Origin of the sequence: Gilvirhabdus luticola (assembly GCF_040117515.1) — a bacterium.
GTDB classification, from domain to species: domain Bacteria; phylum Bacteroidota; class Bacteroidia; order Flavobacteriales; family Flavobacteriaceae; genus Gilvirhabdus; species Gilvirhabdus luticola.
The window spans coordinates 403,699-461,369 of sequence record NZ_JBEEEN010000001.1; the positions used below are offsets into that span (position 1 = coordinate 403,699).

The following is a 57,671-nucleotide window of genomic DNA, read 5'->3' on the forward strand; positions in this document are numbered from 1 at the left end:
GGTATGAGTTGTAGATGGTGTAGGACCAAATGACGTTGCAGGTTGACCATAAATTGAATACGTAAAGGGTCCAACTCCAGAAATAACTTGTAGGTCTACTGTTGCTCCTGTCGCACAAGATCCTGTTGATGCATTACCAGTTACATTAATACTCGGTGGAGTTTCAATTCTCTGTGCAGTACTAATATATTCACAACCATTTGAATCAACTATTGTTACATAATAATCTCCAAAATTTAATCCTACAAACGTATTTGTTGTAGAAGCAGTAGTAATATTACCTATTTGAGTATAAGTGTTATCATATAAGGTGTATGTAAAAGGTGCAATTCCACCAGAATTAATGGTAATATCTAAACTACCCAAAACAATTGGGCTACATTGAATAGCATTTCTAACAATTGTTACATTTAGAGGTAATGGATCTGTTAAGTTGATTGAACCTGATACATCACAACCTTTACTATCCATTACAACATAATTATAAGTTCCAGCAATAAGGCCTCCAAATACATTTGATGAGGCAAAAGTTGCTCCTCCATCTATACTATAAGTAAAAGGAGCTTCACCCGTAAGAGCGGTTAAACTGATTGAACCGTCTGCATAACCGTTACACGTAGGATCTGTTGCAATAACAGATGCTGTTACTGGAACTATATCTGTAACTGAAATAACACCTGATTGAACTGTACAGCCTATAGAATCGGTTACTTCAAATTGATAGTCTCCTGATGCAGGAGTAGTCAAAGTAAATGTATTTCCACTTACAACTGCACTACCAGTTCCCTGAATTAAATTAACAGCATAAGGTGGAAAACTACCTGAAATTATTCCCGTTATGATTGCATTTGGTGAAGCTGAACAATCTAAATCTTTAGTTAAAACAACATTAACCGTTAATGGTGGTAATGGTGCAATTGTATACGATTCAGCATAAGTACAATCATTTGCATCTCTAACTTGGAACGTGTACGTGCCAGGTGCTAATCCAGTAAATACATTTGATGTTTGATAAGCTGTTACAGCTGATGCTGGAGCAATAATTTGATATTCAAATGGTGCTGTACCTCCAACTGTATTAGAAACAGTCACATCTGAAGTCATTGCTGGACAACTTAAAGGTGTATTACTAAAATCTAAATCTTCTGGCGGGTTTAAAGCATCTATTGTAATTGGTGCAGCAATAAATAAACAATTGTTAGAATCTCTTATGGTAATTGTATAAGTTCCTTCAGTTAATCCAGTAAACGTATTACCTGCTTGAAAGTTTATGCCATCAATGCTATAGGTGTAAGGAGCTGTTCCTCCAGATACTCCTGAAACTGTTATTATACCATTAGTTGTACAAGTATAAGGCGTAGTTAATGCAACTGTTCCTGTTACTGGCAATGGTTCAGTAATGGTTATTGGTTGTGCAGTTGAAGCACATACATCTGTACCATAAGTGTATTGAACTATTACGTCATAAGTTCCAGCAGTTAATCCAGTGAAAACTGATGAACTGACAAAAGTAACTCCATTATCAATACTATAAAGCAGACTGTTCCCATTGGCATTAGTAACATTAATATTAATGGTTCCATCACTATCACCAGCACATAAAACATCTGTATTTGTGATTGTAAATTCTGGAGGAAGAATGCCATCAACTGTAATTGATGTTGAAGCGCTACAACCATTAAAATCGTAAACTGTTATATCATAAACACCAGCCGTAGTAACAACATAAACAGGTGTATTTTGTGAAACTGTTGTACTATTTATGTAATAATTATATGGTGGAACTCCTCCAACTGGATAGATAGTTATCTCTCCATCTGTACACGTAAGTGGTTGTGTCAATGCAGCAGTAACTGTTATTACAGGAGGCTCCAAAATGTCAATGATTTCAGAATAAATACAGCCATCATCTGTACTTGCATTTACAGTATAGGTTCCAGGATTTAAATTATTAAATGTATAATCACTTGCTGAAATTGGACCAACACTATTCACTAAAGTTGCACCTTCATATATACTATAATAATATTGTGGTAATGCATCATTAACTGCGATGCTTATACTTCCAAAATCATCATTACAATCTGGCTGTGTGGCCGAGGTTGTAAACGTAACGTCTCTTTGTCTCACATAAATACTAGGTGTTTCAAAAATACAAGGATTAGTATTTACTCCTATTTGTCTTATATAGACAATATAATAACCAGGAGTATTTATGCTAAATATATTTGAAGATTGGTAAGGTCCGCTTGGGTCTAAACTATATTCATATCCAGACGGCACTCCACCTACTGTAACTTCACCAGGAGTAGTACAAATAATATCTTCAGCAGTAATTGTAGGTACTAACAAATTCTGATAAACATTGAAATAGAATATATTAAAACATCCACCAGGATAATTAATAACTATTCTAAACTCTCCAGAAGTATCCGCAATAAAATCAGGTCCTGTAGCCACTTGGTTCCAAGTACAAGTATCATTTTCGTTGGCACAATCATCAACAATCATCGGTGGGCAACTGGTTTCATCCAACTGTTCCCATATAATTGATACTGCATCACTAATGCCTGTATTAATTGTTCTTGAATCATTACCACCACATAAGAATATGTAAGGCAATACTTTACCATCGTTCGGACAAACCGGTAATAAGTCCGCATAAGGGATTACGGGATTTGTTAGATCACTACCATAAGTAATTACTGTAATCTGTTCATCAATAGAGATACAAGTTGCCGATGTTGTATTTGTTACATAATAATCTCCAGGTGCTGTCGCAGTATATGTTTGTCCTGTTCCAATTACTGGAGTTCCTGTAGGACTTGTAGACCATGAATAACTGTCATACCCATCTGCAGCTGTTAAAACTGTACTTGAACCACATAAGACTTCAGTTCTTTGAAAATCACAACTCGATATATCCACCAAAAAGTTTGTAGATCCAGGAGCTCCTAAACATTCTATAGTAGCATAACTTTCTTCGTCTACAACAGTAATTCCACTTAAAACACCACTATAAGTACCAAAAGCTTGATTTATTATTTCGTTAGAACAAGCCTGGCTTAAATCGTAACAATTTGGAACAACCTGAATTGCTAAACGAATTGTAAAAACCGGATCTCCATATTCAACAGACTCATCTGGAATATTAAAAATAATTGTTCGAGTATTAGGGTCGTAAGATTGTAATGTTGCGCCACCTGCATTACTTAAATCAATATCGGTTGAAGGATCGAAAATAATATTTTCAGGTAGTATATCTGTTATGGTAAAATTAGTAATATCTTCATTGCCAACATTCTGGTAAGTTATTTCATAAAACAAATTTTGTCCTAAATACACATCATCACCATCAATGTTGTTTCCATCTGTATCCAACACAATCTTTGTAAGATCTATATCTGGAGCTATAATATCAACTCCAAATGCGCATACGAAAGCAAAAATTGGGTCCGCTTGACCTCTTGCAACCTGAAGCCTAAAATCTGCCGAAGTATCATTATTCCTTATAAATTCTGGTTCTGAATTAATAATTTCCAAGAAACCTGTGTCATAACCCAATGTATTTGCACTAAAAGGATTCCTTGGATAAACGATACTTGGAGGATTAGGGTTGCCATCATAACCAAGATTTTCTATTACTGAACCAAAGAATTTATTTGCTGGCCTCAATTCTGTTGTTACTTCTTTACCATTTATTTCAAGTTTGGTAGCTCTTTTTGTTCTATCTCCATCAAGAGCACCATAAGCAAATTGTAAGTCGATATGTCCAGCAGGTGGTGTTGTAAAACCTGAAACCGGAACAGTTTCTTGATGACCATCATAAATGTGACTAAATCCATCAAATACTGTAAACGATTTTGTGTGAAGTTCTGGGTCTTCATAAATTAAAAGAAGCGTCCATCCTGCAGATAATCCTGTTGAAAAGTTAAACCCTTCACTAGAATTCACATTTGCCAAAGTATAATTACCTTCAATATCTGATAAACCACTAACTAAATTAGTGACATCTGCATAACAAGCATAAGGTGTATTTCCTGGTTCTCCAGTTTCGGCAACAATTGGGTTTACTATGGCATCATAAATGATTTCGCCCGTAATATCAATGTATGTTGAACTTCCGGGTAACTTAAATTTTACTTCATCAATATCACTTCTATCTCCATCTTGTAGTGTAGCAGCCCAATATAAACCTGCGTATGCAACTCTATAACAATCTGTAGGACTTCCATCTTGATGAGGTGGTAATTGTAACTCTGCACTACTAGAACTAAATGTAGATGCATCGCTATCAATATCAATATATTGCATATCAATATCCTGATTATCTCTAGTTATGTCGTTAAATGGTAAATTATCTTGACCAAGAATGGCGTTACCTATAACTAACATACTTCCTCTTACATCTACTTTTTCTCTAATAGCAAAAGGATCGTATGTTTGTGAATTACCGCTAAAACATAACGATAATAAAAACACAACGATTAGTACTTTATAAAAAGTAGGCTTTTTCATGGCATTATATTTATATTTTCTTTCAATTTGGGGCATTGATAAAAATGATATTATTACTTTTTTTACTCTTCTATTTTAACCATAGACATATTACTGTTGTATGGTTCGCTTCCTTTTTTCTCTGATGCTTGGGTTGCAGCATTTAGATTATTAAACTTCTCATAATAGATATAATATTTGCTTGTATTTACATCAAAGAAGAAATCGATATTTTCTTGTCCTGCTGCAACTGCCTTTCTTAAGAACTCATCTCTTTTTTCCATATCTGTATGAACTGCAATTACTATATAATATCCTTCCTCAACATTATTGACACCTTTTAAAATCTGAATATTCTCCAGCACTTCGCCTGAATCAAAATTTTCTGGTTTAAGTGAGGTATTACTCAATGGCGTATTCTGTTTTATATAGTTTAAGGTTACTCTATCTTTTTGATATCTCGCTTCTTCATTACTATAAGCAGCTCGGCTAATTCTTCGTTTTCTCTCTATTTCCGTAGCAACTTCAATCGTTTCAAGATTAGTTGTTAAATCTTCTCTAGACTGAATAGCTTTAGATCGAATAGATTTAAGTTCCTGAATCTTTCTTAAATAAAATTGATTGGCAGAATCATTTTCAGGAGTATCCTTTATTCTTGCATCATATAATCTTTCCAATTCAGAAATCTGTGACTCTTGGGAATTTATTAGATTGTCTAAATCTGATTGAATAGCAGCAATAATTCTGTTTTCAGCCGAGATACTCTTGAATGGTTTAGGCTCCAAGAAAATTCCTTGTTCGCTTAAATCATTTTCTTCTTTTAAATCGTCTAGATCTTGTTGTTTGACGTCTACTTTTTCTTTCAATCTTATTAATAGTTCTTGTTGCTCGATTTTTGAATTTTCTGTCAATTCTATTAAATCATTCATGGATTCAGCATTCTTATCTCCAGGTGCAGATAATACTATTTCATCCATTTCTTCTGTTTTTATTCTTGCCTCTTCTTCTGCCTTTAATCTAGCTTCTTCGGCTAATTTTTCTTGAGCTTCTTGCTCTGCCTTAACACGTGCTTCTTCAGCAAGTCTATCCTGTTCTTCTTGTTCTGCCTTGATGCGTGTTTCTTCAGCTAATCTTTCTTGTTCTTCCTGTTGAGCTATTAATCTTGCCTCTTCTTGTCTTTGCAATTCTTCAGCTTCTTCTTTAAGCTTGGTTTCTTCTGCCAATTTTTCTTGAGATTCTTCTACAAGGTTAGTATTAGCTTGGTTTTCTTCAGAAGGTTCTGAAGTATTGTTTTCTTCAATTATATCAGGCACTATTGCTGTAGTATTGAGTTCAACTTCTTTGGCTTCAACTGGACTAGTATTAGTTTCTGGCCAAGGTTTTCTTTGCGGAGCCTGACTAGCAAGAACACGTCTAGATTTTCTTGAAGGCATAAATAATGCTTGTTCATCATTGTTATCTAAATAACTACGTCTTTCCGTCTTTTTAAATCTATAGGCAATTGTAAACTCATGCGAATTCCCAAGATCTGATAAATCTCCAACAGCATTCTCGTAATTATATTCTATTGCTATTTCCTTGGTTATATTTAATCCAATACCAGCAGACATTCCATATAGGGTATTATAACCAGCTTGTGCCCAAATTCCTTTGGGAACTGATAACATTGCAACTCCAGAAATCGCGGTTTCATCCTTCTTGAATTCTGAACGTAACAATGTGGAAAATTTACTTTGATCAAAGAAACCTCTTGAATTCATAAACCCAGTGTACATGATATGAGCTTGAATACCTTGCTCTGGATTGTCTTCAATGATTTCTGATGTCTTTATATTGTATGCAACTGCATTATTTATAGATAAACCAAAATCGAAAAACGTAGTTCCGTAATTGATTCCTGGATTTACAGTAAATATAAAATTAGAAGGAATATTGTCTAGAGATGGGTCTGGAAAATTGGTTACAACTTTACCTTCGTTTAAACCGCTTTTGTAGAAACCTAGATTCATACCAAAGGTCAAGTTGCTTTCATTGTTTAATGTAACATTGTAAGCAAAGTTTAAAACACCTCCAAAGGTTGTAAGCACACCATAATCTTGTTGAAACAAACTGATTCCGGCTCCAATATTATCTCTAACCTTTCCTGAATAACTAAATAAGTAAGTTTGTGGTGCATCATTAAATTGTACCCATTGTCTTTTGTTGGTAAAACTCACATATCTATATTCCTCTTTGACAAAACTAAAGGTAGGATTAACCACAAACCTATTAAATTTTAAAGAATTTCTAACAGGCAATTCTAAAGCAACAACACCATCTTCTTGAGAGTAAAGTTGGTGTGCGCTAAAAAATAATAATAATGTCATGTATAGTAGAGTTTTATTCATACTATTTTATTACTGTTATAGATCCTTTTTTTGTTCTATTGTTTTCTGTTTTAATTATGTAATAATAAACAGGGTTTATGCTTTTAAAATCTAATTGATTTTGTGGCCAATTATTCAAATAATTATTGGTTTGTAATACTGTTTCACCATGTGCACTTATAATAAAAACTTCAGTATTTGTTCCACTTACGTACTCTTGAGGAATAATCCATGTGTCGTTTATCCCATCTCCATTAGGGCTTATAATATTTGGAATATTAGCCACATTCGGAAAAGGTTCAGTTATATTAAAAATGAGCTCATCCGAAGATGAACAACCGGAGTTTTGAGTAATTACTACCTTATAATTTCCAGTTTCTGTAGCTTCATAACTATTGTTTAAAGCTCCAGAAATAATAGAATCATTCCTATACCAAGCAAATGTAGGGTTGATAGCATCTGTTGTTACAGTTGCTGTAAGTGTTTCCCCTTCCTCCAAAGTATTGTTTTCGGGGACATCAATACTACTCGTAAAACCAACGCTATTGAGTTCAATTGATGCGCTTTCCATACAACTTCCTAAATCAATTTCAACCTCGTAAAAACCAGATTCACTTGTAACATACATCTGTTCTGTTGCTCCAGAGATTTCTTCGCCGTCTTTATACCATTTATAGGTATTGCCAGAAATAGCATTTAATGTTGTTGGGCCATTACCTGAACAAAATGGATTTCCAAGGCTTGAACTAATACTTGTTGAGGTGCCAGAACCAGATTGACTTACATCTACACGATTGGAATATGAGTTTGATGTACAGGACCCATAATTAGTTTCAACAAAATAAGTCCCTGATTCACTTACTTCTAAACTTTCTCCGGAAGCTACAAAAACGGAAGTGGTTTCACTTGTTTCCTTATACCAGTTGAAGGTCAATGATGGGTACTGTAATGGTGAATTATTTGATGGCGCTCCTGGATTATCAATAGTCAATATATAACTCTCTCCTGGACAATACACAGCAGTAGAGATTAAATTATTAATTGTAAAAGGTTCGTCTTGATATTTAAAATATGCAGCAAAAGCATTAGAACCAGTACTCGTTGCAACTGGACTTGTACTCCTAATCCTTAATTTATAAGCTTCTCCAGCTATTGTGTTTGGAAAAGAAAAGTTTAAGGTTGCTGGTGATGTGGTTACACTTCCTGCAGCAGATGTATATATGGCCGTAGTGCTCGTAAAACTTCCTGTTTCATCTGAAAGCTCTATGATAAATTGGTTACTAGATGTTAAATCAGTTTCTGGTGAAAAGGTAAACGTTACATTGTAGGTGTTAAATGAATCACTTGCACAGGCCTGACTAAAACCTAAATTAGGTTTGCTAATCACTATTTGTGCATTTGAGTTTTTTATAAATGCAAAAACAAATAAGAGGGTTATATATGCAGTTAAGTTCTTCATTAGGTATTATTTCTTTGGGGTGAAATATCTCCAGATGCTTTTTTGCTCTTTCTTCCTTATAAATCTAGTTTCTTGTTGCTATAATTCCGTTAATTCGCAATCTAAAGTCTGGCCTTCTTAAATCATCTAATTTAATAAACGTTTCAGTATTAGAGCTTTTAGAATATACATTGCTAAAGGCATTATTCCCATACCAATCTTCAAGATCCTCATTATTAGAATTGTTTTCTAAAAAAATATTTCCATTACAATTGTTGAAATACATTGAAGTAAACTTAATCCTTTCCAAATTTTCTTGATTCAAAGTAATCTTATCTTCAAATATTACGGCAGGGTTGAAACCAGAAATAACACTTTTGTTCATATCGAGCGAGGCATTATGACCCACGTAAACAGCTTCGTTGATTAAACCAGAACTTATATGAGATTTCAAATCTTCACTATCATTTAATAGGGTTAAGTTTTTTGCAACAACAGATGTTGGGTTTCTAGTAAAATCAACTTCGTTTTGCTCATTGTACGTCTTGATTTGTAAAGATCTTGAACCATTACTATTTGACGCATAAGGAGATCGCACAGCTAAAGAATTGTCAATAATACATTGAGTTCCATAATTAAAGCTAAAGTCATTTCCGTTTGATCTATAAGAAACCGCTTTAAATAAATCGACTTGGCCTCCCCAAATTTCAAAGGAATTTCCAGCAGAATAACTTACCATAATGTTTTCTAAAACTGTTTCTTTTCCAACACTAGCTAATAACAAACCATTGAAATTACCAACCTCTACTGTTCTTTTACCAGCATATTCTATTCTTACAAAACGTAATATCCCAGAACTACTATTGGGGTTTTCTCCTCCAAAATTGGTATTCCCATACGTGGCTGATTTAAGTTGACCATAAAATGAAGCTACAGAGCCATTACCAAATTTATTGGTCGGAGCATCTCCAAGAATAATTAATCCGCCCCAATCACCTGATCTTCTCAAACTTCTGTTAGACGTAAATATAATTGGATCTGTTTCACTTCCATCCGCAATGATGGTAGCTCCTCTTGAAATTGTAAGACTAGCTTTAGTTTTGTAATCACCTAGAATTATTGTTCCGGGCTCTATGCTAAGAGTAGCATTGTTGGATACAAAAACATCTCCTTCAAGTAAGTACACATGCCTTTTATAAAGCTTTGTGTCTTCTGTAATATCTCCTGTCAAAATTTGTGTCGGCTCACCATAGTATTCTTGGTTAGGCTTAAATTGTGTCCAATTATTCAACCAATTGGTAACGCCTACGATACCTTTTTCCTGCTGTGCTGAAATGACACCATATATTGATAGAAATAGCGTAATAGTTAAGGTAATTTTTCTCATGGGTTATTTTTTAAAATCAATTTATTAATCTTATTGACCAAATATAATAAAAAAAATCCATGAAATGCATATTTATTCGATAAAATGCAATTTTTTACAACATTTATAAAAAAATATCGATGAAATATGTATTTCATCGATATTAAAGTTTGTATACTTAATAGTTTGAATATTATTTAAGAAATATTCAAATTCCTAATTTTTAGAGACTAAATATATTTTGTCCAGTTAAAAACCTTTAAAAGAATTTAAAATAATAAAAATCATATAACTCAATAGATACAATTAATGATAATCACTATATTCATGCAACAATTTTAGAATTTCTTCATAAAATAGAATAGATGAAATAATATTATCTGTATCTGTAAAAGGTAAAAATCCTTTTTGAAATTCATCAGATACTTCTAGGAAGTCTTTTGTAGCCTCAAATTGATCATCTAATGCTTTTCTATTATCTTTTTCATCAGGAATACCAAATGAAGACATAGTTACTCCAGGTTTTGTAGCAAAACCTACATAAGGTAAAATTTTAACAAGGCTTCCAACTCTTTCAACATAAAGCTCTATAAGTTCACCCTTTTGCATACGATCGAGTTCTTCTTTATTATGGTATTTTTTTATTGTAGCTGTTTCACTTATAATGCTTTTTGGGGCACCTTTCTTTTGGGCAAATCCATAACCAATTACAAATAAAAAGCTAAAGCAGAAAAGAATAATTTTATTTTTCATGTTTAAGTAGATTAAGAATGATATGAGCAAATTTATGTAATTTATCGAAAAAAACAAGCGTTTTATCGATTTTTTTAAAATTTATGCGCTTTATTGAATTCAAAAAAACGCAAAACTCTTGCTTAAAATATTATGCAATTACATTTCAATGACAAAAATGACATTTAATTGAGCAGTATTATCCAATAAAATATACTAAAGTCTTATATCGTTTTTTTATCCATTTTTATTAATGGCCCATATAGTCCATTTTTTGAACTTTTCAATCAATCCACTATAACTCATCCACAATACATTTGTCCTATCAAATAATTTATTAACTAATTAAATATTTTTATTATGAATACAAAAAATAAAATTGTAGTATTAATAAGCTACGGATTAGATGATGAAAGAGCCTCTGTGGCTTGGAGTATTGCCAATGGAGGTATTAAATCTGGATTGGATGTGAACATTTTTTTAGTAAGTTCTGGTGTTGATTGGGTTAGAAAAGGTGCAGCAGACCATGTGCATCTTAACCCAAAAGATCCTACCATGAAAGAAATGATTGACGCTGTAGTCAACAACAAATGTAGAATTATGGTTTGTCCTCCTTGTGCAGCCGTGCGAGGTTACTCTGCCGAAAACTTAATTGATGAAGTAGAGTTAGTTGGTTCTGGAGCATTGCACCAATTGATTTTAGAAGGCGCAGAGACTATATCACTTTAACAATAACATTTTAAATTAATATTATGAAGATCCTAAAACCGAAAATATCTAAAGAGATTATCCGTCAAGTTCCAGTTAGTAAACTAGATAGTATCATAGCAGAAAATAACTACAACATAATTGATGTAAGAGATCAAAAGGGAATTGAAAAACAAGGAAGTATTCCTGGTGCAATTAATATTCCTTTTGATACAATAGAAAGGGCAATTGATAAAAATCATGACGACTTTAATCCAATTTTCAAAAATGATGGACCATATTTATTTTGCTGTACTGGAGGAGTTATGTCTTATATGGCCGCTATAAAAGCTCAAGAAAGAGGAATTAAAAATGTCTGCAATTTGGATGGTGGCCATTCAGCCTGGCTAAAATTAACGACAACTGCTACTATTTAAAAGTTCGCTATGCATATTAAGAAGGCCAATGCAAGTTCTTCGAATTTTAACACCAAATTTATAAAAAAAGGACTTGCATTTTATCTTCTTCAATCAATAAAACAATCTTTAAAAAATTAAAATCATGGATTTATTAATCAGTGTATTAACTGTTTACGGGCTATCCGCTATCATAACTATTAGCAAAATATTCGAACCTTTAAGAGATTTTGCAGAAAAAAACAGTCCTAATTTTTGGAAGTATTTAACAAGCTGCATGCAATGTCTACCATTCTGGGTTGGTATCTTTGTGTCGTTAATTATTGGTGTGCCCTTTGAAGCAATGAATGAAAAATTGCCCTACTCCTTAAATGTTTTCCTAACTTATCTACTCTCCGGTGCTTTATTTAGTGGCACCACTTTGATTATCCACACTATATTTATTAGAATAAAAGGCAAAAAATGGGATGAGATGCAGGAAAAAGAAAGAATTAGAAAAATTAAAAAAGGAATTATATCAGAAAATTAATCTGTACAAGCTATTAAATTGGAGTACTAATCCTTGAATCTCTCCATTGTTTTGGAGTAGTTCCAAATTGCTTTTTAAAACTTCTAATAAAATGGGAGTCACTCTCAAAACCACAATCATAACAAATTTGTTGAACTGTAAAATCTGTGTTTAACATTAGATTACTAGCTAAATGAAGTCGTTTTTTCATTAACCATTTGCCAGGTGTGGTATCATATAATTTTTTGAAGTCCCTTTTAAATGTTGAAACACTCCTACCACATAATCTTGCAAATTCTTCAACCTTTAGATTATAGATATATTGTTCTTCCATAATTTGCTCAACTGTGTTATCAATATTTTTGGATATTGTATACAGAACATCTGTAATAGCCGAATTACTAGCTACAGAACAAATATTCAAAATCATTTCCCTGAATTTGAGTTCTATAATTTTTTGTGATGGTTTGTTGTTTTGTTTTAAATAAGAGAAAAAGGAATGATACAAGGTTTTTAAGCTTTCTGAAACATCTATCCTGTAAATAAAATTTGGGTTATCTATTTTCTTTAAAGCTGAAGTTTCTCTAAAAATATCTTCTTCAACACTTCTTTTTATAAAATCATCTCTCATGAAAAACATAAGAACACAAAAACCTTCTTCAAAATATTGCTGGTTCTTAAAAGCTCCTTTTCTAACAAATATGGACTGACCTTCTTTGACCAAATACTCATTTGCCGGCATGATCCATTTTTTCTGACCGCTCAAAACGTATACAATACTGTGGCATTCAGACCAAGCTGTGAAGAGCTCTTCCTTAATAGGACATTTAAACTCAACAATCAGGTAATCTTCACCTATTATCTTATTGTATCCAGGCGTTTCTAGAAAGTGCCTAAACGAATCGAACATAGTCTAACTAGCTATAAATTTGAATGATTAAATTTAATAAATTTTCTTTAGTTGAGAATAATCGAATACTCAATAGAATTTCTATAAAGAAATCTTCGTCTTGGTTTGAATCTATGTTTTTAGCAAGCACACAAAATAAACCAAACGCAAAATTTATTTATTAATTAAGAGCTGATATTAGTGAATTTGCCATAGATTCGGATATTACTTATCAACTTCAGATTTATGCGGATAACCACTTCTAAATTATTCTAATTAAAAAGTGAGTATTATCTTATAATAATTGGTCCCGTAATTATATTAGGATTTCATCTTTAAATAAAAAGGGAAACAAGAAGTTTCCCTTTTTTTAAGCTTTTAACAAATTAGGCTTTCCCAAGTATTCTAAACATTCCTGTTCCACAGGTTGGGCAAGTTCCTTTCATTGCTTTTCTGCCATTCTTCATGGTGACTTCAGCAGCACCTTTGATTTGCTTTTTATCTTTACACTTTACACAATATCCTTCCATGGTTTTTGATTTTTATGTTAGTAATTACTTGAGATAAAGATAGGGATAAATGATATACTTTGAAATTAATATTTCGTATTGTTTACTCATTTATCAACTTTTTACTAACATTTTAATGTATCTATGAGTTGAAAACAAAAAAAGCCCTTATAAATAGGGAAAAGCTTCTCACTAGTCTATTTCCAAACTACTTTATCACATTTCTGTGACTAATGCAATATTTTTGAGGTTATTGCAAAAAATAATCCGATTTGTTCTAACTTTATGTTTTCTTCCTGCATTTAACCTACCTCAATTTAATTATTATGAAAACAGATTTAGTGTATCCAAAAGCTCATTTATGGCTAATCATTCCTTTTGTTTTAACAATTGCTGGGTTTTACATGTCATACTGGAGTGTTTTTAGTGATGCTCCTTGGCGTCAGCATATGCATGGACTAACTGCTACAGCATGGTATTTACTTCTTATTATACAACCATGGTTGATTCATAATAAGCCTGCTATTTATCATAAAAAGCTAGGTATAGTAATGCTTTTCCTTGCAGGAGGTGTTGTATTTTCAGCCTTTCAAGTAATCCCATATCAAGTAGTGAACGATTTTCTGCCAGATATGTTAAAATATGGTTTCTCATTCGGGGACATTTGTGCATTAACAGGATTTAGCATAGCTGTGGTATTAGGTGTATTGAATGCACGAGATTATAATAAACATGCGAGATGGATGATATCCACTGTTTTTTGGGTTTTACTTCCGGCTACTGCTAGGTTACTTTATTTCCCATTATTAGCAGCATATGATGGTAATCCGCCTATTTCATATATTCAAGCAGCATATATCTGTTTTGCTGCAGCTCATATTGTTTTACTCTATTTAATGATAATGGATTATAAAAAATATAAAAAGATTTATGCTTCCTATTCTTTTGCTTTTATAGGTGTTGCCTTCTACACCTTTGCTATTGCGCCTATGGGAAAGTGGCAGTGGTGGATAAATATTTGTCATTCTGTTATTGGTAAAGGAATGTAAATTACTTAAACCTCTCACAATTATAGAATTTAATTAGCGGGATACTTTTTTTGAAGAAAACTTCTATTAGTGTCTTATTTAAATTATTTTTAATGAAGGTCATAAAACCTTTAATAAAATGCAAGAGCCTATACTCAAATTTCTTAATATTTTCTTTTTTGGATTTCATACAGTTGTTATCTTGTTTAATATATTTGGGTGGATCATACCGAAATGGCGTCTAGCTAATCTTATTGTATTGTCACTCACTGCATTTTCATGGTTTATCCTTGGTATCAGGTACGGATGGGGATATTGCTTTTGTACTGACTGGCACTGGCAAGTACGTGAAATGCTAGGTTATCATGATATGAGCACATCATATATACATTTCCTCATATTAAAAATAACTGGTGTGCATTTATCGGTTTCATTAGTTGATACAGGAACTACAATAGTTTTTTTCTCCGCTTTTGTTGTCAGTATCTATCTGAATGTGAGAAAATGGACGCAGAAATAAAAATGCACTTAAAACAAAAAAAGCCCTCCCAAATAAGGAAAAGCTTCTCACTAGTCTCCAACCAAATAGGTATTTTCTACAATCCCTCAATCAAAATATACAATTTTAAAAAATTTTTTATATTTATTGCACATAGCACGTAAGTAAGAATTATAATGTTCTCCTTTATAAAAATTATGGGTGGCAAAAAGTTTTACTCCCTTTTAATATTTATATTCCTTTCGGCACTTTTTACTGTTTTGTTTTCTTGTAAGGAGCCCCAATTGGACACCAAATTAATTGTATCAAAATACAGCAAAGGTGTTGTAAAAATATTATTACAAGATTCAGTACAGGAAAAAAAGAAAAAGGGGTCTGGATATATAGGCAGGGGCTCTGGATTCTTTGTGAGTGAAGATGGTTATATTTTCACCAATCGACATGTAGTTGAAATGTGTGTTAAGGGATATATTGATTACGACCTTAAAGACAAATCAGGAACCACTAGAAGTAATCTTGATTCTTATTCCGACGAGATTGTAAATGACAAAAATTTTGTAAAGGCTTTTCGCACAGGTTACGCCACCCCCATTATACAGGTTTATCACGGTGCTAACGAGACCGACTACAAACTCTATGTTGCCGAGGTAGTAGCTATTGGTATGGGGGCTTTCGATGGAGCTATATTAAAGGTATTAAGTGATATTGATGGCAATCCAGTTGACGAAAAATTTAAGGCACTCCCCATAGGAAATTCTGATGAAACCCAACAAGGTGAAGAACTTTGCGTTTACGGATTCCCTCAACAATTCGGAGGTAACCATGACCTAATGTTATTAGATATGAGCACATTGAGTATGGGCATTATGAGTGGATTGGATTTTGTATTTAACAAGGATTATGGATATATTAAAACCGATGCAGAGATACATGGCGGAAACAGCGGTGGTCCTGTTTTTGATGAAAACAATGAAGTAATTGGAATAGCAACCGCTAAAGGAACGAAAACCAATATTGGTCTAGTGGGCGGTATTAATGGTATGTATTATATAGCTGCCAGCAATCCTGAACTTCAAGAAAAATTAATACGTAAGGGTTTAGTAGCTCCAAAAAGATCCTTTTCTATTAATACAACTACAGGAAAAAAACAACCAATAAAAACAGCATACCAGATTAATTCCTCAATGAATATTGGCAATAAAACCCCTGTTAAAAAGCCAAATTATACTTCATTTTCATCTTCCTATTATAGTAAAGCGAAAATTTGGTTTTCAAATATTTCACCAGAAGAAAACAATAATTATATTCCATCTAAATCTAAACGATATACTAGTTTTACTATTGACAGGCAAAAAGGTGGAAAAATTTGGGTATATGTAGATAATTACCCTAATAAATTAAATACTTCTCAAATTAAAGTTAATGTATATAAAAAATCGAATAACAAATATATTGAACATAAAAAATTGGTTTATAATTCTAATTCGACTTTGGACAACTTTTATTTCGATTTTTCGTCTTATGAAGCCACATGGTATAAGTTTAATGCATTTTCTAAAGAAGGTAAGTATATCGCTACAGGGTATTGTTCAACCAGCTATAAATTGAATTGAATTGTATCATTTTCAAATTCAACTCTCCTAATTAATGTTTTACAAAACAAAAAAAGCCCTCCCAAATAAGGAAAAGCTTCTCAATATTCTAGTCCTAAACTGATATTCATCATTGTAAGCAATTTGTGGTATGCATATCTTATAGAATTAATTTTTTAAAAGAGACCATTATGAAAAAATATTACTTTAAATCTTTGATTTTGGGTATAATGTACTTGACTATTAGTGCAAGCCAATCCCAAAATATTTTGTACGATGGTGATTTTAGTTTAACCACCGAAATTATTCCTTTTGACACCCCTACACCACCTATTAATACATGGGCATATTGGGTGAATTACTATGGAAATGGTTCAGATGCAAACCCAATGGTTGTTGATGAAGTATGCAACTTTCAAATTATAAATGCAGGTTCAAACACTTGGGATCTGCAATTAGCACAATGGGGTTTTCCATTAATCCAAGAACATTCCTATCAACTATCATTTGATGTCAAAGCGGATGCATACCGTTCTTTTGGGGTTTATTTAGGTGAAGATGGAGGCAATTATACTAATCTCATTGGTTATGACCGATATATGTATGATGCCACTACTGAATGGCAAACTATAACTATAGAGTTTGAAGCTTTTTCAGTATTTCCACTCCACAAGTTAAGTTTTGAGTTAGGTACTAACAGTACAACTATGTATTTTGACAATATTGTATTAACAGATCTTGGGCTTGATTATAATTATAATATTGTTGCTGACATAACTGCTTTAAGAGACCACGTTGCAGCCAATGGTGAGGGTTTGTATTATGAAATTACCGGAGCTTCTCTGGTAAACCATACAGATAGCTTCCATAATAGATTATGGCTTCAAGACAGCCATATATCAGGAATTGCAATAGTAGATGCAGATGCAACCATAACAACAGATTTTAATGTGGGGGATAAAGTTACAGGTCTTAAAGGCCAAGCTAGATATTTAAATGATACAAAGATAACTTTACTTCCATCTACAGACAGCGGTGTTTTAGAATCTTCTGGTAATCCAGTAATCCCAGAAGTAGTTGCAATACCTGATTTTAACTCTAATTACATAAATTATGAATCAGAAATAATCGAACTACAAAACGTTACTATTGAGGAGGGTGATGGTGTTGCAGTTTTTAACCCAGGAAGCATCTACCATGTTACCGATGTCAACATGAATACAGTTTTAATGTATATAGATTATTGGGATGCGAACCATATAGGAACTATTATTCCTACTTCCACATTATCAAGTTTGGTGGCTGTTGCTGGACATTATGGTGGAGTGGCACAAATTTATCCAAGAAGTTTAAGCGATTTTACTTTGGGAAGTAGTAACATTTTGTATGATGGTGATTTCAGTTTGACTACAGAAATTATTCCTGATACACCTGCACCACCCATTAATACTTGGACATTTTGGGTAAATAATGGAAATGGATCAGAAGCTAACCCCACTGTTATTGATGGTGTATGTAATTTTCAAATTATAAACGCGGGAAATGAAACTTGGAATGTTCAATTAGAACAATATGGTTTTCCATTAATCCAAGGGCATTCCTATAAACTTTCATTTGATGTTAAAGCAGATGCAGATCGCTCCTTTGGCGTCTATTTGGGAGAATTCGGAGGTAATTGGACAACTCTAATTGGATATGACCGATATCTATATGATGCAACCTCCGAATGGCAAACAATACATATTGAATTTGAAGCATTCTCTGTATTTCCTCTTCACAAGTTAAGTTTTGAATTAGGTACTAACAATACAACTACATATTTTGACAATGTTGTTCTAACTGATCTTGGAGCTACCGAGCATTCCATAGGAATAATAGGGACAGCCGTAAATGGATGGTCTGATGATGTCAATATGGAAACTTCTGATGGCATCAACTATTCGCTGTCCAATTATCCACTAGCTGAAGGTGAATTAAAATTTAGACAGGATGATGATTGGAGCGTCAACTGGGGAGGCGACACTTTTCCAACTGGCTTTGGATGGCAAGATGGCCCAAATATTCCGATACATTTTGCAGCCAATTACGACATATCTTTTAACAGATTCACAGGTGAATATACTTTTATATGTTTGGATAATTGTCCCGCAAATATTGGAATACTCGGTTCAGCCGTAAATGGCTGGTCTGAAGATATAGACATGTCAACCACAGATGGAATAACGTATACTCTAAACAATTTTTTCCTTACAGATGGAGAAGCAAAATTTAGACAGGATAACAGTTGGGCTATTAATTGGGGAGGTGACACTTTCCCAACTGGAATTGCAACACGTGACGGTCCAAACATACCCATAAACAGAGGAAAATATAATATCACATTTAACATTGAAACTGGTGAATATAATTTTGCTTATTTAAGTATTGATATTCTCGGTTCAGCTTTAAATGGATGGTCAAATGGTATTGATATGCAAACCGAAGATGGCAAAAATTATACCTTGAGCGATTATTACTTTAGTTCAGGCGAGGTAAAATTTAGACAGGACCACAGTTGGGCGATTAATTGGGGAGGTGACTCATTTCCAAACGGTGTCGGGTTTTTGAATGGCCCTAACATTCCTGTTTTGGAAGGTACCTATGATGTCACTTTTAACAGATTATCAGGTGAATATAATTTTATAGCGACTACCTGCCCTAATCCTGAAATTGTTTGTCCATGGGATATATATGTAGATAATTTTCCTGGCATGTGTGGTGCCTATGTAGACTATCCAGAAGTGGTTCCACAAGCAAATTGTGGCGGTGAGGGTATTGTGTTTGAACAAACATCAGGTCTTTCAAGTGGTTCTTTTTTTCCAGTGGGTATAACCACAAACACATTTGAACTGACCAATTCCACAGGCGATGTTGCCACTTGCAGCTTTAACGTTACCGTTTATGATGCTGAATTACCTGTAATAACCGATTTGAATGAAAATTATGAACCTCTCTGGCCAGCAAACCATAAGATGGTTCCTGTATTTATAGAATATATTACACAAGACAATTGCAACATTTCTACTACAGATATATACATTTCCACAAATGAACCTGAAAATAGTATCGGAGATGGTAATCATGAACCCGATTGGGAAATAATTGATGAACATAATGTTTTGTTAAGAGCCGAACGATCTGGCACAGGTAATGGAAGAGAGTATTACATTACTATCCGAGTCGTTGATGATTCATGGAACTATACTGAACGACAAATATCGATTTTAGTTCCTCATGATAATGGCAAAATAACTGAAGAATTCATTCAATCTAATCAAAGAGTCAATAAATTCATTTTGTATCCAAATGGAGTTGATGAGATTATTAATATAAAAGGGCTAAAAACTTCATCTAATCCTTCATATTATATTGTTGATATGTTTGGTACGATAAAAAAATCAGGAACCTTATTTAATAACCAAATTGATGCAAGAACACTTTCAACAGGTATTTATATTTTAAAACTTGAAATTGAAGGTGAATATTTCTTTAAAAAATTTGTGAAAAACTGATTTCAAATTAAAGGCCTATTCAGGTAGGCCTTTTTTAATATTCCCAAATTTTAGCTTATCAAATTTTAATTTTTTAGCGAAAATATTCAGTAAAAACCATTAGTAGTTTGATAAACAGGCATATATCCACACAATTATTTGACTAAAAAAATAGTTTGATTTTGAAATAATTATCTTGATTAATCCAGTAAAAGCTATATTAAATTTTTTAAATCAGGTATATTTTAAACTGACATTTCTCATTTTTCCCTAATATGTGTATGATTAAATTTATAATTGAATGAAAAAAGGATAAGAATGAAGCCCAAAGTCACTCGATAGTTTTACTTTGTTTTATTCTCATTTGGCTGATTATTTAATATTTATTTGATTTTAAAAATAAATCAGTATGTCCTACTCCAAAAACATATTTTCAAGGTTTAATTGTATAAAAAAGTATTTGTATAAATTAAAGTGAATTTTAAGAAATACATATCAGAGCTTAAAAGACGCAATATTGTTAGATCGGCAATAACCTATTTGGTAATTGCATGGTTAATTGCTCAAGTTTCTTCTATTGTTTTTCCTGCTTTTAATTTGCCAACTTATTTTATGAAAACCTTGATTTTTATATTGATCATTGGCTTCCCTGTAAGTTTAGTTTTTGCTTGGGCATATAAGTTGTCTCCAAAAGGAATTGAGAAAACTCAAATCATGAAGGTTGAAAAAATAAAAGCAAAAGATTTTGATCATCAACTTCAAAACAATACTAAGAAATTAGTTGTTGTACCGTTTAAGAACATTGGTTCGGATATTGATAGTAATTATTTTAGCGATGGGTTGACCGAGGAAATCATTATCCGTTTATCTGGAATCAAACAACTAGATATTGCTTCAAGAACAACGTCAATGCAATATAAAAATTCTGAATTAGATATTTTATCATTGGGTAGAGAACTAAACGCGAGATATCTTTTGCAAGGCACAGTGCGTAAGCATAATAACGAGTTGAGAATATCTGTAGAATTAATTGATTTAGAAAAGGATTCAGAGCTTTGGGCTAAAATCTATCGAGGCAAGATGGTAGATATTTTTGACATTCAGGAGAAAGTATCTAAAAAGATTGTAAAGTCATTACAGCTAAAGTTAAGCCAAAAGGAAAAGATGGCACTAGGTAAAAAAGCAACTATGAATATAGATGCTCATGATGCAAACTTAAGAGCTCGTGAGTTTCTGTTTAGATATACAAAGAGATATCTTCTTTTAGCTATAGACCTTTTTCAAAAAGCAATAAATTTAGATCCAAAATATGATGTTGCTTATGCTGGTATGAGTGAAGCTTGTGCTTTGTTATATGAAACACATGACAGAAACCCTAATTGGCTTGCTAAAGCAGAAGATTCATCAATGAAAGCAATCATTTATAATCCAAATTCTTCTGAAGCATATAGTGCTCTTGGTCTGGTTTATTATAACAAAAACTTATTAAATGAAGCGTTATTATCCGTTGAAAAGGCAATTTCATTTGATCCCGATAATTTCTTTGCCTATTGGGTTAGAGGTCGACTATACAGATTGACTGATAGAGATTCTGAAGCTGTAATTGATTTTAACAAAGCATTAGATCTTAATAAAAATTTTCATACTGTTTATGGTGATTTACAGATGGCTTACGAAACGTTACATGATGATGAAAATCTCCGAAAAACTATTGAACGAGCTGCATTATTTTATCCGAACTATTTGTTGCATCACCCTGATGATTCTCGAGCGCACCAATTTTATGCCTTTACATTGAAAAGGCTTGGTCGATTGGAAGAAGCCAAAAAAGAAATGCAAAAAGGAATTCAACAAAACTCAAATGATCCAATTATTATTTATAATGCCGCTTGTTTTTATGCATTAATTGATGAAAAATCAACCGCTATTGAGAACCTCAAAAAAGCAATAGACAATGGTTTTAGAAATTATAATTATCTCAAACATGATCCGGATTTTTACAGTTTACGAAAAGAGCCTGATTTTATCGCACTAATGGAAAGTAAATGACTAGTTTTAAACAACTTTTTTTAGTTACTAAATATAGGTCAATTTAATAAATTAAATATGAAAGCCGCAATTTATGAATCATTTCAGGGACCAATAACTTTAAAGACTGTTAGCGAAAGGACTCCAAAAAAAAATGGGGTTGTTATTTTAGTAAAAGCTACGGGATTGTGCCGCAGTGATTGGCATGGTTGGATGGGTCATGATCAAGATATTAAATTGCCTCATGTTCCTGGGCACGAATTTTCAGGAATAGTTGAATCTGTGGGGGAAAACGTCAGAAATTTTCGAATAGGTGACAGAGTTACTGTGCCTTTTGTATGTGGTTGTGGTAGTTGTGGTCAATGTTTATCAGGAAATCATCAAGTTTGTGATAATCAATCACAACCTGGTTTTACACATTGGGGATCATTTGCCCAATATGTCACTATAGATTATGCTGATACCAACCTGGTAAAACTACCTGAAGAAATAAGTTTCAAAACCGCTGCTCTTTTGGGTTGCCGTTTTATTACCTCTTATAGGGCAATAGTTGAGCAAGGAAAAGTTTTGGGTGGCGAATTTGTAGCAATACATGGTTGCGGAGGGATAGGTTTATCTGCTATAATGATTGCCAATGCTTTGGGTGCTCAAGTAATTGCAATAGATATTAATGATGAGCCTTTGAATTTAGCTAAAAAATTAGGCGCAATTTCTACCATTAATGGATTTAATAATCCCCATATAGTTGAACAAGTTAAATCATTAACCAAGGGAGGTGCTCATGTATCTATGGATGCACTTGGAAGTGCAACAACATGTTTTAACTCCATTGCCAATTTAAGAAAAAGAGGTAGGCATATTCAAGTTGGATTGATGACAGGAGGTCATACTAATGCTAAAGTTCCTATGGATAAAGTATTAGCCAACGAATTAAAAATAATAGGTAGTCATGGAATGCAAGCATATAAATATCCTGAATTATTGGAAATGATTAAGAATGGAAAACTACATCCTGAAAAACTTATAGAAAAAACTATTTCTCTTGAAGAATCTACTCAAGCATTACCTAATATGAACAAGTTTGACCATAAAGGAGTTTGGCTGATTGATTCTTTTTAATATGTTATTAATGCTTTTTTTAATAAAAAATACATTCCATAACAATCACTTATTAGGAGTGGCAATTTCTATTTGCTCTTTAACATACCTTCTAAATTCAGGATTAAATTCCTTTTGTGCATTATCCCAATATTTTGAAAACCATTGGGTTTTTGAAAACCATCTAATAATTAGAGCGTAAGATGTAGCCATATTTTCCTCTAATAACCCTTGTTTATTCAGAATGTGTTGAAGCTCGTAAAGTCTAAAAAAAGATTGATAAAATGCATGTCTTCTACCCAGTTCTTCACTCTTAAAATTCTTTAGCTTCGTATAAATTATACCAAGATGTTCATCGGATGCAATATCCATAATTGCTTGACGTGAAGCCAAATACAAGTCTTTGGTGATTTCAGCTCGGGCTAATTTATTACTATTTTTAATTTGAATTGATAAATATATTAAAGAAGCAATGACTCCAGCCGCTCCAATTATTTCTATGATAAGACTAATAATTCCAGATTCCATGCTAATAAGTTTAAGATTGAATACAAGATAATGAATTATAAAGTTGGCAATCTTAAACCCATGGAATAATTACAAAAACATACTACAATAATCCACAAAAACAAAAAAAGCCCTCCCCTTTCGACTACCGCTCAAGGCAGGCTTTAAGGAAAAGCTTCTCACTAGTCTATTTCTAAACTACTTTGTCACATTTCTGTGACCAACACAACATTTTATTTGCGGTCTGGACGGGATTTTTCTAATCAATCACTAGAAACCCGAAAGTTTTTATTTTTATTTAAATTTATGATAAATAAAAACATTTAAATCTTCAGTTTATATATATGTATGATTTCTACGCCATAATGAAAAGTGAAATTGTTTTAAATAAATTTGAAATCAATGATTTGCTTTTAGTAGAATATAAGTGTCCTTTAAAAGAGGAAAAAGTAAAAATCTGGTCACAATATGACTATTTAGTTTATGTATTAAGTGGGGAGAAAACATGGATTACTCAGGAAGGGTCATGGACGGTGAAAAAGGGAGAAGCCCTATATGTTAAAAAAGGGGCATCAATTATAAAGCAAAATTTTGATGAAGAATTTTGCAATTTGGGTTTTTTTGTTTCAGATGATTTAATACGGTCTGGTTTAAAGGAAGTAGTAAAACAAACTCCGATACAAAATGTTGAAGGAGCAGATTCATTTGTTATCAATAAAGTCAAAATTAATAACCAATTGAGGTCATTTTTTCAATCGGTGTTAGGTTATTTTGATAATGAAAGTAAGCCATTAGAAAGCATATTGGAACTAAAGGCAAAAGAACTTCTATTAAACATTATCAATAGTAATCAAAATATAGAAATTGCATCCTACTTAAAAAACACAACCCTAAATGAGCTACCATCTCTACCTAATATTATGGAAGCAAATTTTAGTTACAATTTGAATATAGATCAATTTGCAACATTATGTAATAGAAGCAAATCAAGTTTTAAGCGAGATTTTAAAAACCATTATAATTGTAGTCCTGGAAAATGGATTCTGGAACGCAGATTATCTAAAGCAGCCCGATTACTTCAATTAGATTTAGATAATGTCTCTCAAGTTGCATATGATTGTGGGTTTGAAAGTACCGCCCATTTTAGCAGAACGTTCAAAAAAAAATATGGAATTCCTCCATCTTCATATAAAAATTCACACTAATTCTTTAATAAAATAGACGTTGGGCTTTTTAGGCAAATGATTGGGCTTTTAAGGCAAATCTAAAACAGACTTGTCCTTTTTCTTTGCATTGAATGAAAAAATAATTCAATCATGATAAAGGACATAAAAGATATTTCTTGGATAAAGTTAACTGAAAGTTTATCTAAAAAATTTGCCGAAAAAGCAAAGGAACATGACAAAGAAGGAAGGTTTGTGTATGACAATTATCGCCTATTAAAAAAGCACAAATATTTTTCAGCAATCATTCCTAAAGAATTAGGAGGAAGTGGAGTATCCTATTCTGAAATGTGTGAGTGCATAAAACTAATTGGTAAATCATGCGGAAGTACTGCACTTGCTTTTTCAATGCACCAACACTTAATTGCTGCTAGTATCTGGAAATACTATAAAGATGGTTCAAATGAGGTGCTTTTAAGAAATATCTCTAAACATGAATTAATTTTAATAAGCACAGGAGCAAGAGATTGGTTAAGTTCAAATGGTTCCCTTAAAAAAACTCATGGAGGATATCTTTTTTCTGCAAAAAAACATTTTGCGAGTCAATCTTCAATAGGAGATCTTGCTATTACAAGTGGAATATATGAAGACCCTTCTAAAGGTAAGTTAGTCCTCCATTTTGGAGTTCCAATGAATTCAGTAGGTGTAAGTTTATTAGACGACTGGAATGTGATGGGTATGAGATCAACAGGCTCACAGACTATTATATTCGACAATGTATTTATACCAGATTCGGCAATATCATTGGAAAGAACACAAGGAGAATTTCATGGGGTTTGGAATGTTGTAATTCCTGTAGCGATGCCGCTAATAATGTCTGCCTATGTAGGCATATCAGAAGGCGCATTTAATGAAGCCCTTAGAATTGGTAAAACCTATCAGAGGAATCAAGATCATCTTAAATATATCTTAGGTAAAGCTTACAACGCATACCTCATGGGTTTAGTCCAGTGGCAAAGTATGATTAAAAGGGTAAATGATCTCAATTTTAACCCTGGCAATCAAAAAACCGTAGACATTTTAAGCTTGAAAACCAATGTTACTCATGCATGTAAAGAAACCGTAAATCAAAGTATGGATGCCATTGGTGGTCAAAGTTTTTATAAGACTTATTCACTGGAAAGAATGTTCAGGGACATCCAAGCAGGAAATTTTCATCCACTTCCTAAATGGGAACAGTATGCATTTACAGGTGATATAATCTTAAATAAAATAAACAATTAATAAATGTTAAAATGAAAACAGTAATTATCATTCAAATCGTATCGGTCATTATAAGTTTGATTGCACCAATTTTCTTCTACAGATCATTTAAAGAAGGAATTGATAAGTCAAATATTGAATGCAGCCAAAAATTGAAATCAAATGGAATATTATTCGGCAGTTTATCCATTTGGGTTTTACTAGTGTACATCTTCACATTAAACGAAGTTTTTGCCTATAGTCATGACGAACTATTTCCAAAATTTTTGTTTGGTCTTTTAATTCCAGTAATAATCACATTGTTACAGTTTAGAAATAAAAGATTCAGAACTATCATAAATAATATGTCCTATAAATCACTTGCTGAAGGTCAGCTATGGAGAGTACTAGGAGCCATTTTCTTCTTGGTAGCTACTTCAGGAATTGGGCCAAGAGAGTTTATAAGCTCTGGCGTTGGAGATGTAACTACAGGTTTAATTGCCCTTCTTACTGTTTGGGCTTTGACAAAAGGTTTTAAATGGTCAAAAATGTCCATGTGGGCTTTGATAGCTTTTGGAGTATCTGACCTTCTTATAGTGTTATTTGTGCTTCTTACTAAATATCCTATTTGGTATGATGCCATGCCATCAACAGCAATAGCAGGATCTTTTCCTATGATGCTAATCATTGGAATTGCCGCACCTATGGCACTTCTACTACACATTTTCATGTTAAGGAAATTGATTTTGGAAAATAAAGCAAATAACTAAAAACTTTATAAATAATTAATAAAATGAAAACAATTAGAAAATTAAAAGAATCAACCAACAATTTTGTTTCAAGTTGGACCAAATTTGTAATAAAATATAAGTGGTCTGTTTTAATAGGAACTTTTGTTTTGACCTTAATGCTAGGCCTTCAAGGTAAAATGAATTTTGATGGAGATTATCATGTTTTCTTCAGTGAATCCAATCCAGAATTAGAAGCGTTTGATGCATTGCAGGAAAAATATACTAAAGATGATAATGTCATTTTGGTTTTAACACCATCAAATGGAGATGTGTTTACAAAATTAAACCTAGTTGCCATTGAAAATTTAACTGCTGAAGCATGGAACACACCTTACTCATCAAGAGTAGATGCCATTACAAATTTTCAACATACAAAGGCAGTAGAAGATGATCTTTTTGTAGATGATCTATCCTATAATTCAATTGACAAAAGTGAAGAAGAAATTGAAAAAATCAAGCAAATAGCATTAAAAGAACCTATGCTAGTGAACCGTCTAATAAATAGTAATGGAAGTGTGACTGCAATAAACATCACAGTTAAATTACCAGGTGAAAATAGCGCAGAAGAAGTACCAGAAGTCATGGAATATGTAAGAAATATGGTAGATGACTTCAATAATAAATATCCTCATTTTGATATTCATATTTCAGGAATGGTTCCTTTAAATACAGCTTTTTTTGAAGCTTCAATGAAAGATATGGGGCTAACAGCAATAATGATGCTTATTGTAATAATAACAACATTAATACTAACAAGAAGTATTCAAAGCACTATATCTACACTGACAGTCGTAATTTTTTCAATAGTAAGCGCTTTGGGATTCATTGGTCTTATGGGAATAAAATTAACACCGCCTTCTTCAGTATTCCCAACCATGATTTTGACATTGGCAGTTGCTGATAGTATCCATATTCTAATTACAATGCTTCAGAAAATGAGAAAAGAAGGTTTAAATAAAATAGATGCTTTGAAAGAATCTATGCGTCTTAATTTCATGCCTGTTTTTATTACTAGTCTAACAACTGTAATAGGATTCTTAACAATGAATTTTGGTGATGTTCCGCCTTTCTGGGATTTAGGGAATATTGTTGCTTTTGGAATGACAATGGCATTTCTGTTCTCCACGACAACATTACCAGCTTTAATGACTATTCTTCCTTTTAAAATTAAAAAAAGGAATAATAACCCAACAAAAGTTTTGGATTGGTATACAGTTTTTGCTCAATTTATAATTAAATACCCTGTAAGACTTACCTTTCTATCAATTTTTACAATAGGTCTCTTTACATATTTGGCAAGTAAAAATTCTTTCAATGATGAGTTCATTAATTACTTTAATGAAAGTGTCAAATTCAGATCTGACACTGATTATATAAGTGAAAACCTAACTGGGGTTTATAATGTTGAATTTTCTATTGGAAGCGGTGAAGAAGGAGGTATCAATAACCCCAAATATTTAAAAAAACTAAATGAATTTGAAGATTGGTTGTATACACAACCCGAAGTGGTGCATGTTAATACATTCAGTGAAGTTGCTAGACGTATAAACAGATCAATGCATGGAGATGATGAATTATTTTACACTATTCCAGAAACCCGTGAGGAAGCAGCTCAATATTTACTATTGTATGAATTATCTCTTCCTTTTGGTTTAGATCTTAATAATCAAATAAATGTAGACAAATCAGAGACTAGGGTTACCGTAACACTTAACAATATTGATAGCCCAAGCATGATTGCTTTTTCTGAACGTTGTGAAAATTGGCTATACAAAAATACTCCTGACTCTATGCATTCTATCGGAGTAAGTCCAATGCTAATGTTTTCAAAACTAGGATTCAGACAAGCTGATAGCATGTTTAAAGGAAATATAATTGCTTTAATTCTAATATCACTTGTACTCATGGTTGCCTTAAGAAACATAAAATTAGGTTTCTTAAGCATAATCCCGAATGTTAGTCCTGTATTGATAGGTTTTGGAATATGGGCATTGTACAAAGCTCAAATTAATACTGGCATGGTGGTAGTATTTGGAATGACTCTTGGGATAATAGTTGATGATACCGTTCATTTCATGAGCAAGTTTTTGAGAGCAAGACGTGAATATGGCTTTAATGCTAGACAAGCTGTTGAGTATGCATTTAAAACAGTTGGTCAGGCCCTCTTAACAACCACAGCAGTATTAATAACAGGATTTGCCGTCTTATCAACATCATCCTTTGCATTGAATAGTTATATGGCTAGGATTACAGTTGTAATTATTATATCAGCATTAATAATAGATTTTATACTGCTACCATCACTTCTTGTATTGACAGCATCAAAGGAAAGAGTAAAAAGAAAATATACATCTCTAATTTATTATAGATAATCTTAAAACTAAAAACAATGAAAAATTTAATACTAACAAGTGTTTTATCAATTATGATGACCTTAACAGGTCAATCACAAAACAAAGGAGTTGAAATTGCTAAAGCTGCTGAAAACGCAGACTTAGGATTTAAAAGTTCAAGTGCAAATTTGAACATGATACTAAAGAACAAAAATGGTCAGACCAGTGAAAGAACGTTAATGATTAGAACTTTAGAGTTAACTGAAGATGGTGATAAATCATTGATTGTCTTTAATTCCCCTAAAGATGTTAAAGGCACAGCTACCTTAACCTACACTCATAAAATTGGAGCTGATGACCAGTGGCTTTATTTGCCCTCAATAAAAAGAGTAAAGCGTATTTCATCTAACAACAAATCTGGTCCTTTTGTAGGTAGTGAATTTGCTTATGAAGACCTATCTTCTCAGGAAATTGAAAAATATAATTACAAATTTTTGGAAGAAAAAGACAACCTCCTAATTGTTGAACAAATTCCAGTAGATCCAAAATCTGGTTACACTAGACGATTGGTGTCTTACAACAAGGATAAGGACTATAGAATAGAAAAAATTGAATTCTATGATAGAAAAAATGCATTGCTAAAAACATTGATTTACCAAGACTATAAATTATATAAAAATAAGTTTTGGAGAGCATCTGAACTTAATATGGTAAATCATCAAAGCAACAAAGAAACCTTATTAAAGTTTTCTGATTATAATTTTGAAGTGGATCTTTCTGACGAAGATTTTACACAAAATGCCTTAAAAAGAAGTTAAAGTATGTTTTCATATTTGATTTTAAATGTTGATACGTTTTTGATTAGAAATTGGAAGTCACCAATTGTGGCTTCCAGTTTCTTAAAAACTTAAAAATGAAAAAAAATATTAAATACATAATCATTCTGTTTTTATCAGTCATAGGTTACTCTCAAAATAATTCTGATGGAAGCTCACTCTATCATAATTTTGAAATGGATATTGAGTTTGAGTATCGCTATTTCTATAACAGCCCTAGTTTTTATGGACAAAAAAGCAATTATCCTTCATTGGCATTTTATCCTAATTATAACTTAGAGTGGAACAAAGGATATGAGACAATAAACTTTGAAGGGTTTTATAGACTTGATATTGATAAAGAACGTACACATTGGGATATTAGAGAATTATATTATCAAAAGGCAAGTAGTAATTGGGAATTAAGTCTTGGGATAAAAAAAGTCTTTTGGGGAGTCACAGAGAGCGTTCATCTTGTTGACATAATAAATCAGACAGACGCTGTAGAAAGTTTTGATGGTGAACAAAAATTAGGTCAACCTATGGTACAATTTTCATTAAATATGGATTTTGGAACTATTGATGTTTTCTATTTGCCATATCACAGAAAGCGCACTTTCCCAGGAGAGAAAGGTAGAATTAGATTTCCTATTGTTATAGACTCAGACAACATTAGTTATGAAAGTTCTGCTCAAGAATGGCATCAAGGCTTTGCAGTTCGTTACAGTAATAGTTTCAATAATGTTGATCTTGGAGTATCATTTTTTAAAGGAACTGGAAGAGAGCCTTATTTTGAGTTTACCAATGAAGGAATTTCAAATGCTATTTATCCTCAAATAAATCAAATTGGATTAGATATTCAATATACACAAAATGCCTTTCTTTGGAAGCTTGAATCAATATACAGACCCAGTAATTTTCAAAGTTTCTTTGCTTTAGCAGCAGGATTGGAATATACTATAGGTAACATAAGAAGCACAGGTGTAGATCTTGGTCTTATAGGAGAATATTTATATGATGAAAGGGATGAATTAGCATTAAGCGCTATGCAAAATGACATATTTCTTGGTGCTAGAATTGCACTTAATGATGTACAGGATACTTCTATATTGATGGGTGGAATTTTGGATTTAGAATCAAGTAGCACAATATTTAGTTTGGAGGCTTCTAGACGACTTGGAAGTAGCTTTAAAATTGAACTGGAAGGAAGATTTTTTCAGAACATATCAAAAAACGATTTGATACTTAATAATTTTAAAAGTGATAGTTTTATAGGTGTTTCGTTGATTAAATATTTTTAAATTAATCTCATGATTAAAATGTGTTTAAAGAACAAGATCATTAACCTTAATTAGTTTAACAAATAAATAAATTAAAATGAAAAGAGTGTTTTTACTATTAATATTTTTTTTCCTAATTACATATAATATTGTTGCCCAACCTACTTTAAGTGAGGAAAAGAATAAACCTGCTATAGCTTTATTGGGAACATTCCATTTTGCCGGTTCATCAGATGCCATGTCATTAAAAGTAGATGATTTATCTACTCCAAAAAGACAATTAGAGTTAGATCATTTTGTTAATGCTTTGGCTGAATTTAAACCAACAAAGATTATTCTTGAGTACACCAAAGACAATACTTCAATTGACTCATTATATAAAGCTTATTTAAAAGGTGAGCATACACTCAATATTAATGAGAGACAGCAGGTTGGATTTAGATTAGCTGCCCTAGTGGGACATAACAAAGTTTATCCAGCTGATTATTATTTAGACCTACAATTTGGAGAATTGATGACTTTTCTTGAAGAGAATAACCAAATGAATCTAATTGATAACATGATGAGCGATATGAAATCTCAAGTCATGGATGTTTGGCAAAACGCTTATGAAAAAATGACCATAAAGGAGTTTTTTGCCTTTATAAACAGTCATGAATATGATGCCATGAATAGAAATGTCTATTTAGAATATTTAAATAAAATGGGGCATACAAAAAACCATTTAGGATCAGAAATAGTTTCTAGGTGGTGGGAACGCAATTTCAAAATTATGTCTAATATAGATGCAATTATAGAACCTGAGGATAGGGTTTTGGTATTTTTAGGTCAAGGGCACACAGCAATTCTAAAAGATTTTTATAAAAATAGGAATGATATAGAATACGTAGATATTATCCAGTATCTAAAGAATTAGACCAATATGGTATTCATTACTAAGAATTTTGGACATCTTATAGGTCACTTAAGGAAAAAATGTATTTATAACCAAAAAGCCACTCCTAAAAGGGTCGTGTGTTGTAGTTAGGACGGGAATACAATATCTACATACGGTTGGGGACATGGATTCATCCATCATGGGTGTATGAGTAAGGAATGCCAAGGGTCAAAAGACAGGATTAAATTACTACCACAGTTTACTAGGACAGTTCTTACAAGAGAATAGGAAAAAGCAATATATTTGAAAATAGTAAATAAATGGAACAAAATACGTTTATTAATTAGTTAGATGCCAGTGAAAATTAAGTAATATGAATTTAAGAGTTGCTACAAAAAGTGATCTCATATCACTGTCTACTTTAGCGTCACGTACATTCCTGGAAACCTATGATGACCTAACCGAAGAGGAAGGCTCAACTTATATAGAGGAGTTTTTTTCAGAATCTGCATTAGCAGATCATCTGGATTCTGCCAAAAGTCAAATATTTGTTGTTGAAGATCAGCAACTGGTAGGCTACATGTTATTATCCATTAATACACCGCCCATAATACTATCAGATGAACCAAACATAGAATGCGTAAGGCTTTTCTTGGATCAATCAGTGCAAGGTAAAGGTATTGGTAATCGACTCCTTAATACCGCGTTGGTGTGGGCTTCGGAAAATGGCTTTAAAGTACTCTGGTTAAAAGTCTGGGATCAGAATACTAGTGCAATATCTTTCTATGATAAAAACCAATTCTCTATAATTGGTAATACGTCTTATACTGAAGGCGGTATGAATGACCGTGTTCTAATCATGGAACATATAATTGACAATGGTTGTAGTGATGGCATCTAACAATGGCGCTCAAGTTGGACGAAGGAAGGTTTTCAACCAACCCAAAAAGAATGCAAGGATTATAATTCCTGTAATTGTAAATTCACTAAAAACACTCTTTTGCTAAACACCTTTTTAATAAAAAATGCATATAATGCATACATTGCACCATAAACAAAAAAAGCCCTCCCAATAAGGAAAAGCTTCTCACTAGTCTATTTCTAAACTACTTTTTTTCTGAATTATCTAATTATTTTATTAATCTGAACATACAGTTTTCTCATATTTTGAAATATTCTTGGTCATAAATCCTCATAATTAAAAGCCTTATAGGTAAGATTAATCTTGCAGATATCATATAATATGTTGATTTTTAAGTGTTTATTTGATATTTACAAAAAAATTTACTACATTAACTTATCATATAACATTGGGATTTTACCCTCAACTACTTTAACAAAATACCTTCTTATTTAAATAGATAGTTATTCATTATAATCAATGAGTAAACAATAACGTCTAACGTTATTATCAGATTTTTAGTATTAACTAAACAACTTAAATTTTATGAAAACAAAAACTTTTTTTTACAGTTTTTGCCTTGCAATAATAATGTTTGCATGTGCAAATGAAGGTCTAGAGTCTGAAGATATAATCCTTGAACAAAACAAGGAAGAACTCTCTAAAGGAATTGCTAATGCTCCTTCTGAATCAGGAATATATATTATAAGAAGCAATTTTGGTACTGGTTATGTTGTTTTAGATTTTAAAACAGGATTGTCTGCTACCCTAGGGCTTGATATTGAAGCCGCTTGTAATGGCAATCCAGATTGGTATGAAATTGAACCTGTTCAATTTATTAATACGCCAAATGGCCGCACTCTATTAATCCAACAAGGAGATGTGTATTGTGTAGTTTTAGATGGTTTACCAGATGCTAATTATAATGGGTGTGATTTTTTTCTGAATGCGCCTGTGTTAGCTCATGGAAATGCCCAATTGATATATCATGACAATGATGCCTGGATCGCTGATTCAAACAATAAAAATACGTGGAGTGTTAAAGTCAATGGCAGGATTGAAGGTACAGACGGCAGAACAAAAAGTTTATCGGCTGGATTTCAATTTCTTTGGGATAAAAACTTTCCTAATCCTGAATTAAAAAATTCTTGGGTAAGGCTTCATTAATTGGTCATTATATATTCATTTTATATTTAAAAGGGAAGATTAATTGCTTCCCTTTGTTTTTTTCTATTGCCCTCTTTTATAACAAAAAAAGCCCTCCCAAATAAGGAAAAGCTTCTCACTAGTCTATTTCTAAACTACTTTGTCACATTTCTGTGACCAACACAACATTTTAATTGCGGTCTGGACGGGACTCGAACCCGCGACCCCCTGCGTGACAGGCAGGTATTCTAACCAACTGAACTACCAAACCAAACCTCTTACCACATGGGTGCCAACAACAGTTGGACTTATAAGAATTTGTTTTTCGGATTATCCTTTCAGATCATCCATACCATGTAAATTGCTTTACATTAGCGCTGGCAAATATACATTGCATTTTTTATATCGCAAACGTTTTTTTGTCTTTTTTCAACAAAAAACAACCTAAACAAATTTTTGGCGTTCTATCATATATGTTGTTAAAATATTGTCGAAACCTTTATTAATGTCTGCTTCAACATACTTAATCTTGTACTGGGCACATTTTAGTTTAAGATTACTAAAATATTCGTTTACCGTTTTAGTATAATTTTCTCTAATTGTATCAGCATACAAATTAATAAACTCACCTGTTTCAACATCTACAAAGCGTTTAGGTTTGTTATCAAAATCAAAAGTTAACTCCTTATTCTTATCAAAAACATGAAACAAAATAACTTCATGCTTATTATATTTTAAATGGCGAAGTGCTTCAAATAGTTTAACTTCATCTGTAGAGGTTTGAAACATATCTGTAAACAAAAAAATCATGGATCTTCTATGAATTTTTTCGGCTATAAGGTGCAAATACTCATATGTTTCAGTTTGTTTATTCAAAGGTTTTGAAAATACAGCTTCACTCAATTGAGTAAGCAACATCTGATGGTGACGTTCGCTCCCTTTTTCTGGAGCATAATAATCATAAGTATCACTATAAATACTTAAACCTACTGCATCACGCTGTCTTTTTAATATTTGCATAAGTGATGCTGCAGCCAAAGTAGCAAAACCAGTTTTATTCAACTTTTCAATTGAAAATGTATTCATTTTTGGGTAATGCATAGAACTACTATTATCTAAAATAATATGACACCTTAAATTAGTCTCCTCATCATAACGTTTTGTATATAGCTTATCTGTTTTAGCATACAGTTTCCAATCTATATGTCTTGTGCTTTCGCCTGAATTGTAAATTTTATGCTCAGCAAATTCAGCAGAGAAACCATGAAAAGGACTTTTATGCATTCCTGCAATAAAGCCTTCTACTACCTGTTTGGCAAGTAGCTCAAGGTTTTTAAATCCACCTACTTTATTTAATTCCTGCTGAATATTCACTTACAAATTATTCTATTTTATAACCTTATCTACAATTCCATATTTAACAGACTCTTCGGCTCCCATCCAATGGTCACGATTAAAATCCTTCATCACCTTTTCTAAAGATTGGCCACAATTATCTGCTAAAATTTGGGCGCTCAACTCTTTAGTCAATAAGATTTCTTTTGCAGTAATTTCAATGTCACTTGCAGGACCACGAGCACCACCACTTGGTTGATGAATCATTACTCTAGCATGTGGCTGAATAAAACGCTTACCTTTTTCTCCAGCGGAAAGTATAATGGAACCCATTGAGGCTGCAAAGCCGGTACATATAGTTGAAACATCACTTTTTAAGGATTTCATGCAATCGTAAATGGCAAAACCAGAAGTGACATAACCTCCTGGACTATTAATGTAAAGATGAATATCTTTTGCTTCTAGAGCGTCTAAATACATCAATCTGTCAATGACATGCTTTGCAGATTTGTCATCTACTTGTCCCCAAAGAAATATTTTGCGTTCGTCTAATAATTTATTGTCTATTAAATCCTGTGTTTTTGTTACTTTACTCATTCTGTCTAATTTTTACCTAAAATAAAAAAAGGTTTACCAATATGGCAAACCTTTTATGATTTCTTTTAATATCTGTAATTATAAAAGTGAATCTAATGCTTCCGCATATACATTTTTAGGAGCTACACCAACTTGACGACCTACTACCTCTCCATTTTGAAAGACTAAAACTGTTGGTATATTCCTTACACCATATTTCGCAGCAAACTCCTGATTTGCATCAACGTCAACTTTACCTACAACAGCTTTACCATCGTATTCTTCACTTATTTGTTCTATGATTGGTCCAACCATTCGACATGGTCCACACCAAGCAGCCCAAAAATCGACCATGACAGGTTTATCACTTTTTAATACCGTTTGTTCAAACGTTGCATCTGTTATTTCTAATGCCATAATATTTTAATTTATTGTGTTTTACTTCTATTTAATACGCAAAATTAGTCAAAATATTTACCAAAGCTTACAACCGGACAATTTGTTTTGTTTATAATGACATTGTTTGAGGTTATTACAGATTTTGAAACGTTAATTAATCATAAAATCATCTATTTGTAACAATTTGATGTCTTCAATCAAATATAATATGCAACTAAAAAGTTGCATATTAAAAATATTTTAGTAAATTAGCAACTTCAAAGACTAATTTATTAATCACAAAAAACGAATAATTATGAAAGATGCTATCACCAAAGAAGCGCTATTTAACCATCCTATTGACAAAGTATGGAATGCTATTACAGTTGCCGAAGAAATTTCAACTTGGTTTATTAAAGCTGATTTTAAAGCCAAAAAAGGTTATCAGTACACCTTTACAGCAAGTGAAGAAAACGGATGTGTACCTATTACTGGCGAGGTAAAACAAGCCCATCCTTATACGCTTATTTATACTTGGATAGTTTCTGACACTAACGTTGAAACTACAGTAAAATGGGAATTAGAATCTACAGAAAATGGCACAAAACTCTATTTAGAACATTCTGGTATTTCAAATTATGCTGGAGAAACTGCTGTTGCTATGTTCAAGAGCTTTAATGGTGGTTGGATTAATTGTATTACTGAACTAACAACCTATTTAAAAGAAGTTGTAAATGCAGGATAAAATAACCAAAATTTTTAAAGCCATTGCAGACCCAACAAGGCGTGAGATATTTCACGCCTTGGTTTTAGCAAGTACAGCTTTATCGATCACTCAAATTTCATCACAGTTTGATATGAGTAGACAAGGTCTTACAAAACATATAAAAACACTTGAAGAGGCTGGCCTTGTTTATATAGGTTCTAAAGGTCGAGAACGATTTTGTAATGCAAACCCTAAACAACTTCAAGAAGTAAACAAATGGATTAAATTCTATGAACAGTTCTGGGATGATAAATTAGATAATTTAGATAGGTTCTTAAATGACTCATAAATTAAATTTACGGTTGCAAAATACTTGAAGTCCATTTGTTATCATCTTTAGTAAATAATTCTCTTTGATGAAGTCTTGACTTTTTAAACATTAAAAATTCTATACGAATTGGATTTATAATTAATCCACCCCAACTTTCTGGTATTGGAACAATATTATCTTCATAAGCTATTGAGGCTTTATCTAATTCTTTTAATAAACTTGAATAATTGTCAATTGTTTGCCCTTGTTTCGAAATTAAGGTAACCAATTGAGATTCTTTACTGCGCTCATAAAAATATTTATTAGCTAAATCTTTACCTATCTGTTGAGCTTCTCCTTGAATCCTTATTTGATATGAAATTGACTCCAGCCAAAAAGACAAAGCTACTTTATTGTTGTTTTTTACCTCTTTTCCTTTTAAAGAGTCGAGAGAACCAGTAATAACAAAACCTTCATCAATGACTTCTTTTAATGACACAAATCTTGAATTAGGATAGCCATCTAAACCTATTGTAGAAAAACAACACGCATGTGGAATTGAAAGCCTGCACTCTTGTAAATGTTGATTAAAAAGATTTTGAAAATGAGAAATCGGATCTATCAATGCTAATTCAACTTATAAAACACATCATTATTTTCTAATTCATCCAAAAGTTCTTGTGAAATTTTTACCTTTTGTTTTCTACTCGGCAATTGCAGTTTAATACTTTCAGAATTATCATAAATCACAAAATTTAAAGCATGATTGCCTTGGTGTAGATGCAACAAGTCTTTAAGTTCAACTATTTTCTCTTCTTTAATGTCTTGGATATTAAGTTTAATGGACAATTTCTTAGCATAGGTTTCCATAACATCTTGCAATAACTGGAAGTTATTAAATTGCATTCTTGGTTCTCCTTTTTTACCTGTTTCTCTATTGGTCCATCCTTCTTTTATAAATACCCTGACGAACACAAAATTGTTTTTCATTAAAAAGTGTCTGAACTTTAAATATTCTTCACCAAAAATCCGGAATTCATAACTATCTGTATAATCTTCAACGGTAAACAAAGCCCAACCTTTTCCTTGTCTGCTCACGCGATGCTGTACATCTGTAACCACTCCACCAAAAACGAGTTCTTTATTTACAAAGGCTTCTAAATCTGATAGCAAGGCTAAACTAGCATTGCAAAATGTGTTCATTTCAGTTTTAAAATCATCTAACGGGTGACCAGAAATATATACACCAACTACTTCTTTTTCACGAGCCAGTTTTTCCATAGTTCCCCATTCTTCACAAGGAGGTACTTGTGGTTCTGCTATTTGAACTTCGCTTGCATCATCAAAAAGACTGACTTGAGCAGAATTTTCGTTTTCCTGATGCTTACTTCCGTAACGAATGGCTTTTTCTAAAAAAGTAATGCCATCTCCTTCGTCATGAAAATATTGCGCTCTATGTGTCTCTTTGAAACAATCAAAACCACCGGCTAGTGCTAAATTTTCAAAGGCCTTTTTATTGGCTGCTCTTAAATCTATACGTTTTGATAAATCGAATATAGATTTATAATTGCCGTCTTGCTTTCTATTTTCCACAATAGTTTTTACAGCACCATGTCCAACACCTTTAATAGCTCCCATTCCAAATCTAACAGCGTAATCTTTGTTTACTGAAAACTTATAATAACTTTCATTAACATCAGGACCCAGTACTTTTAGTTTCATACGCTTACATTCTTCCATAAAAAATGTGACCTGCTTAATATCGTTCATATTATTTGAAAGCACTGCTGCCATGTATTCTGCTGGATAATGTGCTTTTAAATAGGCTGTTTGATAGGCAATCCAAGCATAACATGTAGAATGTGATTTGTTGAATGCATAACTGGCAAAAGCTTCCCAATCTTTCCATATTTTTTCTAAAATGTCACGTGGATGTCCGTTACTCTCGCCTCCATCCAGAAATTTAGGTTTTAACTTTTGAAGTAAGGAAAATATCTTTTTTCCCATTGCTTTTCTTAACACATCGGCTTCACCTTTTGAGAAATTGGCTAATTTTTGAGACAATAACATTACTTGCTCTTGATAGACTGTAATTCCGTAGGTATCTTTTAGGGTTTCTTCCATATCAGGAAGATCGTATTCAATTTTTTCGTCACCATGTTTACGACGAATAAAACTTGGAATATACTCCATTGGTCCTGGACGATAGAGGGCATTCATAGCAATTAAATCATTGAAAACAGTTGGTTTTAAATCCTTAAGATGTTTTTGCATGCCGGCTGATTCATACTGAAAAATGCCAACGGTTTCGCCCTTCTGAAATAACTCATAGGTTTTCTCGTCATCTAAAGGAAAGTTGTCAGGGTCAAGTTGAATATTGTGCTTTGCCTTTACAATCTTAACGGTGTCTTTTATTAAGGTCAAGGTTTTTAGACCTAAAAAATCCATTTTAAGCAAACCTGCTTCTTCAACAACTGAATTATCAAATTGGGTGACGTACAGATCTGAATCTTTAGCTGTGGCTACTGGAACAAAGTTGGTAATATCATCTGGTGTGATAATAACACCGCATGCGTGAATTCCTGTATTACGAACTGAACCTTCAAGTACACGTGCTTGATTTACAGTTTCAGCTTCCAAATCTTCGCCATCGGCAATATTTAAAAGCTGGTTCACTTTTATTAAATCTTCAGATCTAAATTTGCTGCTCAATTCACTTTCTCCCAAACCAAAAATTTTATTCAGTTTAGACATAGTAGGAATTAGTTTTGCAATTCTATCTGCATCGTGGAGTGGTAAATCTAATACTCTAGCTGTGTCTCTAATAGAAGATTTAGCAGCCATAGTCCCATAAGTAATGATTTGTGCTACTTGGTTACTTCCATATTTATTAATAACATAATCCATAACACGACCACGTCCTTCATCATCAAAATCAATATCAATATCTGGCATACTCACACGATCTGGATTCAAGAAACGCTCAAAAAGTAAATCATACTTTAAAGGGTCTATATTTGTTATCCACAGACAATAGGCAACAACAGAACCTGCAGCTGAACCACGACCAGGTCCAACAGATACATTCATGTTTCTGGCTTCTCGAATAAAGTCCTCAACAATTAAAAAGTATCCTGGGTAACCCGTATTTTTAATAACTTCTAATTCAAAATCTATCCGTTCTTTTATTTCAGGAGTAAGTTTTTCATAACGTTTTTTTGCACCTTCATAGGTCAAATGTTTTAAATAAGAATCTTCGTTTTCAAAAGTTTCTGGAATTTTGAACTTTGGAAGTAAAACTTCACGAGCCAATTCAAAAGGCTTAATTTTGTCAACAACTTCTTGAATATTAGTAATTGCTTCAGGAATATCTTTAAAGAGTAACTTCATATCATCAGAAGATTTGAAGTGATACTCTTTATTTGGCAATCCATAACGATAACCACGTCCTCGACCAATTGGAGTAGCTTGCTTTTCACCATCTTTTACACACAATAAAATATCATGTGCATTTGCTTCTTCTTGCGTTGTATAATAGGTGTTATTACTTGCTACTAGCTTAATATCATGCTTTTTTGAAAACTCAATCAATACTTTATTTACGCGATTTTCATCTTCTTGATTATGACGCATCAGCTCGATATATAAATCATCATCAAATTCATTTTTCCACCACAACAAGGCTTCTTCAGCCTGGTTCTCGCCAACATTTAAAACTTTACTCGGAACTTCACCATAAAGATTTCCAGTTAGAACTATCAAATTTTCTTTATACTGCTGAATCAATTTTTTATCAATTCTTGGTACATAATAAAATCCTTGAGTGTAAGCAATTGATGACAATTTGGCTAAATTGTAATATCCGTTTTTGTTTTTTGCCAGCAGCACAATCTGGTAGCCATTATCCTTTCGCGTTTTATCTAAATGATCTTCACAAACAAAAAATTCACATCCAACAATTGGTTTTATCTCTTTTGCTACTGGCTTTTTACCTTGTTCAATCGCTTTGCTGTTCTCTGCTTTAACTGTTTTGTTATGATTAGAAACTTCCTTTACAAAATGAAAAGCGCCCATCATATTGGCATGGTCAGTCAATGCCACCGCAGGCATATTATATTTTGCTGTTGAGGACACCAGGTTTTTAATACTAATGGTAGATTGAAGTATTGAAAATTGTGAGTGATTATGAAGATGTACAAAATCTACATCTGCTAATTCTGAAATGTTTTGTTCAACTTCTTCATCAAGAATAGTTTCAGTTTGTCTTTCTTGAAGTTGTTGATTTATTTTAGCACTTTCCTTTTTAAGGTTGATATGCTTTAGTCCGATAAGTTGAATTTCGTTAGGATTGGCTTCAGAAAATCTTTGAAAATAATCTGGCTGAACATCTAATTCCTCTTTCGTAAATTCTTCCTTTCTGATTAATTCAAAAAAGCACCTCGCTGTGGCTTCCACATCTGCCGTGGCATTATGTGCGTCTTCAAATTGTTCATTAAACAAAAACTCATGGAGTTCGGTTAAAGTTGGTAATTTATATTTTCCGCCTCTTCCTCCAGGAATTTTACAAAGTTCTGCTGTATATTCTGTACAGGTATCTAATACAGGTAATTCCTGAAGTTTATTGGCAATATCTGTCCTAATAAATTCAGCTCCCATAATATTGAGATCAAAACCAACATTTTGACCTACAACAAACTTGGTTTTATTTAAAGCTTGATTAAACTTTTCCAATACTTTAACTAAAGAAGCACCCTTATCTTGAGCCAATTCAGTAGAAATACCATGAATTTTCTCGGCATCATAAGGAATATTAAAACCATCAGGTTGTATTAAATAATCTTGATGTTCAATACAATTACCAAGTTCGTCATGTAATTGCCAAGCAATTTGAACACATCTTGGCCAGTTATCAGTATCACTTATTGGCGCATCCCAACGTTTAGGTAAACCTGTTGTTTCAGTATCAAAAATTAAATACATAAAGCTGTTTTCTTCTGAAAAAATAAGAACTTTAAAATTAAGAATAATTATAGGGTTATATGGATAAAAGTTATGAACAGTTGTAAACAAAACAATTTTCAGATATTCTATTCCATTTCCAAAATATGATAAATATCATATTTTAATTTCTTTTAAACTTTTAATTTAACCCAATATTCTACTTATAACAATATAAAACTAATCATATGAAAAATTTAGGTATAATAAAGTCCTTGCTTTTGGTCGCATCCTGTTTCATGTTTTTACAATGTACTAGCGAATATCAGGCTATACCCGGGCAAGCCGGAATTGATGGTATAGATGGAATTGATGGAATTGATGGTATAGATGGTGTAGATGCTTCTGCAGCCGTCTGCATCAATTGCCATGCAAATGAATACAGAGATCCAATTCATGTTGCTTATTACAATTCTGGTCATGCCAACGGAACCTCTTGGGCAAGGGGTGAAAGTGCACGTTGTGCTAGATGTCACAACAATCAAGGTTATATAGATTTATTATCTGGTCTCTTTGTTGAACTCGACGATACAGGTGAACCGGTTGAAGACGCTTATGGTAATGAAATTCCATCAGCTCATCCAGACGGTTATGATGTTTCAACTGCAATTAATTGTACAGGTTGTCATAGTAATCATAGGTCATTCGATTTTGAAAATGATGGAAATGACTATGCATTAAGAAATATTGATCCTATTAATCTATATATTGACCCTGCTGTGACATTGGATATGACTAGTACTGCCGACCCATTAGGAAGAAGCAATACCTGTATTAATTGTCACCAACCTAGAAATAGTTATGCAATTCCTAGCGGAACAGGTGATTATATTATTACTAGTCGACGCTTTGGACCGCACCATGGACCACAATCTACAATGGTTGAAGGTATTATGGGGGCAAATTATGTGGGTTCTGTGGGATATCCTGGCAGAGGTACATCTACACACAAAACTGGTGCGTCATGTACGTCATGCCATATGGGCGAAACTACAGATGGAACGGATGGCTCACATACCTGGGAACCAACACTAAATACCTGTGTTGCGTGTCATACTGATATGACAGCAACTCAATTTGAAGATATTGCAATGAATGGAACGACTGCATTTAGAGCAGATTATCAAACTTTACATGATATGTTAGTAGTTAAAGGATATATTTCTGAAAGTGGAAGTGTCCTTGGTGAAAGTGGAGAAAATGCAAGTAGTTCAAATCCACTTACAGTTCCCGTAAGTCACGCTCAAGCGATATGGAACTACAAAACTTTGGAAGAAGATCAAAGTAAAGGTGTTCATAATCCAAAATATTCAGAGGCATTATTGAAAAACTCTATTGAAGCATTGCAAGATTAATAATACTGTAAAACACAAATATTAAACGAAATGAAAAAACTATTAAAAGTAGTTCTTGTAAATAGTCTTATCTTGTTGTGTTTTTCATGTTACTACGATGATTTAACTGACGTGCCTCAAGATGAACCTATAGTAATCCCACCAGAGCAAACAGTTTTATTTAGCACAGACATATTACCAATTTTTGAATCATATAATTGTATAGAATGTCATAATGGTGGAGCTATAAATCCAGATTTAAGACCAGATAGAGCCTATAATGCTCTTGTTCCAACCTATGTTGTGTCTGGTAACTCACTTGATAGTAGATTATATATAAAATTGGCCATTGATGAGCATAGAAATATAGATAGTGAATCTCTGGCTTTAATTAAAAAATGGATTGATGATGGTGCTGAAAACGATTAAAATTTAAGACGTTTCTTATGAAAAAATATAAAACACTTCTTCTTTTAACTTTTCTTATAATGCCTTTTTTGGTTTTAGCTCAAGAAAAACAAAAGGATTCAATTGTAGACAAGCCTGAAAGACCTGCGTTTGAAAGTTCTTCAATAATTGATAATGCGACCAACATACTTTTTAGCAAAAACACATTAGAAGTAATGATGCAACATCGTTTTGGTTTAATTGATGAAGAAAATTCTTTAGGTGGAATTTACGGTGCCAACGCAAATATTAGAATAGGGGTATCCTATGCTATTTTAGATAGATTAACCATTGGATACGGTATTACCAAAAATAATAGATTTAGTGATTTTAACTGGAAAGTTGGTGTCTTAAGTCAAACCCGTTCAGATAAGATACCCGTTAGTATAACTTACTATGGAAATTTCACAATAGATGGTCGTTCGGGAAAACAGTGGGATGATGAATTTTATTTAAAACAACATCGGTATTCATACTTTCATCAACTAATAATTGCTCGTCGTTTCAATCCAAATCTTTCACTGCAATTTGCACCAAGTATATCACATTTTAATTTTGTTGATGGTTCTTTTATGAATAATGACAGATTCTCAATTGCGTTTGGTGGCCGCTTTAAAATAAGTCCTCAAACGTCAATTTTGTTAGACTACAGTCAACCTATTACAAGTTTTGATAAAGATGAATTTGAATTTGATTATAATCATCCGGGAATTAGTTTAGGAGTAGAATTTGCAACATCAGGTCATGCATTTCAATTGTTCATGACCAACTACAACGGTATTGTGCCACAACAAAATTACATGATGAATACAAACGATTTTTTTGGTGGAGATATCCTAATTGGCTTCAATATTACAAGAGTATATAATTTTTGATATTCTATGAAAAAAAGTGAGACTGAAAAAGAAAGACAAATCTCAAGAAGAGGCTTCCTACCTTTTTTGGGTGGAAGTTTGTTAATTCCGCTTTTGGGATTCGGAAATCCAGTTAACGAGGTTATTGAAAACAAAGAAGATAATGTTGATGACGAATACCAAACTTTATTAAAGCCAGATGGAACAGCAGTTAAGGTAAAAACTAGTGTCATCAAAAAATCAAAAGTTGTAAAGAAAAATATATCAAATAAATCATTACTCAATTGGCTTAGTAAAAAGCTTTAATTCGATCAAACCCCTATAAATGGAAGAAAATAAGGAAACTTCAAGACGGAAATTTCTTGATAATGGGCTTAAATTAGGTGTAGCCGCAGCAATAGGAAGCATTGGGTTGTCAAAATTGGCTTCCAAATTATATGCTAACAACACTAGTAATTCCAGTGAAAAAATGGAGCTTATGACTACCGATGGTACAATTGTTCAAGTGGATTCGTCAGAAGTTGTTGAGGTTATAAAGGCTCAAATAGGGGATATGGCTCATATGAACAAATCAGATGTTAGAGAAGGCATCCCCAACCGCAAATTTGTTATGGTTATTGATTTGGCCAAATGTAAAAATGCATTAAAATGTGTAATTTCCTGCAATAAACACCATTTTGTAACTGGTGAAAATGCTTGGATAAAGGTTCATAAAATGCAGGAATCTAAAGATACAGCACCATATTGGATGCCAAGAACTTGTATGCATTGCGATCAACCCGCCTGTGTAACAGTTTGCCCAGTTGATGCTACCTTTAAACGAAGGGATGGTTTAGTTTTAATAGACAATGAACGTTGTATTGGGTGCAGATTCTGTATGGCAGCCTGTCCATATTCCATTAGAGTTTTTAATTGGAGTGAGCCTGAACAAGGAGGAATGAGTGAAATCATGATGAACATGGATATGGGCCATGAAAATCTTTCCATTGAATATGCTGGATTACCAAGTAAAAAAGGCACCGTTGATAAATGTGATTTTTGCCCACATGCCATAAAAAACAACGAGCTTCCACACTGTGTTACAGCATGTCCAAATGGTGTATTCTATTTTGGTGATAAATATGAAGACACTGTTACCAATGGCGAAGAAACTGTACGGTTTAGTAAATTAATTAAAGATAAGGCTGGATATCGTTTAATGGAGGAATTAGGAACTGCACCAAGTGTTTATTATTTACCTCCAGTTAACAGGTTGGTTAAATTTGAAGATGGCCTTGAAAATTACAAAAAATATGAATCTGTAGAAACTCGCAACGAATAATGAAAAATTATGATGTTCTGCTAAAAGATTTAGCACCTAGAAAATTTGGAAAACGAGGTACAATTTGGGTAATTTTTTTATCGATAATTATTGTTATTGGATTATTTGCTTACATAGATCAAATTATTAAAGGTCAAGTGGTCACTAATATGCGAGACTATGCTCTATGGGGAATTTACATTTCAAATTTTGTGTTCTTTGTTGCCACCAGTTTTGTGGGTTCTGTTACTGTTGCCGTTTTAAGATTGACCAATAATTCATGGCGAACTCCTTTAGTCAGGATTGCTGAAATTATTTCATTATCTGCAATCGTAATGGCTGGATTGACCATTATGATTGATATGGGTAGACCAGACAGATTATTAAATCTATTTTTGCATGCCAGATTACAATCACCAATTACCTGGGATGTCATAATAATCCCAACTTCAATTGCCCTAAGCTTTTTGTTGTTATATTTTCCTTTACTACCTGATTTAGCATTGTTGAAAAAGCATTTTAAAAGCGCCAAACCAAAGTATAGTAAATGGTACGGTAAATTAGCTCTTAATTGGTCAGGGTCTAAAGCTCAAAAATTAATTCAAGAAAAGTCTATTAAAATTATTGCGGTAATGATTATTCCTGTAGGGATATTATTGCAAACCATTGATGCCTGGTTGTTTTCAACTACATATAGAATTGGTTGGGACAGCACTAATATGGGGGCCTATTTTATATCTGGTGCCTTTGTTGCAGGAGTGGGTGCATTAATAACTATGGTTTATATCTTAAGAAAAGTAAGAAGTCTTGAAAATTATATTACTGAATACCATTTTGATAAAATGGGTAAATATTTAGTCCTAGCTTGTTTTACCTATCTTTATTTTAATATCAATGAATATTTAATTCCTATTTTCACAGCTCCTGTTGAAGAGGATATCCACTTAAATGCTTTAATTTCTGGAGAGTATGCGCCAATTTTTTGGTTTGCACAGATAGTAGGGCTACTATTACCTATCCTTATATTATTGTTTAAAAAAGGCAGAAAACCATTTCCTATGTTTATTGTTGGCCTAATGGTCGTAGTGGGATCCTGGTGGAAACGTTATGTAATAGTCACACCAACATTATTGCATCCCTTTTTACCAATAGAAGGCGTACCAGAATCATGGCATCACTACTTCCCAAGTATCCATGAATGGTTAATAACTTTTGCGACATTGGCAATGTGTTTGTTGCTAATTACTTTGTTAGTTAGATATTTACCTATCATTCCTATACAAAGAACAGCTGATGAACAAGAATTGTTAAATATCGATAAAAATTAGAAGTCATGAAAATTCTAAACAATTACCCTATTTTATTTCTGGCTTTTCTATTTGCATTTATATTTAATGTAGAAATGCCTCAATTACATGCACAAGATGTTAAAAAAAGCACTGTGCGATTAAAGGCAGATTACTATAAAATAATGGATGGGGATATTTATTTTGATCTTGCTGCTACTGCAAGAGTAGATGGAGAAAATATAACTGTTCCTAATATTGATTTGATACTTACAAACGAATTTAATGGTGAAGAGGTTGAATTAGGTACGACGACGACCAATAAAATGGGTAAAAGTAAGTATATCCTTAAAAGTATAAATGAATTAAAACCTGACTCTTTAAACATTTATACAGTTAACGTTTCCTTTAAAGGAAATGAAAAGTTTAAAAGGGCTTCAAGAACCGTAAGTTTTAAAGACGCTTCAATTACTGCTTCTATTATTACAAAAGACAGTATAAATTATGTAAGTGCAATAATAAAAGAAACAAGTACTGACAGTTTGCTTAGTGACCAATATTTAAATGTTCAGGTTCAACGGTTGTTTAGACCTTTAAGAATTGGAGAAGAATTTAATAGCACAGATAAAAATGGCACAATAATTGTTCCTGTTGCAGAAGGGATACCAGGAATAGATGGTAATTTAATAATTGAGGTTGTTCTTCTGGATAGTGATGATTACGGAACAGTAAAGGCAATAATAAATGCTCCACTTGGAAAACCAATAGTTGAGGAATCAACATTTGACCAAAGAACAATGTGGTCTCCAAGAGGTAAAACACCTTTATTTCTGCTTATATTTCCAAACTTAATAATTTTTGGAATGTGGGGATTAATTATATATTTATTTATTAATTTGTTCAAAATTTCAAAATCTTAAAAATATGCAAACACTTAAAACAATAATACTTATAGGCATAATAGCATTTAGTTATTATTCATTTACCAGTACAATCCAAGATGAATGGCAGGTTCCTGATAAATATGTCAATATGAAAAATCCCATAAATCCCAAAGAGGACCTTGCTATCGGAAAATCGTTATATGATAAACATTGTAAATCTTGTCATGGTAAGGAAGGTTATGGCGATGGACCAAAGGCTGCAGAAATGAATGGCGATTTGGGTGACTTCTCATCTGAAGAATTCCAAGGTCAAACTGATGGAGCATTATTTTATAAAACGTCTTTTGGAAAAGATGATATGCCAGAATATACCAAAAAAATGCCTGATGATGAAGATAGATGGTTAATTGTAAATTATATGAGAACTTTGGCTGAATAAATTAAATAATCATTCTTTAATAATAAAAAAACCGAGCAAATTGCTCGGTTTTTTTATTATCTACCTTGTTGTCTTATGTAACAAAAGTTACAAAACATGACATATGTCATTAATTTCCTCATAATAACACTATACCTTTAATAGACTCGACTAGATTTCTATTAAAAATAGAAACCTTAATTTAAGGTTTGAGCCCTAAAAGAGAATATTTTAAGAAATCTATTTGGTTTTTTATTTAATTTCATAAATTCTCAATAATGGAAAATGACAATTCCAATACTGATTCTAGAAGATGGTTCTTAAAAACAATTTCAAGTGGAGGAATTCTTGCTGCTACAGGATTGGCACTAGGCACTCTTTCTTCATGTAAAGAAAAATCGGCCAAAAAAACAACGCTTTTAACAACCGATGGTAAATTGGTCCAGGTTCCAAATTCTGAAATTGAAGCCATGGAACATTTACATCAAGGCGCATCTCCTAAAGAAGCGCGAGAAGGTATTCCAGGAAAAAAGTGGGTCATGGTCGTAGATTTAAGCAAATGTAAAAATGCCAGAAAATGTATTAATTCATGTGACAAACATCATAACTTAACACCAGATAGACCATATATTAAGGTTTTGGAAATGAAAGACAATGAAAAATCATCTCCATATTGGATGCCAAAAAAATGTTTTCATTGTGATAATCCGCCTTGTGTAAAGGTTTGTCCAGTTGGCGCAACCTATAAACGTACTGATGGCATTGTTCTTATTGATAATGAACGCTGTATTGGTTGTAGGTTCTGTATGGCGGCTTGTCCATATTCCGCAAGAGTATTTAATTGGGGAGAGCCTCCTGAAGGAAAATTAGACCTGCCATATTCGCCTGAAACGAGTCTTCCCAGTAAAGTCGGAACCGTAGCAAAATGTGATTTTTGCCCAGATATGCTTCGCCAAAACAAACTACCCCATTGTGTGCCAGCTTGTCCAAATGGTGTCATTTATTTTGGTGATGAAATTGATGATACCGTAACTAATGGTGAAGAAACGGTAAGATTAAGTACTCTGTTAAAAGATAAAGCTGGTTACCGGTATTTAGAAGAACTAGGTACAAAACCACGTGTTTATTACCTGCCTCCAGTTGATAGGCTATTCCCTTTTGAAAAGGTTACCGAAGAAAATAGTGAGTCATGAATAAAGTATTACAACAAGAACAATTATATAGAACAAAAAGAGGAAAAGCTTTATTAGGTCATACTGTAAATACATCCTTAAAATATAAATTATGGATTACTTTTCTTCTTATCATTATTTGTATTGGTGGATATGCTTATTATAGACAGTTAAAGTTTGGACTTATTATAACCGCTATGAGAGATTACACGTCTTGGGGTATTTATATCTCAAATTTTGTGTTTTTTGTTGCCATAAGTTTAGTAGGATCTTTAATTAGTTCTATATTAAAACTCAATAATAATAATTGGTCTAGACCTTTAACAAGGTTATCTGAAATTATTGCTGTTGCGGCTATTATTTGTGCAGCAGTGATCATTATAGTTGACATGGGTCGTCCAGATCGTTTTTTCTATGTCATAATGCATTTAAGAATTCAGTCTCCAATTATTTGGGATGTCATTATTATTTCAACATACTTGGTGATAAGCTTATTATTGCTATACCTCTCATTACTTCCAGATATTGCACTTTGTCGTGATCGTTTAACTGTCATTCCAAAATGGAAAAAATGGTTATACCGTACTTTGTCTATTAATTGGAGTAATCATCCTAAACAAATAGAAATGCATTTAAAAGTAACAAAAATATTAGCTATTACCGTACTTCCTGTTGCTTTTGCAATCCACACTGTTACTTCATGGCTATTTGCAACAACCTGGCGACCAGGATGGGATAGCACCAATTTAGGCCCTTACTTTGTTTCTGGAGCCTTTATGGCTGGCGCCGCAGTAATTATTGTTGGAATGTATTTAGTTAGAATTCATTTGAAGCTTAAGAAATATATAACAGAATTGCATTTTGAAAAAATGGGTAGGCTTTTAGTGTTATTATCGCTGGTCTATCTTTATTTTAATATTAATGAATATCTTGGACCAGCTTTTAAAATGGTTGGCGTGGAAGGTGAGCATATTACAGAATTATTTACCGGGAAATATGCGCCAATGTACTGGTTTGTTCAATTAGTAGGACTTATTTTACCTATATTTTTTTTGATATTTAAACCATTTCGTAAACCATTGCCTATATTTATTATCTCCATATTTGTTGTTTTAGGAGCATGGTTGAAAAGGTTTTTAATAGTTATTCCATCACTTCAACACCCTTATTTACCAATTCAAGATGTCGACGAATCTTATTTACATTACATTCCTACATGGGAAGAATGGGCTATTACATTTTCATCTTTTGCTTGGTTTTTATTAATAATTACCGTGCTAATTAAATTATTTCCTGTAATCCCTATTTTAAAAGAAAAACTTGATTCTGAAACTATTGATAAACTAAATATTTTTAAAAATGAGAATTCATAACGATTTAAATATACAAGTGTTTAAGGTGTTAATTCTTTTAATTGTAATATGTTTTAATAACTCGACCCTTTATGCTCAAGATTCTATGGAGGAAGCTATTCTATCTGTTTCTTTCTCGGAAGAAGACAATACGAAAATTATTACAACCAAAGCAGTAGATCAATCTGGTTTACCTATTGAAGATCTTGAAGTATATTTTTATGTAAAAAGAACCTTTAGCTTATTACCAATAGGAGATCCTTTTAATATTACAGATGAAAATGGAATAGTAGAAATAGTATTTCCAAATGATTTACCTGGAGATGCCGAAGGTAATGTTATAATAGTTGTAAAGATACTTGATTCTGATTTATATAGCGATCAATCTAAAGAAATTACTCAAAATTGGGGACTACCTACTGAACTAGAAAATTTAGAAAGTGAAAAACGATCTTTATGGGCTTCTGCTGCTAATGCGCCAAAAAGTTTAATTATCATTGTTTGTTCAATGATATTCGCAGTATGGTATATAATTTGTTATATTTTTTTTAAATTATACAGAATAAGTAAAATTAAACCTTTAACTAATTAGAAATACAAATTCAATTATTATGAAAAATCGAATATTTATTATAAGCACCATTATTTTAGGGAGCTTTGCTTCAATTTCAATGATTTCTGGCAATATAATTATCCAAGAGCCTTGGAAAATTCCTTCAAAATATGTCAATATGGATAACCCCTACGCCACTGCTTCAGATGACGAGAAAGTAGGAAGAATTTTATATACAAAACATTGTAAATCCTGTCATGGTTCTAAAGGTCATGGTGATGGTACAAAAGCTGAAAGTATTGATACCAAAGTTCCAGATTTTGACACCGACTCTTTTAAAAAAGAAACTGATGGAAGCATTTACTATAAAACTATCATCGGCAGAGACGATATGCCAAGCTTTGAAAAAAAAATAACAGATGAGGAAGAGCGTTGGTTAGTTGTTAACTATATAAAATCTTTAGTAAAATAATTTGTAATATTCCTGAATTTTCATAATTAGTTTTTTAATTATAAAAACATGACAATTGTCATTAATTAAACCATTATTAGGTATTAATTTTGAATTGAGTACAAGAATATTCTAAATACTGTCTATGACCAAAACATTAAAATTTATTGGAATTTCTCATAGAACAGCTTCTGTTATGCAAAGGGAGGAGTTTCACATTTCTGAATTGGAAAAAGAAACTCTATCAGAAATCATTTGTAAAACATTTTCAGATGTTTCTGCTCTGTTGATTTTAGCCACTTGTAACAGAAGCGAAATTTATTTTGAATCCACCTCAACATCTGCTGCAAAAATTCGTGATTTCATTATTATTCATAAAACAAAAGATTATTCAAATTTATTTGTAAAGTATTTTACATATAGTAATAACACAGAAGAATCAGCACGACATTTACTAGATGTTGCTACCGGTTTAGAATCTATGATTATTGGTGACGCAGAAATTATCCATCAAATAAAAAAAGCTTATCAATTTTCCATAGCTCATAAACTCCAAGGCTCACTATTAGAGCGTGCTTTACAAGCAGTTTTTATAAGTCATAAACGCATAAGCAATGAAACTCATTTTAGGGATGGCACAACATCTGTAGCATATAAATCTTTAAAAGCCATTCGAAATAGTTATGGTAAAGCAGCTCTAAAAAACAAAAGTATCTTGTTCATCGGTGCTGGTGATATTGTAAAACAATTATTTAAATACAATTCAAAATTCAATTTTAAGAATATCTTCATCAGTAATCGTACTAGTGAAAAAGCACAAACTCTAGCTAACATTTTTAAATGTAAAACTTATAACTGGAACAAAGTTCTTAATAATGAATTTGATAATTTTGATGTTATAATTAGTGCTGCAAGCAACTGCCATCATCTTATTAAAAAGATTCCTCAAACAACTAAAAAATTATTGCTCATTGATTTAGCAGTTCCTAGCAATATAGACAAATCATCTATCAATAGAGACAATATTGTTTTTTATGATTTAGATTTAATTTCTGTCGATTTAGAAGAAACCAAAGAAAAACGACTTGCTGCAATAGACGAAGTAAATATTATCATTTCTGAAGAATTCGCTCAATTTAAAAAATGGCTTGAAGACGCGGTATTAAGAGACCATTTAGTAAAATCTAAATCAATTATCAATCAAAAAGTAAAAGACCTTTTTAAAAATCAAAACGAAGAATTGAATGAACGAAAAATTGAAGAAGTGACTAATAAAGTGATGCGAAAGTGGATGTCGCAACCTTATTCAAAAGTTCCATTCAGTAAAATTGATGCAATCATTGCCCAACAAGTAAGTTTGTTGAGCCAAGTTTAACTTTCACCTTTGATTTAAAGTTTAATTGATTTAAATATAGATAAGAAGGCCTTGTTATTAAAAAAAAATTATCATTTTAAGGTACATTCACTTCATGAAAAAATTTATCACTGGTTATTTAAAGTAGGGTTTTTGTAAAAAAAGAGCATCGTTAATACGATGCTCTTTTATATATATAGATATGTTATGACTTAATTGTTAACTGGTTCAATTTGAACCAAACCTCCAACAAGTGGAACATTATAAAACACACCTCTGTTAAAGTTAATTACTTTTGAACCATCTGCAGTAAAAGCATTAAACCAAAATGTACCATATATGCCTTTTGGGTCGTCATTATCTATATCCTCAACAATTATTTGTCCACTCGGCGGGTATAAAAATATGTTAGTATCCGGTGTATTTTTAGTAGAATAAACAGTGCCATCGGCAGCTACATAAAACGCTGCATTACCACTTTCCAATCCTAAATCAAAAGTTCCTCTAACATCGTTAGTTGTAATAAGTTGGACTCTTTCACCCAGATTTCCTCCTTCTATTACAAAGCCACCAAAATCAATATCTGCAGCATAAAATTGGGCCTTCCATAATTCTCCATTTTTATGCCCTTGAATAGCTGGCGTATTAAATTCAATTTCGTCAGAACAATTAAAAAAAGTTACAAGGCATAAAGCCATTAACAATATATTTCTTTTCATATCATTTTTTCATCAATCTATAAAGTATGAATTACAAATAACTTAAAAAGGTTTGAAAAAGTATAATAAAATCGATGAAAGTATCTTTTTTAAATAAAAAGTTGAATTTTAAATATTTGTATTATCTTTGCAGCCTCATTAATAACAGAGGTCGAGAACCTCACAAATTAATTTATATGCCAGTAAAAATTAGATTACAAAGACACGGTAAAAAAGGAAAACCTTATTACTGGATTGTTGCAGCCGATGCACGATCAAAAAGAGATGGTAGATACCTAGATAAATTAGGTGCTTATAATCCAAACACTAATCCTGCTACCATAGAATTAGATGTTGATGGTGCTGTAAAATGGTTACAAAATGGTGCTCAACCAACAGATACTGCAAGAGCAATATTATCTTATAAAGGAGCAATGTTAAAAAACCATTTGGCTATAGGTGTTAAAAAAGGAGCTTTTACTGAAGAAGAAGCTGAAAAGAAATTTCAAGCTTGGTTGGATGACAAAGCTGCTAAAATTGACGCCAAAAAAGATGGTTTAGCGAAAGCTGATGCTGATGCAAAAGCCAAAGCTTTAGCTGCAGAAAAAGCGGTAAATGAAGCCAGAATTGCTGTTGAAGAAGTTGTTGAAGAACCAACTGAAGAACCTACAGTTGCAAAAGCAGAAGCTTCAAACGAAGAAGAATAAAAAATTTATTTTTATACTTTTAAACCCAGACTTTGTTCTGGGTTTTTTATTCTAATTCATTATGCAAAAACAAGATTGTTTTTATCTCGGTAAAATTGTAAAGAAATATAGTTTTAAAGGAGAGTTACTTATTAAGTTAGATACAGATGAACCAGAGATTTATGAAAATCTGGAAGCTATTTTCATTGATTTACGAAATAATTTAGTGCCCTTTTTTATCGAATCTTCTCAATTACATAAATCTGAATTGTTACGTGTAAAGTTTGAAGATGTTGATACCGAAGCAGACGCTGAAGCATTATTAAAATGTGATCTCTATCTACCTCTTGATTTATTGCCCAAATTAGAAGATGATAAATTTTATTTTCATGAAGTTATAGGTTTTGAAATTAAAGATATCTATTTTGGTAAAGTAGGGGTAATTAAATCCATTAATGATTCTACTGCACAAGCACTTTTTGAAATTGATAGAGATGGTGTTGAAATATTAATTCCAATGAATGATGAATTCATTAAAAAAGTAGATAAAAAAAATAAAACGATTTTGGTAGAAACGCCTGAAGGGTTAATTGATTTGTATCTATAAAATTTAAGACAAGAATACATCTTCTCTCTGAAAAACTCTCATAGTATCTTGAATATTATCTCTTTGCCTTATTAGGATTTTGCATAACGAAAGTGGCAAATTAATTTCCCTTAATAATTCATTATAGCTATCTATACTTGTTTGTAATAAGTTAAATATTTCGAATAAAATGTTTTCATTATCGTTTAACGAATCATTATTACTGTCATTCATCTGGTTTTTATGATAATATTTACTTAACACATTAACAGATCTAGGAGCAATATTATGACTATCAATTTCTTTTCTTAATTCCATACTAAATTCACTCCTTTTAATTTGTCTTTCTTTAAAAAATGCTTTCAACGTATCATCAGTGGCGTTTTTAAATGCCTCAAGATAAATTTTCTCAACCTTATAATTCATGTTTAATAAATCATTTAATTTGTTGGAAAATTTATCAGAATATCTCATAGAGTTAATAGTTAGAATTAAAATGCTATTTTAAAAAACTTTTTGCAAATTAAAAAAAGTATGTCAAATGATCCTTTTGTTTTTAAAAAGTTTTCCATAAATCAAACCAAATGTGCCATGAAAATTGGTACTGATTCCGTTTTACTTGGGGCTTGGACGGCTGTTGAAAACTATTTGAATTCAATTCTAGACATTGGAGCAGGAACTGGTATCCTTTCTCTGATGCTGGCGCAACGAAGCGATGCTGAAGTGATTGATGCCATTGAAATTGACAATAGTGCCTATGAACAATGCGTCGAGAATTTTGAAAATTCTAAATGGAATGACAAATTATTTTGCTACCATGCCTCACTTTTAGAATTTACAGATGAAATTGATAATAGATACGATTTGATTCTTTCAAATCCACCATTTTATTCAGAAGATTATAAAACCAAAAACTCTCAACGTGATTTAGCAAGATTTCAGGATGCTATGCCTTTTGAGCATTTACTCAAATGTACCTCAAAATTACTTTCTACTAATGGAATTTTTTCTGTTGTCATTCCTCATAAAGAAGAAGCACAGTTTATTCATTTAGCCTCGAATTTTAAATTATATCCAAATAGAATCTTGTACGTAAAAGGAAATATAAATTCAGAAATAAAGCGAAGTTTGATTGAATTTTCTTTCCATGAAAGTGACGTAGAAACTACAGAACTCATCATCGAAACCTCAAGACATCAATACACTGAAGATTACATAAATCTCACTAAAGATTTTTATTTAAAAATGTAGTTAATAGCTTCTCAAAAGAGGTCGTGTTAAACAGGTTGGTCCACCACCACCTTTTACACTAATTTCTTCACCTTTATATATTTCAACCTTACAACCAGCTTTCTTTAAACGACTTAAAGTCTTTGGATTGCCATCAACCATGATGCATTGTCTAGGCGCAATGGCTAGAACATTGCAGCCCATGCTTTCAAACTCGTTGTCTGGAACTTCTATTAGTTGAAAACCTCTTTCAAGCAATTGATTTCTGAATTTTATTGGTATTAACGGTGAATAAACTACAGCCAAATCCTTATCGACTGGGCTTAAAATAGACATCAAATGAAACACATCTTCTTTGCCTTTGTAATGCGGTAAATCCACAACAATTAATTCAATGCCATTTGCTTCAAGTAACTGTTTTAGTTGGTTTATTCCATCTTCATTAGTGCGGTACGTATGACCAACAGCCAACGTTTTTTCATCCAACCAAGCAACATCACCTCCTTCTAGAGTTCCTGGGAACCG

The 57,671-nt window shown here is 32.4% G+C and carries 52 protein-coding genes and 1 tRNA gene (2 of these 53 only partly in view); 36 read left to right on the forward strand and 17 right to left on the reverse strand.

Features of this window, described 5'->3' with window-relative positions:
* From AAFP94_RS01815 to AAFP94_RS01835, 5 genes are all read right to left on the reverse strand, one after another.
* A protein-coding gene (locus AAFP94_RS01815) for a T9SS type B sorting domain-containing protein (RefSeq protein WP_316660870.1) crosses the window boundary here: on the reverse strand, positions 1 to 4,518 show its 5' portion. 3,651 nt of this gene lie to the left of the window's left edge; 4,518 of the gene's 8,169 nt are visible here — the first part of the coding sequence; the start codon lies at positions 4,516 to 4,518; its stop codon lies beyond the left edge, outside the window.
* Positions 4,519 to 4,580: 62 nt separating this feature from the next.
* Entirely contained in the window at positions 4,581 to 6,884 is a 2,304-nt protein-coding gene (locus AAFP94_RS01820) for a PorP/SprF family type IX secretion system membrane protein (RefSeq protein WP_316660868.1), read from the reverse strand.
* A gap of 1 nt (position 6,885) precedes the next feature.
* On the reverse strand, positions 6,886 to 8,322 hold the full coding sequence (locus AAFP94_RS01825) for a T9SS type B sorting domain-containing protein (protein WP_316660867.1): 1,437 nt from the start codon (positions 8,320 to 8,322) through the stop codon (positions 6,886 to 6,888).
* Positions 8,323 to 8,386: 64 nt separating this feature from the next.
* Complete coding sequence (locus AAFP94_RS01830) at positions 8,387 to 9,688, reverse strand: hypothetical protein (RefSeq protein ID WP_316660866.1); 1,302 nt, start codon at positions 9,686 to 9,688, stop codon at positions 8,387 to 8,389.
* A gap of 285 nt (positions 9,689 to 9,973) precedes the next feature.
* Entirely contained in the window at positions 9,974 to 10,420 is a 447-nt protein-coding gene (locus AAFP94_RS01835) for a hypothetical protein (RefSeq protein WP_316660865.1), read from the reverse strand.
* A 339-nt stretch (positions 10,421 to 10,759) separates the two neighbouring features.
* On the opposite strand from AAFP94_RS01835, the gene AAFP94_RS01840 reads away from it, so the two are divergent.
* The 3 genes from AAFP94_RS01840 (at position 10,760) to AAFP94_RS01850 (ending at position 12,031) form a co-directional block, all read left to right on the forward strand.
* Positions 10,760 to 11,128, forward strand: a complete 369-nt coding sequence (locus tag AAFP94_RS01840) for a DsrE family protein (RefSeq protein ID WP_316660864.1) — start codon at positions 10,760 to 10,762, stop codon at positions 11,126 to 11,128.
* Positions 11,129 to 11,151: 23 nt separating this feature from the next.
* A complete protein-coding gene (locus AAFP94_RS01845; RefSeq protein ID WP_316660863.1) occupies positions 11,152 to 11,523 on the forward strand; it encodes a rhodanese-like domain-containing protein in 372 nt (123 codons plus the stop codon).
* 124 nt (positions 11,524 to 11,647) lie between these two features.
* Complete coding sequence (locus AAFP94_RS01850) at positions 11,648 to 12,031, forward strand: hypothetical protein (RefSeq protein ID WP_316660862.1); 384 nt, start codon at positions 11,648 to 11,650, stop codon at positions 12,029 to 12,031.
* Positions 12,032 to 12,044: 13 nt separating this feature from the next.
* Here AAFP94_RS01850 and AAFP94_RS01855 read toward each other — a convergent pair whose 3' ends face one another.
* Together AAFP94_RS01855 and AAFP94_RS01860 are read right to left on the reverse strand one after the other, a co-directional pair.
* A complete protein-coding gene (locus tag AAFP94_RS01855; RefSeq protein WP_316660861.1) occupies positions 12,045 to 12,920 on the reverse strand; it encodes an AraC family transcriptional regulator in 876 nt (291 codons plus the stop codon).
* 365 nt (positions 12,921 to 13,285) lie between these two features.
* A complete protein-coding gene (locus AAFP94_RS01860; RefSeq protein WP_316660859.1) occupies positions 13,286 to 13,429 on the reverse strand; it encodes a DUF5679 domain-containing protein in 144 nt (47 codons plus the stop codon).
* 305 nt (positions 13,430 to 13,734) lie between these two features.
* On the opposite strand from AAFP94_RS01860, the gene AAFP94_RS01865 reads away from it, so the two are divergent.
* The 6 genes from AAFP94_RS01865 (at position 13,735) to AAFP94_RS01890 (ending at position 23,204) form a co-directional block, all read left to right on the forward strand.
* Positions 13,735 to 14,457 (forward strand): hypothetical protein, encoded by a 723-nt coding sequence (locus tag AAFP94_RS01865; protein ID WP_316660857.1) that lies wholly within the window; start codon positions 13,735 to 13,737, stop codon positions 14,455 to 14,457.
* A 118-nt stretch (positions 14,458 to 14,575) separates the two neighbouring features.
* On the forward strand, positions 14,576 to 14,956 hold the full coding sequence (locus AAFP94_RS01870) for a DUF2784 domain-containing protein (RefSeq protein WP_409627960.1): 381 nt from the start codon (positions 14,576 to 14,578) through the stop codon (positions 14,954 to 14,956).
* Positions 14,957 to 15,219: 263 nt separating this feature from the next.
* Positions 15,220 to 16,548 carry a S1C family serine protease gene (locus AAFP94_RS01875; RefSeq protein ID WP_316660856.1) on the forward strand — a complete coding sequence of 443 codons (1,329 nt, stop codon included), beginning with the start codon at positions 15,220 to 15,222 and terminating at the stop codon, positions 16,546 to 16,548.
* 170 nt (positions 16,549 to 16,718) lie between these two features.
* Entirely contained in the window at positions 16,719 to 20,078 is a 3,360-nt protein-coding gene (locus AAFP94_RS01880) for a carbohydrate binding domain-containing protein (protein WP_316660855.1), read from the forward strand.
* A gap of 453 nt (positions 20,079 to 20,531) precedes the next feature.
* Positions 20,532 to 22,106 carry a TPR end-of-group domain-containing protein gene (locus AAFP94_RS01885; protein ID WP_316660854.1) on the forward strand — a complete coding sequence of 525 codons (1,575 nt, stop codon included), beginning with the start codon at positions 20,532 to 20,534 and terminating at the stop codon, positions 22,104 to 22,106.
* A 57-nt stretch (positions 22,107 to 22,163) separates the two neighbouring features.
* Positions 22,164 to 23,204: a zinc-dependent alcohol dehydrogenase family protein gene (locus AAFP94_RS01890; RefSeq protein WP_316660853.1), complete on the forward strand. Its 1,041-nt coding sequence runs from the start codon at positions 22,164 to 22,166 to the stop codon at positions 23,202 to 23,204.
* A 45-nt stretch (positions 23,205 to 23,249) separates the two neighbouring features.
* On the opposite strand, the gene AAFP94_RS01895 is transcribed toward AAFP94_RS01890, so the two are convergent.
* Entirely contained in the window at positions 23,250 to 23,711 is a 462-nt protein-coding gene (locus AAFP94_RS01895; protein WP_316660852.1) for a hypothetical protein, read from the reverse strand.
* A 323-nt stretch (positions 23,712 to 24,034) separates the two neighbouring features.
* On the opposite strand from AAFP94_RS01895, the gene AAFP94_RS01900 reads away from it, so the two are divergent.
* The 9 genes from AAFP94_RS01900 (at position 24,035) to AAFP94_RS01940 (ending at position 34,259) form a co-directional block, all read left to right on the forward strand.
* Positions 24,035 to 24,895 (forward strand): helix-turn-helix domain-containing protein, encoded by an 861-nt coding sequence (locus AAFP94_RS01900; protein ID WP_316660851.1) that lies wholly within the window; start codon positions 24,035 to 24,037, stop codon positions 24,893 to 24,895.
* Between the two features lie 111 nt (positions 24,896 to 25,006).
* Positions 25,007 to 26,137, forward strand: a complete 1,131-nt coding sequence (locus tag AAFP94_RS01905) for an acyl-CoA dehydrogenase family protein (RefSeq protein WP_316660850.1) — start codon at positions 25,007 to 25,009, stop codon at positions 26,135 to 26,137.
* An 11-nt stretch (positions 26,138 to 26,148) separates the two neighbouring features.
* The gene (locus tag AAFP94_RS01910) at positions 26,149 to 26,865 is read left to right on the forward strand and encodes a hypothetical protein (protein WP_316660849.1); all 717 of its coding nucleotides are present in this window, start codon (positions 26,149 to 26,151) and stop codon (positions 26,863 to 26,865) included.
* 23 nt (positions 26,866 to 26,888) lie between these two features.
* Positions 26,889 to 29,258: an efflux RND transporter permease subunit gene (locus AAFP94_RS01915; RefSeq protein WP_316660848.1), complete on the forward strand. Its 2,370-nt coding sequence runs from the start codon at positions 26,889 to 26,891 to the stop codon at positions 29,256 to 29,258.
* Positions 29,259 to 29,275: 17 nt separating this feature from the next.
* Entirely contained in the window at positions 29,276 to 30,037 is a 762-nt protein-coding gene (locus AAFP94_RS01920) for an outer membrane lipoprotein-sorting protein (protein WP_316660846.1), read from the forward strand.
* Positions 30,038 to 30,132: 95 nt separating this feature from the next.
* A complete protein-coding gene (locus AAFP94_RS01925; protein ID WP_316660845.1) occupies positions 30,133 to 31,335 on the forward strand; it encodes a hypothetical protein in 1,203 nt (400 codons plus the stop codon).
* A gap of 76 nt (positions 31,336 to 31,411) precedes the next feature.
* Positions 31,412 to 32,230 carry a DUF5694 domain-containing protein gene (locus tag AAFP94_RS01930; protein WP_316660844.1) on the forward strand — a complete coding sequence of 273 codons (819 nt, stop codon included), beginning with the start codon at positions 31,412 to 31,414 and terminating at the stop codon, positions 32,228 to 32,230.
* 334 nt (positions 32,231 to 32,564) lie between these two features.
* Complete coding sequence (locus AAFP94_RS01935) at positions 32,565 to 33,092, forward strand: GNAT family N-acetyltransferase (protein ID WP_316660843.1); 528 nt, start codon at positions 32,565 to 32,567, stop codon at positions 33,090 to 33,092.
* Between the two features lie 546 nt (positions 33,093 to 33,638).
* Positions 33,639 to 34,259 (forward strand): hypothetical protein, encoded by a 621-nt coding sequence (locus AAFP94_RS01940; RefSeq protein WP_316660842.1) that lies wholly within the window; start codon positions 33,639 to 33,641, stop codon positions 34,257 to 34,259.
* A gap of 176 nt (positions 34,260 to 34,435) precedes the next feature.
* On the opposite strand, the gene AAFP94_RS01945 is transcribed toward AAFP94_RS01940, so the two are convergent.
* The 4 genes from AAFP94_RS01945 to trxA all read right to left on the reverse strand — a co-directional run bounded on the left by AAFP94_RS01945 (position 34,436) and on the right by trxA (position 36,566).
* A tRNA-Asp gene (locus tag AAFP94_RS01945) sits at positions 34,436 to 34,509 on the reverse strand.
* 173 nt (positions 34,510 to 34,682) lie between these two features.
* Positions 34,683 to 35,612 carry a DUF58 domain-containing protein gene (locus tag AAFP94_RS01950; RefSeq protein ID WP_316660841.1) on the reverse strand — a complete coding sequence of 310 codons (930 nt, stop codon included), beginning with the start codon at positions 35,610 to 35,612 and terminating at the stop codon, positions 34,683 to 34,685.
* A 12-nt stretch (positions 35,613 to 35,624) separates the two neighbouring features.
* Positions 35,625 to 36,170, reverse strand: coding sequence for a ClpP family protease (locus AAFP94_RS01955; protein ID WP_316660840.1), 546 nt, complete (start codon positions 36,168 to 36,170; stop codon positions 35,625 to 35,627).
* Between the two features lie 78 nt (positions 36,171 to 36,248).
* Complete coding sequence (gene trxA / locus AAFP94_RS01960; protein WP_316660839.1) at positions 36,249 to 36,566, reverse strand: thioredoxin; 318 nt, start codon at positions 36,564 to 36,566, stop codon at positions 36,249 to 36,251.
* 277 nt (positions 36,567 to 36,843) lie between these two features.
* Here trxA and AAFP94_RS01965 point away from each other — a divergent pair, with 277 nt between their 5' ends.
* Both AAFP94_RS01965 and AAFP94_RS01970 read left to right on the forward strand, forming a co-directional pair.
* Entirely contained in the window at positions 36,844 to 37,272 is a 429-nt protein-coding gene (locus AAFP94_RS01965; RefSeq protein ID WP_316660838.1) for an SRPBCC family protein, read from the forward strand.
* Entirely contained in the window at positions 37,262 to 37,582 is a 321-nt protein-coding gene (locus AAFP94_RS01970) for an ArsR/SmtB family transcription factor (protein WP_316660837.1), read from the forward strand. The genes AAFP94_RS01965 and AAFP94_RS01970 overlap by 11 nt, the downstream gene beginning before the upstream one ends.
* 7 nt (positions 37,583 to 37,589) lie before the next feature.
* Here the strand turns inward: AAFP94_RS01970 and AAFP94_RS01975 are convergent, their stop codons facing one another.
* Together AAFP94_RS01975 and dnaE are read right to left on the reverse strand one after the other, a co-directional pair.
* Positions 37,590 to 38,168: a pyridoxine/pyridoxamine 5'-phosphate oxidase gene (locus AAFP94_RS01975; RefSeq protein WP_316660836.1), complete on the reverse strand. Its 579-nt coding sequence runs from the start codon at positions 38,166 to 38,168 to the stop codon at positions 37,590 to 37,592.
* A 2-nt stretch (positions 38,169 to 38,170) separates the two neighbouring features.
* Positions 38,171 to 42,523, reverse strand: coding sequence for a DNA polymerase III subunit alpha (gene dnaE, locus AAFP94_RS01980; protein WP_316660835.1), 4,353 nt, complete (start codon positions 42,521 to 42,523; stop codon positions 38,171 to 38,173).
* A 206-nt stretch (positions 42,524 to 42,729) separates the two neighbouring features.
* Between dnaE and AAFP94_RS01985 the strand changes: the two genes are divergently transcribed.
* From AAFP94_RS01985 to hemA, 13 genes are all read left to right on the forward strand, one after another.
* Entirely contained in the window at positions 42,730 to 43,896 is a 1,167-nt protein-coding gene (locus AAFP94_RS01985; RefSeq protein WP_316660833.1) for a hypothetical protein, read from the forward strand.
* A gap of 30 nt (positions 43,897 to 43,926) precedes the next feature.
* Positions 43,927 to 44,304: a hypothetical protein gene (locus tag AAFP94_RS01990; protein WP_316660832.1), complete on the forward strand. Its 378-nt coding sequence runs from the start codon at positions 43,927 to 43,929 to the stop codon at positions 44,302 to 44,304.
* Positions 44,305 to 44,321: 17 nt separating this feature from the next.
* Positions 44,322 to 45,197, forward strand: coding sequence for a DUF5777 family beta-barrel protein (locus AAFP94_RS01995; RefSeq protein WP_316660830.1), 876 nt, complete (start codon positions 44,322 to 44,324; stop codon positions 45,195 to 45,197).
* Between the two features lie 6 nt (positions 45,198 to 45,203).
* Entirely contained in the window at positions 45,204 to 45,482 is a 279-nt protein-coding gene (locus AAFP94_RS02000) for a hypothetical protein (RefSeq protein ID WP_316660829.1), read from the forward strand.
* 19 nt (positions 45,483 to 45,501) lie between these two features.
* Positions 45,502 to 46,497 carry a 4Fe-4S dicluster domain-containing protein gene (locus AAFP94_RS02005; RefSeq protein ID WP_316660828.1) on the forward strand — a complete coding sequence of 332 codons (996 nt, stop codon included), beginning with the start codon at positions 45,502 to 45,504 and terminating at the stop codon, positions 46,495 to 46,497.
* A complete protein-coding gene (nrfD, locus tag AAFP94_RS02010) occupies positions 46,497 to 47,804 on the forward strand; it encodes an NrfD/PsrC family molybdoenzyme membrane anchor subunit (protein ID WP_316660827.1) in 1,308 nt (435 codons plus the stop codon). The genes AAFP94_RS02005 and nrfD (AAFP94_RS02010) overlap by 1 nt, the downstream gene beginning before the upstream one ends.
* A gap of 5 nt (positions 47,805 to 47,809) precedes the next feature.
* Positions 47,810 to 48,682 carry a hypothetical protein gene (locus tag AAFP94_RS02015; protein ID WP_316660826.1) on the forward strand — a complete coding sequence of 291 codons (873 nt, stop codon included), beginning with the start codon at positions 47,810 to 47,812 and terminating at the stop codon, positions 48,680 to 48,682.
* 4 nt (positions 48,683 to 48,686) lie between these two features.
* Positions 48,687 to 49,085, forward strand: a complete 399-nt coding sequence (locus AAFP94_RS02020; RefSeq protein ID WP_316660825.1) for a c-type cytochrome — start codon at positions 48,687 to 48,689, stop codon at positions 49,083 to 49,085.
* A gap of 257 nt (positions 49,086 to 49,342) precedes the next feature.
* Positions 49,343 to 50,257 carry a 4Fe-4S dicluster domain-containing protein gene (locus AAFP94_RS02025; protein WP_316660824.1) on the forward strand — a complete coding sequence of 305 codons (915 nt, stop codon included), beginning with the start codon at positions 49,343 to 49,345 and terminating at the stop codon, positions 50,255 to 50,257.
* Positions 50,254 to 51,609: an NrfD/PsrC family molybdoenzyme membrane anchor subunit gene (gene nrfD, locus AAFP94_RS02030; protein WP_316660823.1), complete on the forward strand. Its 1,356-nt coding sequence runs from the start codon at positions 50,254 to 50,256 to the stop codon at positions 51,607 to 51,609. The genes AAFP94_RS02025 and nrfD (AAFP94_RS02030) overlap by 4 nt, the downstream gene beginning before the upstream one ends.
* Positions 51,596 to 52,180: an Ig-like domain-containing protein gene (locus AAFP94_RS02035; RefSeq protein WP_316660822.1), complete on the forward strand. Its 585-nt coding sequence runs from the start codon at positions 51,596 to 51,598 to the stop codon at positions 52,178 to 52,180. Before nrfD (AAFP94_RS02030) ends, AAFP94_RS02035 begins: the two co-directional genes overlap by 14 nt.
* Before the next feature lie 19 nt (positions 52,181 to 52,199).
* Entirely contained in the window at positions 52,200 to 52,613 is a 414-nt protein-coding gene (locus tag AAFP94_RS02040) for a c-type cytochrome (RefSeq protein ID WP_316660820.1), read from the forward strand.
* Positions 52,614 to 52,737: 124 nt separating this feature from the next.
* Positions 52,738 to 53,967, forward strand: a complete 1,230-nt coding sequence (gene hemA / locus AAFP94_RS02045; RefSeq protein ID WP_316660818.1) for a glutamyl-tRNA reductase — start codon at positions 52,738 to 52,740, stop codon at positions 53,965 to 53,967.
* A gap of 191 nt (positions 53,968 to 54,158) precedes the next feature.
* Here the strand turns inward: hemA and AAFP94_RS02050 are convergent, their stop codons facing one another.
* A complete protein-coding gene (locus AAFP94_RS02050; RefSeq protein WP_316660817.1) occupies positions 54,159 to 54,665 on the reverse strand; it encodes a DUF6252 family protein in 507 nt (168 codons plus the stop codon).
* Positions 54,666 to 54,841: 176 nt separating this feature from the next.
* Here AAFP94_RS02050 and AAFP94_RS02055 point away from each other — a divergent pair, with 176 nt between their 5' ends.
* Together AAFP94_RS02055 and rimM are read left to right on the forward strand one after the other, a co-directional pair.
* The gene (locus AAFP94_RS02055) at positions 54,842 to 55,351 is read left to right on the forward strand and encodes a 30S ribosomal protein S16 (protein WP_316660816.1); all 510 of its coding nucleotides are present in this window, start codon (positions 54,842 to 54,844) and stop codon (positions 55,349 to 55,351) included.
* Between the two features lie 61 nt (positions 55,352 to 55,412).
* On the forward strand, positions 55,413 to 55,937 hold the full coding sequence (gene rimM / locus AAFP94_RS02060) for a ribosome maturation factor RimM (RefSeq protein WP_316660815.1): 525 nt from the start codon (positions 55,413 to 55,415) through the stop codon (positions 55,935 to 55,937).
* Between the two features lie 3 nt (positions 55,938 to 55,940).
* Here rimM and AAFP94_RS02065 read toward each other — a convergent pair whose 3' ends face one another.
* Entirely contained in the window at positions 55,941 to 56,390 is a 450-nt protein-coding gene (locus tag AAFP94_RS02065; protein WP_316660813.1) for a DUF2383 domain-containing protein, read from the reverse strand.
* A gap of 117 nt (positions 56,391 to 56,507) precedes the next feature.
* On the opposite strand from AAFP94_RS02065, the gene AAFP94_RS02070 reads away from it, so the two are divergent.
* Positions 56,508 to 57,167, forward strand: a complete 660-nt coding sequence (locus AAFP94_RS02070; protein WP_316660812.1) for a tRNA1(Val) (adenine(37)-N6)-methyltransferase — start codon at positions 56,508 to 56,510, stop codon at positions 57,165 to 57,167.
* On the opposite strand, the gene AAFP94_RS02075 is transcribed toward AAFP94_RS02070, so the two are convergent.
* On the reverse strand, positions 57,168 to 57,671 hold the 3' portion of the coding sequence (locus AAFP94_RS02075) for a dimethylarginine dimethylaminohydrolase family protein (protein WP_316660810.1). 375 nt of this gene lie beyond the right edge of the window; the window shows 504 of its 879 coding nt (coding positions 376-879); the start codon falls outside the window, past its right edge — the gene reads right to left on this strand; it ends in the stop codon at positions 57,168 to 57,170.

Coding starts and splice junctions, on each gene's coding strand:
- AAFP94_RS01820 (WP_316660868.1), bottom strand. CDS start 6,884: ATGAATAAAACTCTACTATACATGACATTATTATTATTTTTTAGCGCA.
- AAFP94_RS01825 (WP_316660867.1), bottom strand. CDS start 8,322: ATGAAGAACTTAACTGCATATATAACCCTCTTATTTGTTTTTGCATTT.
- AAFP94_RS01830 (WP_316660866.1), bottom strand. CDS start 9,688: ATGAGAAAAATTACCTTAACTATTACGCTATTTCTATCAATATATGGT.
- AAFP94_RS01835 (WP_316660865.1), bottom strand. CDS start 10,420: ATGAAAAATAAAATTATTCTTTTCTGCTTTAGCTTTTTATTTGTAATT.
- AAFP94_RS01840 (WP_316660864.1), top strand. CDS start 10,760: ATGAATACAAAAAATAAAATTGTAGTATTAATAAGCTACGGATTAGAT.
- AAFP94_RS01845 (WP_316660863.1), top strand. CDS start 11,152: ATGAAGATCCTAAAACCGAAAATATCTAAAGAGATTATCCGTCAAGTT.
- AAFP94_RS01850 (WP_316660862.1), top strand. CDS start 11,648: ATGGATTTATTAATCAGTGTATTAACTGTTTACGGGCTATCCGCTATC.
- AAFP94_RS01855 (WP_316660861.1), bottom strand. CDS start 12,920: ATGTTCGATTCGTTTAGGCACTTTCTAGAAACGCCTGGATACAATAAG.
- AAFP94_RS01860 (WP_316660859.1), bottom strand. CDS start 13,429: ATGGAAGGATATTGTGTAAAGTGTAAAGATAAAAAGCAAATCAAAGGT.
- AAFP94_RS01865 (WP_316660857.1), top strand. CDS start 13,735: ATGAAAACAGATTTAGTGTATCCAAAAGCTCATTTATGGCTAATCATT.
- AAFP94_RS01870 (WP_409627960.1), top strand. CDS start 14,576: ATGCAAGAGCCTATACTCAAATTTCTTAATATTTTCTTTTTTGGATTT.
- AAFP94_RS01880 (WP_316660855.1), top strand. CDS start 16,719: ATGAAAAAATATTACTTTAAATCTTTGATTTTGGGTATAATGTACTTG.
- AAFP94_RS01890 (WP_316660853.1), top strand. CDS start 22,164: ATGAAAGCCGCAATTTATGAATCATTTCAGGGACCAATAACTTTAAAG.
- AAFP94_RS01895 (WP_316660852.1), bottom strand. CDS start 23,711: ATGGAATCTGGAATTATTAGTCTTATCATAGAAATAATTGGAGCGGCT.
- AAFP94_RS01900 (WP_316660851.1), top strand. CDS start 24,035: ATGTATGATTTCTACGCCATAATGAAAAGTGAAATTGTTTTAAATAAA.
- AAFP94_RS01905 (WP_316660850.1), top strand. CDS start 25,007: ATGATAAAGGACATAAAAGATATTTCTTGGATAAAGTTAACTGAAAGT.
- AAFP94_RS01910 (WP_316660849.1), top strand. CDS start 26,149: ATGAAAACAGTAATTATCATTCAAATCGTATCGGTCATTATAAGTTTG.
- AAFP94_RS01915 (WP_316660848.1), top strand. CDS start 26,889: ATGAAAACAATTAGAAAATTAAAAGAATCAACCAACAATTTTGTTTCA.
- AAFP94_RS01920 (WP_316660846.1), top strand. CDS start 29,276: ATGAAAAATTTAATACTAACAAGTGTTTTATCAATTATGATGACCTTA.
- AAFP94_RS01925 (WP_316660845.1), top strand. CDS start 30,133: ATGAAAAAAAATATTAAATACATAATCATTCTGTTTTTATCAGTCATA.
- AAFP94_RS01930 (WP_316660844.1), top strand. CDS start 31,412: ATGAAAAGAGTGTTTTTACTATTAATATTTTTTTTCCTAATTACATAT.
- AAFP94_RS01935 (WP_316660843.1), top strand. CDS start 32,565: ATGAATTTAAGAGTTGCTACAAAAAGTGATCTCATATCACTGTCTACT.
- AAFP94_RS01940 (WP_316660842.1), top strand. CDS start 33,639: ATGAAAACAAAAACTTTTTTTTACAGTTTTTGCCTTGCAATAATAATG.
- AAFP94_RS01955 (WP_316660840.1), bottom strand. CDS start 36,170: ATGAGTAAAGTAACAAAAACACAGGATTTAATAGACAATAAATTATTA.
- trxA (WP_316660839.1), bottom strand. CDS start 36,566: ATGGCATTAGAAATAACAGATGCAACGTTTGAACAAACGGTATTAAAA.
- AAFP94_RS01965 (WP_316660838.1), top strand. CDS start 36,844: ATGAAAGATGCTATCACCAAAGAAGCGCTATTTAACCATCCTATTGAC.
- AAFP94_RS01970 (WP_316660837.1), top strand. CDS start 37,262: ATGCAGGATAAAATAACCAAAATTTTTAAAGCCATTGCAGACCCAACA.
- dnaE (WP_316660835.1), bottom strand. CDS start 42,523: ATGTATTTAATTTTTGATACTGAAACAACAGGTTTACCTAAACGTTGG.
- AAFP94_RS01985 (WP_316660833.1), top strand. CDS start 42,730: ATGAAAAATTTAGGTATAATAAAGTCCTTGCTTTTGGTCGCATCCTGT.
- AAFP94_RS01990 (WP_316660832.1), top strand. CDS start 43,927: ATGAAAAAACTATTAAAAGTAGTTCTTGTAAATAGTCTTATCTTGTTG.
- AAFP94_RS01995 (WP_316660830.1), top strand. CDS start 44,322: ATGAAAAAATATAAAACACTTCTTCTTTTAACTTTTCTTATAATGCCT.
- AAFP94_RS02000 (WP_316660829.1), top strand. CDS start 45,204: ATGAAAAAAAGTGAGACTGAAAAAGAAAGACAAATCTCAAGAAGAGGC.
- AAFP94_RS02005 (WP_316660828.1), top strand. CDS start 45,502: ATGGAAGAAAATAAGGAAACTTCAAGACGGAAATTTCTTGATAATGGG.
- nrfD (WP_316660827.1), top strand. CDS start 46,497: ATGAAAAATTATGATGTTCTGCTAAAAGATTTAGCACCTAGAAAATTT.
- AAFP94_RS02015 (WP_316660826.1), top strand. CDS start 47,810: ATGAAAATTCTAAACAATTACCCTATTTTATTTCTGGCTTTTCTATTT.
- AAFP94_RS02020 (WP_316660825.1), top strand. CDS start 48,687: ATGCAAACACTTAAAACAATAATACTTATAGGCATAATAGCATTTAGT.
- AAFP94_RS02025 (WP_316660824.1), top strand. CDS start 49,343: ATGGAAAATGACAATTCCAATACTGATTCTAGAAGATGGTTCTTAAAA.
- nrfD (WP_316660823.1), top strand. CDS start 50,254: ATGAATAAAGTATTACAACAAGAACAATTATATAGAACAAAAAGAGGA.
- AAFP94_RS02035 (WP_316660822.1), top strand. CDS start 51,596: ATGAGAATTCATAACGATTTAAATATACAAGTGTTTAAGGTGTTAATT.
- AAFP94_RS02040 (WP_316660820.1), top strand. CDS start 52,200: ATGAAAAATCGAATATTTATTATAAGCACCATTATTTTAGGGAGCTTT.
- hemA (WP_316660818.1), top strand. CDS start 52,738: ATGACCAAAACATTAAAATTTATTGGAATTTCTCATAGAACAGCTTCT.
- AAFP94_RS02050 (WP_316660817.1), bottom strand. CDS start 54,665: ATGAAAAGAAATATATTGTTAATGGCTTTATGCCTTGTAACTTTTTTT.
- AAFP94_RS02055 (WP_316660816.1), top strand. CDS start 54,842: ATGCCAGTAAAAATTAGATTACAAAGACACGGTAAAAAAGGAAAACCT.
- rimM (WP_316660815.1), top strand. CDS start 55,413: ATGCAAAAACAAGATTGTTTTTATCTCGGTAAAATTGTAAAGAAATAT.
- AAFP94_RS02065 (WP_316660813.1), bottom strand. CDS start 56,390: ATGAGATATTCTGATAAATTTTCCAACAAATTAAATGATTTATTAAAC.
- AAFP94_RS02070 (WP_316660812.1), top strand. CDS start 56,508: ATGAAAATTGGTACTGATTCCGTTTTACTTGGGGCTTGGACGGCTGTT.